At 70.1% G+C, this 44,816-nt stretch carries 29 protein-coding genes and 1 pseudogene (1 of these 30 running past the window's edge); 12 read left to right on the top strand and 18 right to left on the bottom strand.

What is annotated here, in order from left to right; translation table 11 throughout:
- Positions 1-1,043: 1,043 nt before the first annotated feature.
- Positions 1,044-2,927, bottom strand: coding sequence for a Xaa-Pro dipeptidyl-peptidase (locus GUI43_RS05395; RefSeq protein WP_112698173.1), 1,884 nt, complete (start codon positions 2,925-2,927; stop codon positions 1,044-1,046).
- Between the two features lie 326 nt (positions 2,928-3,253).
- Between GUI43_RS05395 and GUI43_RS05390 the strand changes: the two genes are divergently transcribed.
- The 3 genes from GUI43_RS05390 (at position 3,254) to GUI43_RS05380 (ending at position 7,860) form a co-directional block, all read left to right on the top strand.
- A complete protein-coding gene (locus GUI43_RS05390) occupies positions 3,254-6,595 on the top strand; it encodes a S8 family peptidase (RefSeq protein WP_112698172.1) in 3,342 nt (1,113 codons plus the stop codon).
- 129 nt (positions 6,596-6,724) lie between these two features.
- Complete coding sequence (locus tag GUI43_RS05385) at positions 6,725-7,372, top strand: DUF998 domain-containing protein (RefSeq protein ID WP_112698171.1); 648 nt, start codon at positions 6,725-6,727, stop codon at positions 7,370-7,372.
- Positions 7,373-7,416: 44 nt separating this feature from the next.
- Positions 7,417-7,860: a DUF1801 domain-containing protein gene (locus GUI43_RS05380; protein WP_112698170.1), complete on the top strand. Its 444-nt coding sequence runs from the start codon at positions 7,417-7,419 to the stop codon at positions 7,858-7,860.
- Between the two features lie 10 nt (positions 7,861-7,870).
- Here the strand turns inward: GUI43_RS05380 and GUI43_RS05375 are convergent, their stop codons facing one another.
- From GUI43_RS05375 to GUI43_RS05335, 9 genes are all read right to left on the bottom strand, one after another.
- Entirely contained in the window at positions 7,871-8,365 is a 495-nt protein-coding gene (locus tag GUI43_RS05375; RefSeq protein ID WP_146765863.1) for a DUF2231 domain-containing protein, read from the bottom strand.
- Positions 8,366-8,457: 92 nt separating this feature from the next.
- A complete protein-coding gene (locus GUI43_RS05370; protein WP_112698168.1) occupies positions 8,458-9,684 on the bottom strand; it encodes an SGNH/GDSL hydrolase family protein in 1,227 nt (408 codons plus the stop codon).
- Positions 9,684-12,092 (bottom strand): glycosyl hydrolase family 95 catalytic domain-containing protein, encoded by a 2,409-nt coding sequence (locus GUI43_RS05365; protein WP_112698167.1) that lies wholly within the window; start codon positions 12,090-12,092, stop codon positions 9,684-9,686. The genes GUI43_RS05370 and GUI43_RS05365 overlap by 1 nt, the downstream gene beginning before the upstream one ends.
- 81 nt (positions 12,093-12,173) lie before the next feature.
- Entirely contained in the window at positions 12,174-13,997 is a 1,824-nt protein-coding gene (locus tag GUI43_RS05360) for an alpha-galactosidase D (RefSeq protein ID WP_112698166.1), read from the bottom strand.
- A 68-nt stretch (positions 13,998-14,065) separates the two neighbouring features.
- Complete coding sequence (locus tag GUI43_RS05355; RefSeq protein ID WP_112698165.1) at positions 14,066-15,232, bottom strand: ROK family transcriptional regulator; 1,167 nt, start codon at positions 15,230-15,232, stop codon at positions 14,066-14,068.
- Between the two features lie 93 nt (positions 15,233-15,325).
- Positions 15,326-15,961 carry a LysE family translocator gene (locus GUI43_RS05350; RefSeq protein WP_112589011.1) on the bottom strand — a complete coding sequence of 212 codons (636 nt, stop codon included), beginning with the start codon at positions 15,959-15,961 and terminating at the stop codon, positions 15,326-15,328.
- A gap of 2 nt (positions 15,962-15,963) precedes the next feature.
- Positions 15,964-16,710 carry a metallophosphoesterase gene (locus tag GUI43_RS05345; protein ID WP_112698164.1) on the bottom strand — a complete coding sequence of 249 codons (747 nt, stop codon included), beginning with the start codon at positions 16,708-16,710 and terminating at the stop codon, positions 15,964-15,966.
- A gap of 89 nt (positions 16,711-16,799) precedes the next feature.
- Positions 16,800-17,843, bottom strand: coding sequence for an SEC-C metal-binding domain-containing protein (locus GUI43_RS05340; protein ID WP_112698191.1), 1,044 nt, complete (start codon positions 17,841-17,843; stop codon positions 16,800-16,802).
- Positions 17,844-17,923: 80 nt separating this feature from the next.
- A complete protein-coding gene (locus GUI43_RS05335; RefSeq protein ID WP_112698190.1) occupies positions 17,924-18,754 on the bottom strand; it encodes an NAD(P)H-binding protein in 831 nt (276 codons plus the stop codon).
- Between the two features lie 102 nt (positions 18,755-18,856).
- Here GUI43_RS05335 and GUI43_RS35080 point away from each other — a divergent pair.
- The 3 genes and pseudogenes from GUI43_RS35080 to GUI43_RS05325 all read left to right on the top strand — a co-directional run.
- Positions 18,857-19,346: pseudogene (locus tag GUI43_RS35080) on the top strand (cupin domain-containing protein); the annotation flags it as partial.
- A 132-nt stretch (positions 19,347-19,478) separates the two neighbouring features.
- The gene (locus GUI43_RS35075) at positions 19,479-19,784 is read left to right on the top strand and encodes a helix-turn-helix transcriptional regulator (protein ID WP_428842202.1); all 306 of its coding nucleotides are present in this window, start codon (positions 19,479-19,481) and stop codon (positions 19,782-19,784) included.
- 133 nt (positions 19,785-19,917) lie between these two features.
- Positions 19,918-21,987 (top strand): phosphocholine-specific phospholipase C, encoded by a 2,070-nt coding sequence (locus GUI43_RS05325; RefSeq protein ID WP_112698163.1) that lies wholly within the window; start codon positions 19,918-19,920, stop codon positions 21,985-21,987.
- Between the two features lie 279 nt (positions 21,988-22,266).
- Here GUI43_RS05325 and GUI43_RS05320 read toward each other — a convergent pair whose 3' ends face one another.
- The 8 genes from GUI43_RS05320 to GUI43_RS05285 form a co-directional block, all read right to left on the bottom strand.
- Positions 22,267-23,103: an aldo/keto reductase gene (locus GUI43_RS05320; protein ID WP_112698162.1), complete on the bottom strand. Its 837-nt coding sequence runs from the start codon at positions 23,101-23,103 to the stop codon at positions 22,267-22,269.
- A 44-nt stretch (positions 23,104-23,147) separates the two neighbouring features.
- Entirely contained in the window at positions 23,148-23,876 is a 729-nt protein-coding gene (locus GUI43_RS05315; RefSeq protein ID WP_211326643.1) for a hypothetical protein, read from the bottom strand.
- A 176-nt stretch (positions 23,877-24,052) separates the two neighbouring features.
- On the bottom strand, positions 24,053-24,451 hold the full coding sequence (locus GUI43_RS05310) for a DUF4190 domain-containing protein (protein WP_112698161.1): 399 nt from the start codon (positions 24,449-24,451) through the stop codon (positions 24,053-24,055).
- Between the two features lie 36 nt (positions 24,452-24,487).
- Positions 24,488-24,892 (bottom strand): hypothetical protein, encoded by a 405-nt coding sequence (locus GUI43_RS05305; protein ID WP_112698160.1) that lies wholly within the window; start codon positions 24,890-24,892, stop codon positions 24,488-24,490.
- Positions 24,889-27,342 carry an AAA family ATPase gene (locus tag GUI43_RS05300; RefSeq protein WP_112698159.1) on the bottom strand — a complete coding sequence of 818 codons (2,454 nt, stop codon included), beginning with the start codon at positions 27,340-27,342 and terminating at the stop codon, positions 24,889-24,891. The genes GUI43_RS05305 and GUI43_RS05300 overlap by 4 nt, the downstream gene beginning before the upstream one ends.
- Positions 27,343-27,434: 92 nt before the next feature.
- Positions 27,435-28,271: a ribonuclease HI gene (locus GUI43_RS05295; RefSeq protein WP_170158678.1), complete on the bottom strand. Its 837-nt coding sequence runs from the start codon at positions 28,269-28,271 to the stop codon at positions 27,435-27,437.
- A 26-nt stretch (positions 28,272-28,297) separates the two neighbouring features.
- The gene (locus GUI43_RS33735; RefSeq protein ID WP_170158677.1) at positions 28,298-29,029 is read right to left on the bottom strand and encodes a hypothetical protein; all 732 of its coding nucleotides are present in this window, start codon (positions 29,027-29,029) and stop codon (positions 28,298-28,300) included.
- A gap of 82 nt (positions 29,030-29,111) precedes the next feature.
- On the bottom strand, positions 29,112-29,672 hold the full coding sequence (locus GUI43_RS05285) for a DUF4352 domain-containing protein (protein WP_112602851.1): 561 nt from the start codon (positions 29,670-29,672) through the stop codon (positions 29,112-29,114).
- Positions 29,673-29,774: 102 nt separating this feature from the next.
- Here GUI43_RS05285 and GUI43_RS05280 point away from each other — a divergent pair, with 102 nt between their 5' ends.
- From GUI43_RS05280 to drmB, 6 genes are all read left to right on the top strand, one after another.
- Positions 29,775-31,697 (top strand): N-6 DNA methylase, encoded by a 1,923-nt coding sequence (locus GUI43_RS05280; RefSeq protein WP_112698156.1) that lies wholly within the window; start codon positions 29,775-29,777, stop codon positions 31,695-31,697.
- Positions 31,694-32,560, top strand: a complete 867-nt coding sequence (locus tag GUI43_RS05275) for an 8-oxoguanine DNA glycosylase OGG fold protein (protein WP_112698155.1) — start codon at positions 31,694-31,696, stop codon at positions 32,558-32,560. The genes GUI43_RS05280 and GUI43_RS05275 overlap by 4 nt, the downstream gene beginning before the upstream one ends.
- Positions 32,561-32,758: 198 nt before the next feature.
- Positions 32,759-35,884 (top strand): DISARM system SNF2-like helicase DrmD, encoded by a 3,126-nt coding sequence (gene drmD / locus GUI43_RS05270; RefSeq protein WP_211326642.1) that lies wholly within the window; start codon positions 32,759-32,761, stop codon positions 35,882-35,884.
- On the top strand, positions 35,881-39,954 hold the full coding sequence (locus tag GUI43_RS05265) for an Eco57I restriction-modification methylase domain-containing protein (RefSeq protein ID WP_112698153.1): 4,074 nt from the start codon (positions 35,881-35,883) through the stop codon (positions 39,952-39,954). Before drmD ends, GUI43_RS05265 begins: the two co-directional genes overlap by 4 nt.
- The gene (drmA, locus tag GUI43_RS05260) at positions 39,954-43,790 is read left to right on the top strand and encodes a DISARM system helicase DrmA (RefSeq protein ID WP_112698152.1); all 3,837 of its coding nucleotides are present in this window, start codon (positions 39,954-39,956) and stop codon (positions 43,788-43,790) included. Before GUI43_RS05265 ends, drmA begins: the two co-directional genes overlap by 1 nt.
- On the top strand, positions 43,790-44,816 hold the 5' portion of the coding sequence (drmB, locus tag GUI43_RS05255; protein WP_112698151.1) for an MrfA Zn-binding domain-containing protein. It continues 872 nt past the right edge of the window; only the first 1,027 of its 1,899 coding nucleotides appear in the window; its start codon is at positions 43,790-43,792; its stop codon lies off the right edge, out of view. Before drmA ends, drmB begins: the two co-directional genes overlap by 1 nt.

Genomic DNA, 44,816 nt, shown 5'->3' with positions numbered 1-44,816 from the left:
GGCATCCGACGCGGCGTACGCGGCGGTCACCGGTCCGGCGATAGCCCCACCGGTGAACGCGAGGCCAGCAGCGGTCAAAGCGGTCTTACGGATCAGATCGGTACGCATGATGGCGTGCTCCTCTGGCGTCGGGGGTGCCCACACGGCAGTACAGGGGGGTGCGTGCCGTGCGGGGAAGCTTTTGCCCGGTGACCCGCAACGAGGGGGTCGGCGTCGGGACAGGGTGTAACCGTTCGCGGTGGCCGGTCATTCCGCCTACCCGCGGGAGTCGGCCGTTGTGCTGCTCGACCGTTCGGGGGATGTAACCGGGGCGGCCTGCCAGGTGTTCCCGGGCGGCTGCCGCGCCCCACGACCCCGGGGGTCGCGGTGGCATGCCAGGTATAACGACCCCGGCCGCCCCCCGATTCCACCGGCGGGGCGGCCCCGACCACCCGACACTGCGGCCCAAACGGGATAAATCGGCCCCCTGGCGAACCGGACACGGCGGTCAGGGCGGGTGATCGACTCGGGTTCATGGAAAACGCGGTGTCCGGGTGCCGGGGATGCCCCGACTTCCTGAAAACCGAGTCGATCATGCCCGTCTGCGCGGTTTGGACGCTTGGCCCGGGCTGAGGCAGGGGGCGCGGCAAAGCGTCGGGCGGATCGGCCTGGTCTGAGGTCAATGCGTCTTACGGCCCGGCCCGACTCGGGGGCGCGGCGCCGTACAGGTCGGCCCGGTTGCGGGTCATTGCGCGGTGCGGCCCGGGCCGACTCAGGGGGCAGAGCGTCGTGCGGACTGGCGGCCGGCCAGGGGACAACGTGCTGTGCGGAACCTCGCGCCCGCATGATCGTGCTCGATCCAGGAAACAGGTCCCTCCCTACGCCGCGAGGCCACTACATCCAGGATCGAGCACGATCATGCGGGTGTCACGGTGTCGTGCGATACCCCGACATCAGGGAAAGCGAGTCGACAACGCCGCCAGCACCTGCGGCGGAGTGGTCCCGACATGCGGGTGGGGCAGCCCGAACGTGTCGGACTGCCCCACCGGGAGCGCAGAGACGAATCAGAACCCGAGGACGCTCCGCCCGCCGACAACCGGCAGTCGCAGTTCGCTGTCGTTCGGCGCGACCCGCAGTTCGGTGCCGCCCAACGGCAGCAGGGTGTACTCCTGGTCGCTGGAGAAGACGACAACGCCGATCCGGTGTCCCGCCGGGAAGATGTAGTCCTTCGGCTCCATGGTCCACCGGTAGTCGTACAGCTTGCCCTGCTTGACCGGCTCGGTGCGCGCGGCGCTCTTGCGGTTCTGCGGGTCCATCCACCCTCGCGTCACCACTGTCGGGGCGGCGGTCGATCCGGCCGGGCCGTAGTCGACAAGGTACGCGGTGAGGTTCGCGTCCGGCTTGTTGTCGATGGCCATCCGCAGTCGCATCTCCGGACGTCCGGAGATGCGCACGCTCTGCGTCAGCTCGGGGGAGCGGTAGGCGAGTCGGTTGGCGCTCGCGGTGTCCGGATTGGACACCAGGGTGTCCGGGTGGATGGTCCGGCCCTCGTCGACGAAGCTCTGCTCGACCTTGGCCTTGGGCGGCTTGCCGGTGGTGAGCGCGCCGGGTGCGGTGGTGTCGGTGGCCGCGAAGTGCAGGCCGACCTCCCGCGCCGCCGGGTCGGGCCAGTTGGCGTACGTGGTGTAGGCGCGGTCCTCGCGCTGGAGCACCGCCGTCGGCTCGTCCATGATGCCGTTGCGCACGTTCCACAGCCAGAAGTCGAACCAGCGGTTCTCGGTCTGCTTGTACGTCCACGTCTGGCCGCTGGGCAGGGTCACCGACGCGCTGCTGCCGGGACCACCGTGGCCGCCCTGGTGCAACCAGATCTTGCGGGGGACGTCGCGCTTGGCGAGCTGGTCCCACCAGCCGGCGAAGTGCTCGGTCTTCACGTTCCAGTCGTTGAGGCCGTGCACGACGAAGACGCTGGCCTCGACGTCCCGGGCATCAAGGTAGTCGCGGTCGCGCCAGAACTTCGAGTAGTCGCCGGTGACCCGGTCCTGCTTCGCGGTGATATCCGCCAGCTCGTCGGCGCACTGCCCCTCGGCGCGGGCCTGCCCGGCGGTGTACTGGGCCAGGATGTCGAGGTCCTCGCCCTGGAACGTCCCGGGCGCGACCACCAGACCGTTGGCCCGGTAGTAGTCGTACCAGCTGCTGATCGCGGAGACCGGCACGATGGTCTTGAGCCCCTTGACGCCCGTGGTGGCGACCTGGTTGGGCAGCGTCCCGTTGTAGGAGACACCGGTCATGCCGACCGCGCCGGTGGTCCAGCCGGCGGTGACCGGGGCGCCGTTGGCGTCGTACCCCTTGACCCGGCCGTTGAGCCAGTCGATGACCGCCTTGGTGCCGAGCGTCTCGGCCTGGTCCCCGCTGGTCGGGCAGCCGTCCGAGTCGCCGGTGCCGACGCTCTGACCGAGCACCACCGCGTACCCGCGGGGCACGTAGTAGTCGTCCAGCGAGCCAGGCAGGTTGGCCTTCGCCTGGGCCCGTTGTGCGCCGGCGTCGAGTGCGCGACGCCCGTTGCGGTCGGTCAGGCCGTTCTGCGGCAGGTCGTCGACGAGCACGCTCGGGTACGGCACGTCACCCCAGGTGCCCTTGCGGTACGGGCTGTGCTCGAAGATGACCGGCACCTTGAAGCCCTGCGTGGCTGTCTCCCGGGGGCGGGAGATGTCGATCGCCACCCGGTCGGGCCGACCGTCGTGGTCGGTGTCCACAGGGGTCTGGACGAACACGCGCTCCTCGATCGCGTCGGCGAGCGAGAACACCGGTTGGGTCATGCCGTCGCTGACCACGATGCCGGTGGGCGTGGTGGGCGTGGGCAAAGCGGCAGCCGCGGGTGGGGCTGCGCCGAGGACCAGGGCGCCGGACACGCCGACGCTCAGGAGTGCCAGATGACGGGGTCGACGCATTCGCGTCTCCCTTCGGTTGGGCTGGTTGCCGGGGTCGGCACTGGCCAATCTCGAAGATCCATTCGTCGTCATGCTAGGGCGGGGCCGGCATCCCGTCGATCCCTTCGGCCAGGGGCGCATCTGTCGTCCGCACCGTCGCTGTCGGTCCGGTGGGCGGCAATCGAAACGACATCGAACTGAGCCCGGCGGCGAAACAGCGCCGAAATCCTCACCGCGAGGGCCGGAAAACCCCTCGTCAAGGGGTGCCCGGATGATCGTTCCCCTGCATATGATCTTGCCGAAGTCGCCCGAAGAGGCGGCTTCGTCCACATTAGACGAGGAGCGACATGCTCAGGAAAACGCGATGGCTGTTGGCCGTCGCTGTCACGGCCACGACGCTGACCGCCCTACCGGGCGGCACCGCCACGGCCGGACCCAGCGACATCGGTCAGACCGGCGCACCCGCGGCCACTGCTGATGGGAAGACGCACACCGTCACCCTGCTGACCGGGGACGTGGTGACGGTACGGGACAGCGGATCGGGCTGCCCGCAGGCCACAATTCGGCCGGCGGACGAGAACGCGGTGATCCACCAGAGCTGCGGCCCCGACGGTCACCTGCACGTCATCCCCGCCCGCGTCGCGTCCCAGGTCGGCTCGGTGCTCGACCCCGACCTGTTCGACGTCACCACGCTGATCGCCGACGGCTACGACGACGACAACTCCGCCGAGCTGCCGCTCATCGTGCAGCCCGCCACCGCGTCCGCCCGGGTGGCCGCGCTCGGTGACGTGCTGTCGCTGCCCAGCATCGGTGCGGTCGCCGGCCGCGTACCCAAGAAGAGCCCGGCCACGGCGAAGCTCGCGACCAACTCGCTGCTCGCCGGTGCGAAGAAGGTCTGGCTCGACCGCAAGGTCCGGGCCACCGCCCTGACCGGCGGTGGGCGCCCGGCCGGCCTGGACCGCAACCTGGGCCAGATCGCCGCGCCGGACGCCTGGAAGGCCGGCTACACCGGCAAGGGCGTCCGGGTCGCGGTGCTCGACACCGGCGCGGACTTCAGCCACCCGGACCTGGTCGGCCGGGTCGCAGACCGGGCCGACTTCACCGTCGAGGGTGGTGACGCCGTCGACCACAACGGCCACGGTACGCACGTCGCCTCGACCATCGCCGGCACCGGCGCGGCCTCCCACGGTCAGCGTCGCGGCGTGGCGCCGGACGCCAAGCTGGTGATCGGCAAGGTTCTCGACGACCACGGCTACGGCGACGACTCCGGCATCATCGCCGGCATGGAGTGGGCCGCCACCCGGGCCGACGTCATCAACATGAGCCTCGGCGGCAGCGACCCGGACGACGGCAACGACCCGCTGTCGCTCGCCGTCGACGGTCTGAGCAGGTCCACCGGCGTGCTCTTCGTCATCGCCGCCGGCAACAGCGGCGGCGCCATCTCCTCGCCGGGCTCGGCCGCCAGCGCGCTGACCGTCGGCGCGGTCGACCGCAACGACAAGCTCGCCGACTTCTCCAGCCGTGGGCCGCTGGTCACCAGCAACGTGGCCAAGCCGGAACTGGTCGCGCCCGGTGTCGACATCGTCGCCGCCCGAGCCGCCGGCACCAACCTTCAGGACCCGATCGACAGGTACTACGAGGCGATCAGCGGCACCTCGATGGCGAGCCCGCACGTGGCGGGCGCCGCCGCGCTGCTCGCCCAGCGCCATCCGGACTGGAGCGGTGAGCGACTCAAGGCTGCCCTCGCCGGCGCCGCCGACCCACTCAGCGGCATCGACCCGTACGCCGTCGGCGCCGGTCGGCTCAACGCGGCCCGGCCCCTCGGTGGCCCGACCAGTAACCAGCCGGTGGTCAACCTCGGCACCTTCGCCTACCCGCAGTCCGGGACCAGCGAGACGAAGCTGAGCTGGACCGGTGAGTCGACGACCGTTCTCGACCTCGACGTGTCGATCGTCAACCACGACGGCCAACCGGTGCCGCGCGGCGCGGCGTCGCTGTCGACGAGCCGGCTGGCGCTCAGGCACGGCACCACCGCCTCGGCGACCCTGCGGGTCAACCGTGCGGCGCTGGCCGCCCGACCGGGCTTCTACCTGGCCACCGTCACCGCCCGTTCCGGCCGCAAGCTGGTCGCGACGACTCCGGTGAGCTTCTCCGTCGAGCAGCCCAGCTACGACCTGACGATCCAGACGAAGCCGCTGCCGGGCCTGAAGGACGGCGCGGAGAGCTGGATCAACCTGCTGGTCACCAACCTCACCGACCCGCTGATCTATTACGGCGGTGCGGGCGGCACGCCCGGAGACGCCTTCACGCTGCGGGTGCCGGCCGGCCGGTACGCGGTCCTCGGCTCGTCCGTCGCCTACTACGTCGACAGTGACGTGTTGGAGACGACGCTCGCCGCCGAGGTCGACCTGGACGTGCGCGGCGCTCGGAGCGTGACGCTCGACCCGGCGCGGGCCAGGCCGGTGACGGCGACGGTCGACGGGGTGCCCACCACGCCCACCCGGACCGACCTCACCAACGTCCAGACCGCGCCGAACGGCCTGTCCTGGTGGCACCAGATCAGCGGGTACGGGGCGAAGACGACGGTCCGCACCACCGCGCTGCCCAAGCCCACCTTCGGCTCCCGGCGCACCTGGGCGGCGGTCAACCTGGACTCGCCAGCCGGCACGGCCAAGCCGTACCGCTACAACCTGGTGCACGAGTACGCGGGCGGCGCACCGGCCGACCCCGCCTTCCGGGTGAACAAGGCCGAGCAGGCGAAGCTCGCCCGGATCGAGGAGCGCTTCCACCAGATGGACTCGGAGGGGATGGTCACCCAACTGATCCGCAGCGGCTTCACCCCGGACGGGGTGCCGGTGACGCAGACCCACGAGGGGAACCTGCCGCCGTACCGCACCGACTACCTCTCGGCCGGCTACCGCTGGGCCGACGAGGGTGTCTACGGTGGCCTGTCGGCCCAGGAGGCGCCCCGCACCTACCAGCCGGGCAGTCTGCAGACCAAGGTCTGGGCGCGCCAGCCGCTGCACTCGGGCTGGTACGACGACCCGGCCGGCGTCGACCACAGCTGTGCCACCGCGCCGTCGCGGACCCGGGGCAACCTGCACATCGACCTGGTGTCGCTGACCGACCAGCACCAGCGGGCCGACTGCCTCCAGGGCTCCGCGATCGGCGTGAACCGCAAGCTGTCGTTGTACCGCAACGGGAAACTGGTCGAGGAGCGGGACCGCCCGCTCGCCGACTTCACGGTGCCGCAGCAGGCGGCCGACTACCGGCTGACCCTCGACGTCGACACGAGCCTGATCCTGCCGATCTCCACCACTGTCAACACGTCGTGGACGTTCCGCTCGGCCGGGCCGGACGGCACCGGAAGCGTGCCGCTGCCGCTGCTCGCTGTGGACTACGCGCTGCCGATGGACACCAACAACCACGCCACCGGCGGAACGGCGGAACTGGCCGTCCGGCAGATGCGGGGCATCAAGGCGCAGAAGGTGACGTCGTTCCAGGTCTGGACCTCGACGGACGACGGTGCCACCTGGACGTCGGCCCGGGTCAGCGGCAGCGGCGACAGCTACCGGGTCGCGCTGCCGACGGCCGCCGACGGGCAGTCCGTGTCGTTGCGGGTGAAGGCCGCCGCCAACGGCGGTAGCGGAATCGACCAGACGATCATCCGGGCGTACCACGCCGGCTGACCGTCGACAAAGGTGGTGCGGCCCGGCTCCGGCCGGGTCCGCACCACCTTTTTGCGTCGCGGTGTCGATCCGGCCTCACCTCGATCGTCGTGACGGTGAACCCCGACGCCGACAACGAGAGGTACGCCCATGACGTCCGTCGCCGAGACATCGCTGCGCCGAACCCACTTCCTGCTGGGCTGTGGCACGGTCGCCGGCCTGATCTTCCCCGTTCTGTCGTTCGGGCAGGCGTTCACCCGGTCCGGATTCGACCTGCGCCGGCACGCGATCAGCTCACTCACCCTCGGCGACCTCGGCTGGTTGCAGGTCATCGCGTTCGCGGGCACCGGCGTGCTGGCCGTCGCCTTCGCGGTGGGCCTGTGGCAGGCGCTGCGACCGGGTCGGGCCGGCACCGTGGTGCCGGTGCTGGTCGGCGTGTACGGGGTGGCGATGGTCGGCGGCGGGATCTTCGTGCCCGATCCCGCGCTCGGCTGGCCACCCGGAACCCCGGCCGGGCTGCCCGAGCAGGCCAGCACGGCCAGCATTCTGCACACCGTCTGCGGCGCGGCGGCGTTCCTGTCGCTGATCGCGGCCGGCCTGCTGTTCGCTCGACGGTGCACCGCCCAGGGGGACCGGAAGTGGGCGCTCTACAGCGCCGCCAGCGGTGCTGTCGCATTCGTGCTCACCGCTCTGCCGTGGAGTGAGGGGAGTGCGAGCATCCGCTTCGCCGTCGGAGCGGTGCTCATCTCGGGGTGGCTCGTGGCGCTCTCCTGGCGAACACGCGACGAAGGGGCCTGACCGCTGAGGTGATTCTGGTCGTACGCACGTGACAGCATCACGTCATGGCCACAGCGAAGCAGCCAGTAGCCGTTCCGACCGCGATCAGCGTCGACGACTTCCTGGCCAGCAACCCCGACGAACGTAGGCGGGCCGACGCGGGGCGGCTCCGCGCGATCATGGGCGAGTTGACCGGGGAGCCGGCGGTGATGTGGGGCCCGAGCATCGTCGGCTTCGGCAGCTACCACTACACCTACGAGAGCGGGCGTAGTGGCGACGCGCCCCTGGTGGGCTTCTCGCCACGCAAACAGCACCTCGTCGTCTACCTCACCGGCGGCGGTCTCGAGGAGCGGTACGGCGCGCTCCTCGCCCGGCTCGGCCCGCATCGCGCCGGAAAGGGATGCCTCTACCTGAAGCGGCTCGACGACGTCGACGAGAGTGTGCTGCGGCAGCTGATTGAGCGCACCGTCCGGGTGCACAGGGGCGTGGACCGGGCCAGCCGCCGATGAGCCCTCGACGTCACTGGCCTTCCCAGACCGCCTTCGCCCCGGAGTCGCCGGTGCGGACCACGTAATACACGGTGACGGCGGCGGCCACCAACGACAACACCTGCAACGCCAGGGTCACCGGCCGACCGGGCCGTCCGTCCGCGCCGGCGTCGGCGGTCCTCGGCGGGACGAGCCGGACCAGCGCCAGGGCCACCACCCCCAACCCGATGCTGGCGTAGAGCGTGATGTCACCGAACTCCTGGTGCGCCTCCAGCTTCGGCAGGAACTCGGGAGTGACCCGGTTGGCGGAGCGCATCCGCTCGAGGAAGGCGTCACCGGAGAGCTTCGTCAGCAGGGCGGCGACGGGCGCGCCCACGGCCAGCAGCCCCAGCACCCACCGGGTGTGCGGCCGGATCAGCGGGACGAACGCGTAGCCGACAGTCAGCAGGGCCAGCAGCGGCACGAACGCGACAGCGGCGTGCAGCAGCAGAGGATGGGCCGGGATGCCCATGAACTCCTCGAACATCGGCGTCTCCTCCGGTGACATCGGCCTGGACGTTGATCGTCCACACCGGGACGCTATCGGTACCACGCCGGCGTGTCATCCCCGTCGATCGCTCACCTGTCGCAACGCAACGCGGCCAGGTCGACGGCGTCCGCCATCGCCTGCATACCCTTGTCGTTGGGGTGGATGTGATCCCCGCTGTCGAGGAACGGCAGCAGCGCCTGCCTGTCGTACGGGCTGCGGGTGATCCGGTCGAAGTCGACCACGGCGTCGAACACGCCGCTGTGCCGGATCCACTCGTTGACGCCCTGGCGCACGGCCTCACCTGCGGCGTCGTACTCCGGCCAGCCCTTGAACGCCATGACCGTGGCGCCGACGACGCACTTGCCGGCCGCGTGCGCCCGATCGGCCAGCTCCCGGTAACCAGTGGTCAGGTCGTCCACCGTCACGCCGGTGTGGGCCTTGATGTCGTTGATGCCCTCGTACACGAAGACCGTGTCGACCCCGGGCTGGGAGAGCACGTCACGGTCGAACCGGCGCAGCGCGGCCTCCCCGGCGCCGTCGGCGAGCACCTTGTTGCCGGAGATGCCGGCGTTGGCCACGCCCCTGACCGGGCTGTCCGGCGCGGCCTGGAGCCGTCGGGAGAGGTAGTCGGGCCAGCGCCGGTTCGCATCAGTGCTGGAGGCCCACCCGTCGGTGATGGAGTCGCCGAGGGCCACCACCGAGCCGGTCGCTGTGGACGTCCGCACGCTGACCGCGTCCAGCCAGTACCAGGAGGTCATCGAGTCAGTCCAGTTGGTCGCCGCCTCCTCGGCGGCGTGATCACCGGCGGCCGCGTACGACGTCTGCATGGCCATGCCGTGCCCGCTCGTCGGGCCCTGCGCTCCGGTGACGTGGAGACTCACCACGAGATTGCTCTGGGCGGCCAGCCGGCCGGGAAGCGGGTCGCTGAGGATCGTCTCCCCGGCCGCGACCGTGACGGACGGCTGACCGCCGAACGTCAGCCGCCGGTTGCTGCCTCCGACCAGCTCGGCGCCCTGCCGCTGCAACCCGGCGTACGCGCTGCTGAAGGTCACCGGGTGCTCGCCGAAGGCGTTGGTGAGACGGATCCGCAGCGCGTCCCCGCCGACGCTGGTGCGCACCACCAGCCGGTAGCTGCGCTCGGCGGGCCCGGCGCCCTGCCGGTCGGCACTGGCGGCCCAGGTGACAGCGAAGTGCCGGCCGTCACCGGCCGCCGGGTCGTGCCGCGTCCGCGCCTGCCCCGCCGACCCGACCAGAGGAACGCAGAGCAGCGCGGCGACGGCGGCGGCCGCCCCGCGGCGGGCGAGACCGGCCCGCATCAGAGGTTCCTCAGGGTGACCGACTCGCCCGGGCGCAGTGTGACCTGGCGGGAGCGACCGTTGGCCAGCAGTGTGGTGCTGCGGCCACCGACGCTCGTCAACCGCGCCTGGGTGACCCGCCCGTCGCGCCAGCTGAGGTCGGCGGTGAAACCGCCGCGTACGCCGACGCCGGCCACCGAACCGGCGGACGCCCAGGCGGCGGGCAGCGCCGGCAGCAACTCGACGTGACCGGGCCGGGAGTAGAGCAGCATCTCGACGATCGCGGCGGGGGTGCCGAGGTTCGCGTCAATCTGGAAGATGCCCCGGCCGGGGTTCGTCTCGTAGATGTCGAAGAGGTTCATGGCGCTGCCGTTGCTGCCGTTGGTCGACGGCCGCAGGTTGTTGACGATGAGCTGGTACGCCTTCTCCGCGTCCTTCAGCCGCGCCCAGCACAGACTGCGCCACGCGTTGGCCCAGCCGAAGCTGTTCATGCCGCGCGCGGTGAGCAGGGCTGTGGCACCGGCGACGATAGCGGCGGGGGTGGAGCCGTCCGGGCGGATCCGGTCACCGGGGAAGAGACCGATCAGGGGGGAGAGGTGCCGGTGCGTGGTCTCACCGAGGTTGTCCGGTGACATCCACTCCTGCAACCAGCCCGAGGTGGGGCTGACCTCGGGCAGGTAGAGGCGCTTGCGGAGCGCGTCGACGCTCCGGGCGTGGTCGGCGTCGCGACCGAGCACCCGAGCGGCGGTGTGGTAGTTCTCGAAGAGGTTCCACACCAGCTCCTGGGAGTAGGTGTTGCCCCGGGTGTCCTGCGGCCCGTGCTCGGCCGACCAGTCCCGGTCGGCTACCAGCACCTCGCGGGTGGCGCCGGACGCGTCGGTGACGGTAGCGGTGACCAGTCGCGTCTCCCAGAACTCCACGGCACCCTTGACGACCGGGTAGATCTTCGCCAGGTAGCCGCGGTCCTGGGTGTACTCGTAGTGCTCGAACAGGTTCTGGCAGAGCCAGGCGTTACCGCTGGGGTGCCACCACCAGCCGCTCCCGCCGTACGGGTTGGTGGAGAAGGTGACAGCCCACCCGGCGACCCGGCCGCTGCTGTTGCGGAACCGGTTGGTCGAGGTGTTGAAGAGCCGCTGGGTGACCTCGGTCCAGACCGGCAACTGCGCCACGCAGTAGTCCGCGTACGCGTCGAAGGTGTCGGTGAGGCCGGCCCGGTCGGCCGGCCAGTAGGTCATCTGGATGTTGACGTCGCTGTGGTAGTCACCCATCCAGTCCGGGTCGTTGCCGTCCAGCCACGGGCCCTGCAAACCGATCGGCAGGCTGCCCCGCGACCCGGAGATCAGCAGGTACCGGCCGAACTGGAGGTACGCGGCCTCCAGCTCCGGGTCGGGGACGTTGTCGCGCCAGCGCGCCTGCACCCGCTCCCAGGTGTCCAGTTCGCGCTGGCCGGCGGACGACGCGCCGAGGTCGATGGCGAACCGCTCGAACGCCGGCCGGACGTCGGCGACGTGGGTGTGCAGCAGCTCGCGGACCGACGCACGCGCCGCGGCCAGGACCTTGTCCCGGGCCAGCCGCTGCGGCTGTACCGATTCGTCGCGGAACCCGGTGGCGGCGGTCGGCGCGTAGTTGGTGCCGCCGCTGACGATGACGGTGAGGTCCCGGCAGTCGGTGAAGGAGATCGACGTGCCGCTCACCGCCACCGTTCCGGTGCCGCTGTGCGCGGTGACGGCGGCACCGTAGCGCAGCCCGTTGGCGAACGACGCGCCGAACGACGCGTACCGGCCGGTGGGGTCGGCGGTGGTGGACTCGCCGTGGGTGCCGGCCAGGGAGACGGTGCCGGTGTACGTGCCGCCGCTCTGCGAGGTGAAGTGCAGGACGATGACGTCGTCCGGGCGGCTGGCGAAGACTTCCCGTCGGTAGCCGACCCCACCGATGTCGTACGCGGTGCTGACCAGGCCCTGCGCCAGGTCGGCGGTGCGGCGGTAGGCGTCGACCGCGCCGAGGTCGTGCCCGGGGATGTCGACGGTCAGCGTGGCCAGCATGGTGAGCGAGCCGAAGTCCTCGCGCCCGTAGAGGAACTGGCCGTCGCCGTCGAGCGTGTCGTTGCGGCCACCGGTCCAGAGCGTCGCATCGGTGATCGCCAGGAACTCCCGGGACGGGTCGTTGCTGGCGAGCGCCCCGAGTCGGCCGTTGCCCACCGGCAGGCCCTGCTCGATCATCGAGGTGGCGGAGCCGGGTGCCCGCCACCAGAGCTGGTTCTTCTCGGCGACGTTTCCGGCGAGCATCGGCGACGTCGTGGGCCGCCGGGGTGCGGGTGTGGCGGCGAAGGCGGGTAGGCCACCCAGTGCGGTGGCCGCGCCGGTGGCGGCGGCCAGCGCGAGGAAGCCGCGACGGCTGGGGTGGTTGTCGCGCGTGTTGTGGATCTCCATGTCGGGTTCTCCAACCTGGGCGTTCGGCGGATGCGCGCGCCGGCGCGGCCAGGCTGTTCGCGCCGGGCCGCGCCGGGCACGTCAGAGGGTCTGCGGTACGGCGATCCGGTCGATGTCGGGGGAGTACCAGGTGCCGCTGTCGAAGGTGATGGTGTTGGCGCCCGCCTTCAGCGCCAACTGGACGCTGACCGTCTCGACGGTGCCCCAGTCACCAGTGGAGGGGAACTTCAGGTAGCTGCCGTTGCCGCTGTTGGAGGAGACCTGCACCGAGCGCGCGTCACCGCTGACGTAGGAGACGGCGACGGTGTAGATGCCGTCCTTGCGCACTGTCACCTCGTTGAACCGCACAGTGCCGCCGACATAGAGGTTGCCGACCTTCTGACCCCCGGAGCAGGCGTCACAGCCGCCGACGGAGGCGGTACCGGTCAGGGTGTTGACCGCCGCCTCGGCCTCGTAGCTGGTCGAGGTCAGAGCGGTGCCCGGCCGTACGGTGAACAGCCGCGAGCCGTGCGCGGGCAGCGCCGCGGTGATGGCGTTCCTCTGGGTTCCGAGGTCGCGGCGGTTCCACACGTCCCGGACCGAGGCGTTGCCGGTGAACCCGAACGACGCCCAGTGCGCGGTGACCGACGCGGGCGCGTCGCCGAGGTTGAACAGCGCCACGGTGTAGCTGCCGTCCGGGTTCTTCGCACCCCAGACCTGCTGGTCACCGGCCGGGGTGACCGGCCGGGCCGGCGCGCCGCCGTTCTGGTCGATGGCGATGACCTCGCGGTTGGTCAGCAACGACAACCCGTAGTCGTCGAGTCGGGTGAGGTCGTCCCCGGTGTACAGCGGCGACTTCGAGATCGCCCACAGCGTCGCGTACGACTGACGCTCGGCCTTGGTGAGGCCGTCCATCTCGCCGTTGCCCACGTTGAGCGAGTCGAGGTCGTTCCACCCGCCGGGGCCGGCCTTGCGGCTCCAGGCCGGCGCGTCGTCGAACCGGTCGTCTACCGAGTTCTCCCAGCTGACCAGGGTGTTGCAGTAGCACTCGACGTCGGTGTCGATGCGCCAGCCGTTGGAGTACCGCTTCCAGTCGGCGGCGTGGTTGATGTCGAGCGACCAGGACAGTTCGAGGTGGATCGGGCGGCCGGCGGTGGCGATGGCCCGCTGCCAGGCGGCGACGTCGGCCACGTTGTCGTAGTTGTCGCCGGACTTGAACGAGCCCGGGCCGACCCCGTCGAGCTTCAGGAAGTCGTAACCCCAGTCGGCGAAGAGTTGCGCCTGCGAGTCGATGTACTTCTGCGCGCAGGGGTTGTCAAAGTTCAGCTTGTACGCGCTGTCCCAGCCGTTGGTGGTGCGCAGGTCCGGGTAGACGATGTTCGCGGTGGTGCAGCCGGGGGCGTTCCAGATCGGCGCGGCGCCGCCTGCGTACGCCTCCTTCTCCAGCCCGACGGGCAGGTAGATGCCGGCCTTCAGCCCCTTGCCGTGGATGTGCTCGGCGACGGCCTGCATGCCGCGCGGGAACCGCACCGGGTCGGGGGTCTGCCGGGCGTACTGGTCGAAGCGCGGCACCCAGGCGTTGTCCCGCCACCAGCCGGCGTCGATGTTGACGTACTCGTAGCCGTACGGCTTCAGCTTGGTGGCGAGGGCGTCGGTCTGCTTCAGGACGTTGGCCTCGGTGAGGTAGCTGTAGTCGCCGTCGGGGTTCAGACCCGGGTACTTCGAGGACTGCATGGTCCAACTGGTCCACCCCATGAAGGGGCGTTGTGCGATGTCCGCCGCGGCCTGCGTCGGCGCGGCCTGGGCCACTGTCGTCGGGGCGGCCTGGGCTGGGGCGGCGCCCGCGGCGAGGAGCACGCCCAGCGCCGCCGCGACGAGCGGCACCCGGGTACGGGGCTGTCTGCGCGGGGTTGTCGGTGACGGCATGGTCAACCTCCTGGTGCGGTGGGTCGAGTTGAGCGCTGTGGACGGTGAGTGGCCGAGGTGACGCCGGGTCAGGGGACGACGAGCGACTGGATGCTCACGGCCGCCGCCGCGCGGGCCCACTCCTCGAAGGGCAACGGGCGGATGAAGAGGGGGCACCGCGCGGCGGCGCCGAAGGCCTGCCGTTCGAAGCTGGCGCGGATGTGGCTGTCGAACAGGTCGTACGCGGCCAGCCCTTCACCGGACACGACGATGCGGGTGGGACCGACCAGGTTCGCGACAGCCGCGATGCCGCAACCGATCGCGCCGCCGGCCCTGGTGAAGACCGCCCGCACCTGCTCGTGGCCGCCGCGTGCCAGGGTCACCGCCTCGTCGATGGTGAGGTCGGGGCGGCCGGTGCGCTCGCGGGCCTGGGCCACTATGGCGTCGGTGCCGGCGATCGACTCGATGCAGCCGCGACCACCGCAGTGGCAGTCCGGGCCGGTGGCGTCGACGGTGAGGTGGCCGATCTCGCCGGCCACGCCGTACGACCCGGAGACCAGGCGGCCGTTGACGACGAGGCCACAGCCGATGCCGGTGCCCACGGTGACCAGGGCGAACGACTCGGCCCCCACTCCCTCGCCGAACCAGTGCTCAGCGGCGGTGAGCGCCTTGACGTCGTTTTCCACGGTGACGGTGAGGCCGGTGCGCTCTGCGGCGAGTCGGCCCAGCGGGACGTCCCGCCAGTGCAGGAACGGTGAGTAGCGCACCAGGCCGATGCCGCGGTCGATGTCGCCGGAGAGGGCCAGCCCGAGCCGGCGGACCCGGGTCCGGTCGCCGGGGAACGCGTCGAACAGGTCGTCGGCGAGCCGGTCGACCTCGGTGAGGACCGCGTCGACGTCGGGGTCGTCCAACGGCCGGCGGGCGCTGGCATGGACCTGCGCGCGCAGGTCGCAGACCACGCCGATCACCTCGTCGGCGGTGATTTTCACGCCGAGGAAGAACTCGCGTTCGGCGCGTACCGCGAGAGGGCTGGCGGGGCGTCCGGCGCCCGGCCCGGAGCGTTCGGTGGCGGCCAGTTCGTGCAGGTAACCCAGGTCGATGAGCGGCCGGGCGGCCTTGGTGACGGCGGCGGAGGAGAGCCCGAGCCGGCGGGCGAGCGCGACCCGACTCACCGGCCCCTCGGTCAGCACCGTCGTGAAGATCGCCGTCGCCGCCGGTGGCCCGGCGAACGCGCCGGCGTCGATCCCAGGAAACATGGACGAAATCTAAGGCGAATATTTAACTTCTTCAAGTATTGATTTGCCTCAGTGCTCCGTCCTAGAGTCGGCGACGCACCGGCCACGGCAAACTCAGGTCGCCGCCGCACGTACGCCGAGGCCGACCAGGATCACGCCGGTCAGCCGATCGAGCATTCGTCGCACCGACGCGGTGCGGAGCAACCGGGCGGCGGCACCGGAGACGACGGTCCAGCCGGCGAGCCAACAGGTGGCCAGCGCGACGTGCGCCGTGGCGAGCAGCAACATCGGCACCAGCACCGGTCGGCCCGGTTCGAGGAACTGCGGTGCCAACGTGAGGTAGACGGCGGCGGCCTTGGGGTTCAGCACGTTGCCGAGCAACCCTTGCAGGTACGGGTGGTCCACGCGCCAGGGCAGCCTTCGCGCGGAAACCGTCGGTCGCCGTCCCGCCTCCGTGCGACGGCGCGACGCGGACCAGAGCATCCAGAGCCCGAGCCCGACCAGATAGCCGGCCCCGACCAGCTTGACCACCCAGAACGCCTGCGACGAGCGGAGCACCAGCGCGGCCAGGCCGACAGCGGCCAGCGTGGCGTGCACGTAGAGCCCGGTCACCGTACCCAGGATCACCCACCAGCCCTGCCGCCGCCCGCCGCTGGCGACCCGCGAGACGACCAGGGTCAGGCTCGCGCCCGGCGTGGCGGTGATCGGCGCGACGGCGAGCAGGAAGCCGAGCACCGCGACGCCGTGCATGCTCAGACCACCACCCGGTAGTGGGTGGTGAGCAGCCCGGCGTCGTCGTACACGTGGAACGCGACACCGGGCGGCTGGGTCTGGGTGGCCAACGGGCCCTCACCCTCCCAGGGCATCCGCAGTGTGGAGACCACACCCGGGGCGATCCGCAGTGGACGGCCCGCGAAGGTGCTCGCGGCGGCGGTGTGGAAATGCCCGGTCAGCACGGCGACGACCTGCGGGTGGGCGGCGACGAGTTCGGCCAGGGGATCGGCCTGCAGAAGCCGCATCGGGTCGATGACCGGGTGGTGCAGCACCACCGGCGGATGATGCAGGGCGATGAACGTCGGCGTCCCGGCCGGCACCGAACCCAGCTCGTCGGAGAGCCAGGCCATCGTCTCCTCGTCCAGGTGACCGTCGTCCGCGCCGGGCACCGAGGAGTCGGCGAGGAGGAAGACCGCCCCGGCCACGTCGTGGCGGGCGTTGATCGGGCCGGTGCCGCCGCCGTCGTCACCGAGCAGACCCTTGCGGTACGCGTCGCGCACGTCGTGGTTGCCGGGGCAGACCATCACCGGCAGCGGGGAGTCGAAGAGCTTCACGGCGGTCTCGTACTCGGCCACCTCGCCGTGGTCGGCGATGTCCCCGGTGATCAGGATCGCGTCGACAGGTCGTGGCAGGCCGTGCAGGTAGTCCATGACCCGGGCGGTCCGCTCGGCCGACCGGGGATGGCCGTCGAGGTGGGTGTCACTGAGATGCGCGATGACCAGCACGAAGTCGCTCCTAACGGCTATTGGTGTCGAAGCCGTTAGGGACGCTACTCCGGGCCAGGTCGGCCACCACAGCGCGATAGCCGCCGCGGTCAGCTCCGCGAGCGCGGCAGGCAGTCCTTCTTGTACTTGAGGCCCGAACCACACCAGCACACGTCGTTGCGCTCCGGCGGCCAGGCGATCCGCGCGCTGGGCCGCGCCGACACCTCAGCCGCGTAGCCGGCCCGGACCGCCGCGTCGGCCGGATCGCCACCCCGTCGACCGGCAAAGGCGGTCAACCCGGCCACCGTCGCGCCGAACACACCCAACCCCGCCTGACCGGCACCCCGCAGCCGAACCAACTCCGTCTCCAGCCGGCCCCGGTGCGCGTCCCAGTCCGGCCCGTACACATCCGTGAGGGCAGGGTGCTCGGCGAGCAGACGATCGAACTCGGCCCGCGGCCAGAAGAGCAGATCCGACTCGGCGTCCCGACGCTCCCCGGCCCGACGCACGAGCTGGGTCTCCAACCGGTCCGCCAGGTCGTCCTGCCGGTCGTGCGGCAGGTTCAGATTGCGGCGTACCCGATGCCGTTGTTGCAACAGGAAGAAGGTGACACCGGGCGCGTCCGGCGGACCGAGATCGACCACCGGGTCGATAGCGGTGCTGGCGGGCCCGGACGCGGCGGTCGCACGTTCGTTGAGCAGTGTGTCGACCGCCTCGCTCAGCCACGTCTCGGCGGTCGCCGAACGCCCACCGGCGTCCAGCGCGGCACTGACGTAGGCGGGGGCGTCGGGCTGCACGAGCAGCAACGGGCGCAACACGGTCAACTCCGCCATCGCCTCGTCGTCGTGACCGCCGGCCCGGAACAGCGCGCGGGCCCGCAGCGCGCGGGCGAACCCGGCCCGAGGGTCGTCGCCGGACGGGTACGCCGCCAGGGCCTGCTCCGCGTACCGCAGCGCGGCCTCGGGCCTCGCCCGGATCTCCGCGATCTCGGCGGCCAGAGTCAGCGCGTCCCCGGCGTCGTCCGGGTCCTCCAGCCGACCCTGCTCGGCGGCCTCCGCGAGGTCGGCGGCGACACCGAGCGGATTGGCCGTCCCGAGCGCCGAGCGGCGCAGTTCGGCGAGGTCAGCCTTGGTGAGTATCTCTCTCGTCGGCACGATCTCACGGTACGTCGGGGTACTCGCGGTATGCGGGCAGATCACCTGTTACGCCGCTCTCATGCCGCCCGCCGGGCGAACTATGACCACGCGCCGGCCGCCGCGGCCCGGGCGGCGTAGGTGTCGAAGCCGAGCGGGTCCCGCCCGAGAACCCGACGTACCCCGTCGGTTGGCTCGGCGAGGTGGCCCGCCCGCATCCCGGCGAACAGGGCGTTCAGCGCCCCGGCCGCCTCCGCCGGATAACCCTCGGCGAGCAGTTCGGCGTGGTACTGCTCCGGGGTGAGCTCCACGTAGCGCATCGAACGGCCGGTCACCCGGGCGATCGTCGCCACCGCCGCGTCGAAGGTGAGCGCACGAGGACCGGACAGGTCGTACACCTGTTCGTGGTGACCGGGCGACGTCAACAGCGTCGCGGCCACGTCGGCGACGTCCTGGGCGTCGACGAACGGCTCCGGGGTGGCACCCATCGGCAGGGCCAGCCGACCGTCGAGCAACGGTTGGCGAAACAGGTCCTCGCTGAAGTTCTGACAGAAGTTGTTCGGCCGGATGATCGTCCACTCGATGCCGGACTTCCGCACCGCCTCCTCGGCCGCCACCATGCCGGGGGAGAAGTCACCGACCCGGTCGATCCCCCGGCCGGAGAGCGCCACGATCCGGCCGACACCCGAGTCGACCGCCAGCGTCACGAAGTCGGTGGCCAGCGCGGGGTCCTCCGGGGCGAGCAGATAGACCGCCGAGGCGCCCGCCAGGGCCGGCCGCCACGTGTCCCGCCGCGACCAGTCGAACCGCACCTCACCGGAGCGGGAGGCGGCCCGCACGTGCCGACCCGCCTCCCGCAGCGTCTGGACCAGCCGGCGACCGGTCTTGCCGGTGCCGGCCATCACGAGTGTCGAAGGTGCGTCAGTCGTCATGACCACGAGTCAACCCGCCCGGCCGCGGACGGGACATGTCCCGTCGTACGCCAGGCATGTCCGATCGTCCGCGGTCCATCCTCCGGGACCTATGGTCGGTGCATGGACCCGTTCGACAATCTGCTGCGCGGCGTGCACGCCGACGGCGCGGCCTTCGGCCGGTCGGTGCTGACGCCGCCGTGGGCGCTGCGGTTCACCGACGGCGCCCCGCTGACGCTCTGTGTCCCGATGCGAGGCGAGGGCTGGATCTCCCACCCGGAGAGCGACAAACCTCGCCTGGTCCGGGTCGGCGAGACGGCCACCGTGCGCGGGCCGGCGCCGTTCGTCTTCTCCGCCGAGCCCCGGTCGAGCTTCGAGCCCGCGGGAACTGCGCGACGTCCGGCGCGGCCGGACCGGGGTGGCCGACCCGGTGGGCGCGGACCACACCGACCGCCTCGTCCTGCTGGTCGGGGTGTACCACGTCCGGGGTCGGGTGCCCCAGCGGCTACTGGGCGCGCTGCCGCCGGTGCTCGTCGTGCCGGAAGACCAGGACTGCGCCGCGCTGCGCGACTACCTGGACGCCCAACTCGACGCGGGTCGGCCCGGACGACAGGTCGTGCTGGACCGCCTGCTGGACTGGTTGTTGGTGTGCACGGTGCGGGACTGGTTCGACCAGCCGGAGGCCGAGGCGCCCGGCTGGTACCGCGCGCTGAGCGACGACACTGTCGGACCGGTGCTGCGCGCCATGCACGACGCGCCAGGCCGGCCGTGGACCCTGGCCAGCCTGGCCGCGCAGGCCGGCGTCTCCCGGTCCACACTGGCCAAACGGTTCACCGCGTTGGTGGGCGAACCGCCGCTCACCTACCTGACCGACTGGCGCATGACACTCGCCGCCGACCTGCTGGCCGAATCGACGGCGACCGTCGCCGCCGTGGCGCGTCACCTCGGGTACGCCGACGCGTTCGGCTTCAGCGCGGCCTTCAAACGCGTGCACGGCGTGAGCCCGAGCGGGCATCGACGGCTCACCCGGGTCGACGCCACGGCGGCCTGACCGGTGCTCTTCAGGGCCGAGAGCCGGTCGACGAGTGGTCGCAAAACCAACGAACTACGGTCATCTGCCGTCAACCCGTCGTCGGTAGCGTCCGGTCGCCAGTTTCCCGACCAGGTCGCACAAAGGCGGAGTTATGGGCACCGTGGATCGCCGTACGTTCCTCAAGGCGATGGGAGTACCCGCGATCGGCGCGGCGCTCCCGTTGGACCTCAGCAAGGCGCTCGCCATCCCGGCGAACAACCGGACCGGCTCGATCACTGACGTCGAGCACGTCATCATCCTCATGCAGGAGAACCGCTCCTTCGACCACTACTTCGGCACCATGCGCGGCGTACGCGGATTCGGTGACCCCCATCCGGCGACACTGCCGTCCGGCAAGGACGTGTGGCACCAGCCCAACGGGACCGACGAACTGCTGCCCTTCCGCCCCGAGGTGAAGGACCTCGGCCAGACCTTCCTGCCGGACCCGCCGCACGGCTGGAACGACGGGCACGCCGCCTGGAACGACGGCCGGTTCGACAAGTGGGTGCCGAACAAGGGCGTCACGGCGATGACCTACCACACCCGCCAGGACCTGCCGTACCACTACGCGCTCGCCGACGCGTTCACCGTCTGCGACAGCTACCACTGCTCGCTGATGGGCCCGACCGACCCGAACCGCTACCACATGTGGAGCGGCTGGGTCGGCAACGACGGCAAGGGCGGCGGCCCGGTCATCACCAACGCGGAGGCCGGCTACGACTGGTCCACCTATCCGGAGCGGCTGGAGCGCAACGGCATCTCCTGGAAGATCTACCAGGACGTCGGCACCGGCCTCAACGCCGCCGGGTCCTGGGGCTGGACGAACGACCCGTACATCGGCAACTACGGCGACAACTCGCTGCTCTACTTCCACCAGTACCAGAACGCGCAGCCCGGAACGCCGCTGGCCGACAGGGCCAAGATCGGCACCGAGGTCAGGACGCAGGGCCGCGACCCGGAAGCTTTGCTGGCCGACTTCCGCGCCGACGTCGAGGCGGGACGTCTGCCGGAGGTCTCCTGGATCACCGCGCCCGAGGCGTACACCGAGCACCCGAACTGGGAGCCGGCGTACGGCTCCTGGTACATCTCGCAGGTCATTGACATCCTCGCGTCGAACCCCGAGGTGTGGAGCAAGATGGCGCTCTTCATCACGTACGACGAGGAGGGTGGCTTCTTCGACCACGTGGTCCCGCCGACGCCCCCGCAGACCCGCGAGCACGGCCAGTCGACAGTGCCGACCACCAACGAGATCTTCCCCGGCGACGCCGACCACCCGGCCGGGCCGTACGGCCTCGGCATCCGGGTGCCGATGGTCATCGTCTCGCCGTGGACGCGCGGCGGCTACGTGAACTCGCAGGTCTTCGACCACACCTCACTGATCAAGTTCCTGGAGGCGCGGTTCGGGCACGGCCGGCCGGACCTGATCGAGCAGAACATCACCCCGTGGCGGCGGGCCGTCGTCGGCGACCTGACCACTGCCTTCGACTTCCGGCACCCGAACCGCTCCCGCGAGGTCAGGTTGCCCGACACCGACGACTTCAAGCCCGAGGAGTTGGTCCGGCACCCCGACGAGGTGCCGGTTCCGCCGGCGGACCAGCGGCTGCCGAAGCAGGAGCACGGGGTACGGCCGGCGCGGCCGATCCCGTACACGCTGCACGCCGACGGGCACCGCGGCGACGACTCGTTCCGGATCGACTTCCGCAACTCCGGCGGGGTCGCCGCGGTCTTCCAGGTCCGCCAGGCGGGCAGCGCGGACGCCCCGCGCAGCTACACCGTCGAGCCGGGCAAACACCTGAGCGACACCTGGCCGGTCATCTCCGGGTACGACCTGTCGGTGCACGGGCCGAACGGGTTCTTCCGCCGGTTCACCGACGGCGGGTCCCACCTTGACGTCACCCCCGCCTACGACGAGCACGGCTACAAGCTGGCCCTCACCCTCAAGAACCGCGGCTCGAAGCGGGTCGAGGTGACCGTCCGCGACGGGTACAACGCCCGACCGGTCAAGATGTCGCTGCGCGCCGGCGAGACCGAGCGCGTCACGTGGGCGCTCGCCCGCACCCACGGCTGGTACGACCTGACGGTCTCCGTCGCCGGTGACGCCGACTTCGCGTACCGCTGCGCGGGTCATGTCGAGAACGGCAAGGACAGCATCAGCGACCCGGCCCTCGGCGGGCTCGTCTAAGGGACACCGCGTCACCCGGGCCGCTGCCGACCCGGGTGACGCGGTGTCGCCTCGCTGTCGGCCCGTCGCGTGGCTGTCGTCCGGCCGCCTCGCTGCGCGGCCCGGCCGATCGCTGGCTGGAGGCGGATGTCTCGTTGAGCGTTATGACTCACAGGTATAAATATTCCTCTGAGTCATAACGCTCGTCACTGAATCCTCTCGTCCCGAGGTCACGCTTCGTAGCGGCCACGCCAGCCATTGGTGCGCGGCCCTCACCCGCGACAACAGGCAAGGCGACGGTCAGAACTCCTCGTACACCGCCGGGTCCTGGTCCGAGAGCCGCCCGTCCGGGCGGCCCAGCGCGGTGATGGCCTCGACCTGCGCGTCGGTGAGCTTGATGCCGAAAACGTCCAGGTTCTCGACCTGCCGCTGCGGGGAGGCGGCCTTGGGCAGCGGAATCACCTGACGGGCCACGTGCCAGGCGAGGATCGCCTGCGCCGGGCTGACGCCGAGCGCGGTCGCGATCTCCACGACGACGGGGTGCTGCTGCAGGTCGTTGCCATGGCCGAGCGGACTCCAACCCTGCACCAGGATGCCGTTCTCCCGGTGGTAGTCGAGGGCTTCCTGCTGCGGAAAGTACGGGTGCACCTCGATCTGGTTGACCACCGGGGCGACCCCGGTCTCGGCCACCAGCCGCTCGATGTGCTCGGGCAGGAAGTTGGAGAGCCCGATGTGCCGCACGAGCCCACGCTCACGCGCCTCGATCAGCGCCCGCCACGCCTGCACGTACAGGTCGACCTTCGGGTTCGGCCAGTGGATCAGGTACAGGTCGACCCGGTCGAGGCCGGTGCGGAACACACTCTCCTCGATGGTGGTCAGCGCCTCGTCGTAGCGGTGGTGCCGCCCCGGCAGCTTCGAGGTGACGACCAGCTCGTCCCGCACGTCACCGGCCGACCGGGCGGCCCGACCGACCGCGCCCTCGTTCTCGTAGTTCACCGCCGAGTCGATCAACCGATAGCCCGCCCGGATCGCCTGACCGATCGCGTCGACACCCGCCGAGCCGTTCAGCCGGTACGTACCGAGCCCGATCGCCGGCAGGGTCGTGCCGTCGGCTGCCGCAAGATGGGGAATCGTCATGATTGGGACCCTACCCGGACGACGTTGGTGGGGTGCTGCGTCAGCTATGGCCACGTGCTGGGCGGTGGGCCGAAGGCGCGACGACCGGCTCGCACGGCCATAGCGGCGAGGGCAGCGTTGGCGCCACCACCAATCACAGCGCCGATACCGAACGGTGCCGCTCGGCCGAGCACGATGATTCCCTGCTTGGTCCCGTACTTCGTGATGAAGTGCTTCCCCAAGATCTTGTTGATCTGACGCAACGTCTCTGCGGGAACCTTGGCCACAACCTGACGTCCCCAGTGTTGCCCCGTACGCTCGGCGACCTTCGTGATGGTGGCGGAGCCGGACCCGCCGAGCATGATTCCCATCACGATCGTTCGGCGTCGCTCAACCTCGTCGATGGGGACTCCGTGGACCTCGGCGATCGAGAGTGCGAAGAGGGCGCTCAGCTCAAGAGACGAGAGGACCTCGCCGGCCGACAGTGCCAGTGCGATGCCCGTGCCGACGCCGGGCGCCGCTGCGGCTCCGCCGACCGCAGCACCCGTCCCGGCCAGAGCGCTGACGTACATCCGCTCCAGATTGCGAATTACCTCCGCTGGCGTCGCTTCCGGGTTCCGCTGGCGGGCTCGGGCGATGTTCTTGCGCACCAACACGCTCTGAACGTCGATCGCCCTGTCCAGGAGGTCGAGGACTCGCTGACCACGTACGGCTGCTTCCGGAGCCGGTCCGACGGGGGCACCGTCGTCGGGTAGGGAGAGTTCGGTCTCGGATCCCTCGGCGTCGGGCGCCATCCCACATCCTTCATGATCGACAACGGGAGCATCACAGTACGTGTCAAGCAGGTCACAGCGGCTCAACCGGAGCGGCACCTCATCCCGCGTACCGTCCACACGAGAGTGACTGAACAGGTCGAACGCGTGGCGCGGGCGCATCGGGTCGCCGCAGCGACGCGCCACCGCCGATGTGCTCACGGGGTTGACGTCGGCGTCGGAGTTGCCGCCCCGATCACACCGCCGAAGAAGACCAGGACCGTGAGCGCGATCATCGGGCCGACGAAGACGTAACCGAGGGTCAGGCCTGTCACTGCCATTCCCCGTCCGGACTTCGTGCCATTGCGGGTCTCGTGGAGCCCGACGTGGCCGAGGATGACCGCGAGGACGCACGGTATCCCGAACAGGCACCAGCCACCGAGGACGCCGAGAATGCCGAGGACCATCGACGCGGTAGCGGTGCTGGACGAGGGCGGGGCCTGCACCACCACCTGGGGCAGCAGCTGGTGGTAGTAGGGCGGCGGGTAGGGGCTGGCGGGAGCGGCCGAGATCGGCGGCTGCGGACGGGTCGGGTCGTATCCGGGCTGGTAGGACAAGGCGATATCCCTCTTGGTTGGGTCAGATGTCGGGGGTCAGCTCGTGCTGCTGGCGGGCGCCTGGAGTCGGGTGAGCAGGGCGCTCACCTCGGTGTGCAGGCGACGCAGCTCCGCAGCCGTAGGGGCCAGCTCGTAGCAGTGGTGGTGCGTGGCGGCGGAGAGCGTCGCCCAGGCGAACGCCACCCGACGGGCCGTTTCACTGCCCGGACCGAGCCGGCCGCGCAGCATCAACTGCTTGGCACGGCCCTGCCGGCACGCCGCCACGGTCGGCTTCACCCGCCGCCAGTAGGCGTCGACGCCGCCTTCAAGGGCGAGCCGGATCAGACAGGCGCAGGCCCCCGGCCACCAGCCCGCGGTCACGGCAGCGGCGCCGAGCAGCCCGGCCCCGCGCAGCAGCTGATCGGCCGCCGCCAGGCAGCGCTGTGGCGTCGGCGCGGTCACGACAGCGCCGCCACGAGGAGGCGGGCGTCCGCGACCAGGCCGGGCAGGTCCGCCAGGTACGCGCCGTGCACACCCTCCCGGCATGCCTGGTACGCGTTCACCGCACGTCGTCCGTGCCGGCGGCCCAGCCAGCCGAGCACGTCACCACCCTTCTCGGCGTCGTCGAACACCGCCAACGCGACGGTGGTGGCGACCCGCCGGGACGCGTCCTCGATCGCCTCCTCGATGTCGGCGTGCCGGACACCTCGTGCCACCCGGTTCCGCCAGACCGAGCGATGGCAGGCCGCCTCCACCGCAGAGCGGCACAGCTCCGCGACCACCGGCCCGCGCACCTCGGCGGGGATCTCCTCGTTGCGCGCCAACGCGTACGCGTCGTCCAGGTAGCGGGTCACCGGGTCGGAGCCGGGCCGCAGCGTCACCACCGACTTCTCCGCGCGGGTCACCTCGATGATCCGCGCCTTGCCGAGATCGAGTCGGCGGACCGCGTCCGGCAGCCGGGTGTCGTGGGTGAAGACGACCACCTGCCGCTGCTCGGCCAGCTCAGCGAGCACCCGGGCGAGACCGTCCACCTTCGACGGGTCCATGCTCTGCACCGGGTCGTCGACCACGATGAACCGGAACGGGCTCTCCGGGGCGCAGCTGCGGGGCAGGAACGTCGCCAGCCCGAGCGCCTGCATCTCACCCTGACTCATCACACCCAGCGCCGTGCCGTTGTCGGCGCCGTCCACGCTGACCGGGAAGACCACCCGCCGTCGGGTGTTCGCGCCTTCCAACGTCATCGACCCCAGCTCGACGTTGCTCTCCTGCCGCAGCTGCGCCCAAATGTGCTGCGAGTGCCCGGCGAACGGCGCGACCCGCTCGTTGCGGATCTGCGCACCGGCGTCCTTCAGCCAGGCACGCGCGGCCTTCAACCGGGCCAGGGCCGCCTCCTGCGCCGGCAGTCCGCCGACGGTGGCCACCCACTCGCGCACCTCGGCCGCCGCCGCCCGCCAGCCGGTGTCGCGCTGCCGCAGAAACCCCTCGGCGTACGCGCGGGCCGCGTCGACCGCCGCCACCACCGCCGGGTACCGCGCGGCCAGGTGGTCGGCCAGGTCGGCCGGCTCCCCGGGTACGCGCCGCAGCATGGCAACGGCATCACACAGCGCCCCGACCGTCGGCTCCGACCCGGGGCCCTCGGGCACAACGAGGTCGTCGATCAGGTGGTGCGTCTGCCGCAGCAGGGCCGTCAGCCGGGTCGTCGCCGTCTGGGCGGCGACGCTGCGCTGCCGAAGCTCGCTGAGCGACTCCGCGGCGGCGGCACGCCAGCCACCGTCGAGGGTGCCGGTGGCGCAGACCGGGCACGACCCGTCGCCCTCGTCCTCGTGATGTTCGAGGGCGAGGCGGAGCAGCTCGGCGCTACGCAGCGCGGCCCGGGACCGGCCGCCGTCGTACCGCTGGGCCTCGACCGCCGCGTCCCGCAACTGACCGGCGAGCCGGGTCACCTCGTCGACCGGCGGCGGCGCGAGGGCGGCGAGCTCCCGACAGAGCAGCACCTCCCGGTCGGTGGTCGCCTCGTCCGGCTCGTCGAGGATCGCCGTCACCGCGCCGACGTCGACCGCGCCCCGGCCACGCAGTAGCACGGCGGTCCGCCGGGCCCGGTCGTCGGCGATCCCGTCGAGCGTGGCGACCAGCGTGGCGCGCTGTGCGCGTACCTCCTTGATGGTGTTGTCGTGCGGCCGGGCGGCGCGCAGCAGACGCTGGTCGGCGTCGGTGAGCGCGTCCAGCCCGAGGATCGCGAAGAGCGCGTCGAAGAGTTGACTCTGCGTTCCGGCGGCGAGCTTGCCCAGCTCGGCCGCGGTGAGGAACGGCCGGTACAGCTCCAGCGGGCGGGCCAGACCCAGCTCGGAGAGGTCCGCATGCCGGCCCTGGGCGCTGGTGACCGTCACCTCGGCGTCGGCCAGCGCGGCCCCGACCGGCCAGGCCCGGTGCACCCGCGTCGGCGTGGCCACCCCGTCGACGCGCAGCTCCACATCCACCCAGCACGGGTCCGGGTTGTGCAGGTTGCGCCACCCCGTACGCCAGACGCTGGTCTTGTCGGCCCACCGGGCGCTGTCCCCGGTGAGGGCGAGTTCGGCGGCCTCGGCGAAGCTGGACTTGCCGGAGCCGTTGCGGCCGACGACCAGTGTGAAACCCGGGCCGGGGCCGATCTGGATGGTCCGTTCCGGGCCGACGCCACGGAACCCGGCGACGGTCACCGACTTCAACCAGATCCGTTCCGCCGGGCCGTCGTCGGTGGGGGAGCGGGGGGCGAGCCGGGTGGGAGTGCCGGCGAGGGCGGCGGTCAGGTCGTCCTCGCCGGTGAGGGCGGCGAGGACGAGCTCGACGGTCTCGGTCGGGACGTCGTCAGCGGCGGCCAGTCGCTCGAAGATCAGCTCGATCAGGGGCGCGGTGGTCTGTGCGGGCTGGGTCATTGTCGTCTCCAGGCGTGTGGTGTCCGCGGGCCGACGGCTCGTCGGCCCGCCCGGGGTGAGCGGTGGAAGTGCGGGTTACCGCGGTCGCGCGGTCAGACCGCGGCGTTCGCGTGCCAGTCGCGCAGGAACGCGTCGACCAGGGCGTGCGCCCGGGGACGCAGGTCGAAGGACTCCTCCCGCCGGCGGCGGGCCATGTGCGACAGGCCGTCGGCGGCCTCGTTGAGGGCGTGGCCGCTGTGCCCCTTGACGTGCGCGAACGTCACGTCGGGGCATTGGGCCACCTGGTCGGCGAGCCGGACCAGGGTCGGTTTGTCTGACCAGCGGCGCTGCCGCAGGCTGTAGCCGGCGGGCATCGCGTCGGTCTCGCCGGCCTGCCAGCGGTGCAGGTACCGCACGGCCGTCAGGCTGTCCAGCAGCACTGTCATGCCGGTTGGCACCTCGTCGTACCCGGTGAGCAGGTAGTCGACCGCGCGCAGTTCGTCGACGAGCACCCGGGACCTGCCGGTCGGGTCGAGCCGGCCGGTGCCCCGCCCGAGCAGGCCGTAGTGGCCATCGCTGATCACGTACCCGATGCCACCGGCGCGGCCCTTCCAGCTGGCGTCGGTCGCCGCCACCAGCGGACCGGCCGCCTTCGCCCAGCGGAGTACGCGGCCGCGCCCGCGCTCCTGGTCGGGAAGCGGCAGGCAGTCGGCCTTGCGCCCCGAGTGCTCGGTGTGCGCGGCGGCGAGGCGCTCGGCGGTGTCGAGCAGCTCGGCGGCGGAGGTCAGCTCGTCGTAGTGGGCGGCGGTGAGGGCGAGGTGGACCGCATCACCGATGCCCTGGCAGTCGTCGCAACGGGTGGCGCGGGTGAAGGGGCGAAGGATGAGGACGCGGTCGTGCAGGGGCGGGGGGAGCTGGGTCAGGGCGCGGAGGAACTCATCGGGGCGCACGACGCCTCCTGACGTCTGAGGGGAGTTCAGAGGACCTTGATGGAGTCGACCTGGAGCAGGGCGACAGTGGTCTCGCCGCCGATCTGGGTGTCGTAGCTGAAGGAGCCGAGCACCGTCACGTTGGCGCGGAAGATGTCGTCCTCGACGAGGTTGTCGAGGTCCGATTCGGATCCGTTCAAGATGGTGTTGGTCTCGTAGTCGTAGTCTTCGGCCATCCGACGGTGGGCGACGTCGGCGCGGAAGCTGTCGGTGCCGGTGGCCGCATCGAACTGGGTGACCCGCCCGTAGACGACGTAGGTCTTCCCCAGGTAGCCGTCCGGGTCCTTGGCGATCAGCTTCCACTGCCGTTCGGTCAACGTCTTGTACGACGGCGGCTTCGGCTTCGGCGGCGGGGCAGCCTTGGTCGGGCTCGGGAGGGCGCTGGTGGGGGCCGCGCTGGTCGGGGCCGCTGTAATGGGAGCGACAGTCGTCGGCGACGCGCTGGTGGGGCTTGGCGCAGGCGAGCTGCTGGCGCCAGCGGTCGGCTTCGACTCGTCACCGTTGAACGTGCCGATGACAGCGCCGCCGCAGCAGAGGATCACCGCGAGTGCGATGCCGCCGACCACCCAGGCCCGCACGTTGGACCGCTTCCCGGTTACGGGAGGGGCGGACAGGAAGACCGGGTCGGTCTCGGATGCCGGACCCGCTACGGGAGCTGGCGAAGGCTGTGGCGGCTCACTGGGTTCATCAGGCGGCGTCGGGTTGGTCGGATCGGTCATGGCGAGGCTCCTTCTGTGAACAGGTGCGCTGTGAACAGCCGGGGCGGGCGTGGTTTGCCCGCCCCGGTCAGTGGGGGAGAGGTCAGCCGAGGGCGACGTCGACGCCGCCGGAGAACATCGAGTCGTGCAGCTCGAGCTTGGTGATCTTGACGTTCTTCGGGATGTCGAAGACCACGACGCCGTTGACCTGGTTGCCGGGGTTGATGTCGTTGAGGAACGTCTCGGCGTTCTTGTTCGCGTAGATCGCCGCTCCGGTGTCGGCGGAGTACTCGGTGCCGTCAGCCGCGTAAGCCTTCTGGCTGCTGCCGTCGAACATCTGCGCTTCCTTGCCGATGTTCTTCACATTCACCGTGACCAGGCAGAACTGGCCCTGCGCCTTCTGGCCGAGCATGTCGCTGCCGATCTTGGCAACGCCGCACTTGGACGACTTGACGGTGAACTCGAACTTCCCGTCCCGGGCCGGCTGCCCGATCTTGGCGGTCTTCGCCGGCTTCTCCTCGGCCTTGGCGCCGCCTTCGTCGCCGCTGGAGCTGCTCGCCTTGCTGTCGCTGCTGGAGTCGCTCGCCTTGTCGGCGGCACCGGAGCCGCAGCCCAGGGCGATGAGGCCGGTGGCGAGCAGAGCGAGAGTGGTGGTCTTGCGCATCGTTGTCCTCCTGAAGTGAGCGTTGCGGGGTCAATAAGAGCATCGTCTGACAACAGTGTCAACAGACAATCTCATGCTTGACAGGCGTGCGAGACTTTCGACGTGGAGAACCCGACCATCACGGCAGCGGAGATAGCCCGGCTCGCCGGTGTCGGTCGCGCTGCGGTCAGCAACTGGCGTAAACGGCATCCCGACTTCCCCGCCCCCGTGGGCGGAACGACGGCGAGCCCCGAGTTCGACCTGATCCAGGTCGAGCAGTGGTTACGCACCCAGGGCAAGCTCCCCGAGCTCGCCACCGCCGACCGGCTCTGGCGACACCTCGCCGCAGCCAGCGACTCCCCGGCCGCCGGCCTCGCCGCCGTCGGCGCCCTGCTGCTGGCCCGTCAACGCGGCTCCCGCAGCGCCAGCATCGATGCCCAGCTCACGCCGCTGCTGCCCGACGTCGACGCCCTCGCCGACGAGTTGGGCCCGCAGGGCGCGTTCGACGAGTTGTGGCAGCGGTTCTCCGCACCAGGGCCCGGTCGCCCCTTCGCCACCCCCGACGACCTCGCCGACCTGATGATCGGGCTCGCCAACGTCGGCGGCGGCTCAGTGCTGGACCCGGCCGCCGGCTCCGGCGCCATCCTGCGAGCCGCCGTCCGCGCCGGCAGCACCTCGATGTACGGGCAGGAACTCGACGACGAGTTGGCCCGGCTCGCCGGCCTGTGGCTAGCCCTGCACGACGTACCCGGGGAGGTCAGCGGCGGTGACTCGCTGCGCGCCGACGCCTTCGCCGGCCGCGCCGTCGACGCCGTCGTCTGCCACCCACCCTTCGGTGCCACCAACTGGGGCGACGAGGAACTCGGCCACGACCCCCGCTGGATCGTCGGCACCACACCCCGCACCGAACCCGAGCTGGCCTGGGTGCAGCACGCCCTCGCCCACGTGCGGGTCGGCGGGCACGCCGTCCTGCTGATGCCACCCACTGTCGCCAGCCGCCGCGCCGGCAAACGCATCCGCGGCGAACTGCTCCGGCGAGGTCACCTGCGCGCCGTCATCGCGCTTCCGCCGGGCGTGGCGGCGCCGCACGGCGTACCCCTGCACCTGTGGGTGCTGCGACGCGCCGCGACCGACGCGCCGCCACCAGCGCGGGCGCTGCTGATCGACGCCGCCGGCGGCGACCTGGCCGACACCGCACCGCGCGTGCTGGCCACGTGGCGGGAGTTCGTTGCCGCCCCCGACGGCGACGTCGAGGAGGCCGGGTTCGCCCGCGCGGTCCCGGTCATCGAACTGCTCGATGAGGAAGTCGACCTCACCCCCGCACGCCGGCAACCCGCCGTCGTGGGCGAGGCTTCCGGAGAGCATCTGGTACGCACCAGAGAACGACTGGCCGCCATCGTCGGCGAGCTTCCGGCGCTACTTCCGCAGGTCACGGCAACACCAACAGAAGCGCCGGCGTCGGGCACCCTGACGGTCGCCGAGTTGGCTCGCACCGGCGCCCTGCAGGTGATCGGGCCCATCCGTTCCACGCCAAGCCGGGCGGAGGGTGGCTCCGTAGCGCACGGGCAAGGCCCACTCGTCCTCACCGGCAGGGACGTCGTCGCAGGTGTCGACGCGTCCGGGCACGACGACGGCACACTGCTGGAACGCGTGCCCCTGATGGCGGGGGACGTGGTCGTGCCTGTGGCGGCGCGGCAACTGATCTCACGGGTGATCACATCCGATGGGGTGCTCCTCGGTGCTCACCTCTATCTGCTGCGTCCTAACCCGGCCGCGCTCGATCCGTGGTTCATGGCCGGGCAGTTGCGCAACTCGGCCAACGACAAGCAGACGACGAGCCTGTCTGGTTCACGGGTCGACGTCCGTCGGGCACAGATCCGGCGGTTGCCATTGGATGAGCAACGGGCACATGGGGAGGCGTTTCAGCGGCTCATCGCGTTCGAATCGGCTGTCGCGGAGGTGGGTTCGCTCAGCGCCGAGCTGGTGCGTCTCACCGCGGACGGACTGGCCGCCGGCGCACTTCACCCCGCAGGTGGGGCGAAGTGACCGCAGGCCTGAACGACACCGCGGCGCAGCGCTGCGACTATCGCACGTTGCTGCCGGACGATGCATCGGTCTACGACAGGGGCGTGGTCGAGGGCGGCCTTGCTCCCGAGGAGCAGGGTTGGCTCAGGCAGCAGCGTCTTGAGTGGGAACTCAGGTCTGGCGGGCACCGCGGTGCCGAAGACCTGGTCAGTGGTCACTCGATCGGCATCGTGCCGGCGCGGTGGGCGAAGTTCAATCAATGGCTGCCCTTCGATGCTGCTGCCACGTCGCCTCCGGCGCTGAATCGAGGCGAGGTGACAAAGGTGGCGCTACGGTGCCGCGAAAGCGAGCTGTGGCTGCCGCTGCTGGTGACGTCCTTTGCCTGGGGCTGGGGGAATCGTGGTTTTGGCCCGATCCGGCTGCGCTGGGTGTTGAACGGCAAGGGTGGCTCGCCAGGGCTGTCGAGCAATGAGATCGAGGAGCGGTTAGCCGCAGCGGTCGACGCTCTCGATCAGCAGGGTGCCCGGAGTGCATACCAGTTGCTGTTGAACGCTGGAAAGATCTCCGAGTTCGGGCCGGCCTTCTTCACAAAGTTCCTCTACTTCGCCAGCAGGACGGGCCAAGGGCGTTGCCCAGCCCTGATCCTGGATGGGCGGCTCGCGCGGCAGATGCGGGGTTTCTGGGAACGGCGGGCCAACGAGCCATACGCGGAAAACGGTAGCTCCGCCCGCTGGCTCTGGCAGGGACCGCGCTGGTCGGACTACCGCTACCAGATTTACCGGACGTTCATGGTTCGGTCAGCATCGCAATTGTCCGAGTCGGGAGACCGGTGGATACCGGAGCTAGTGGAGCTGTTGCTCTTCCGGGCAACCCGGGCGGTCTGACCTATCGATGTCGTGCATCTGACGGGTTAGGCAGTCCCGTCAGTGGGACCGCTAGGGGATGATCGTTTGGCCGCCCCGCGCTGTCCTGTGAAGTGAACAAACAAGCCTTTTGGCGGACTGTGACTCCACGAGTACCGGGCGTACGGTGCGGGTCGGATCGAGTGGGGGCGAACCAACAATGGGGGGACTATGCCGAGCGTGACGACGGCGAAGCCGGGAATCGGCGACCTGGTCGCGGTACGCGGCCAGCGCTGGGTGGTCAGCGATGTGCAGGAGGGCGAGCACAGCAGCCTGGTCAGCCTGCAGAGCGTCGAGGATGGCCGCTACGGCTACACCCTCGACGTCATCTGGGAGGTTGAGCCGGGGCGCCAGGTGCTGCCCAGCGGCTCGTTGCCCGACGTCACCGAGGGCAAGTTCGATTCGCCGCAGCGGCTGGCAGCCTTCCTCGACGCCGTCCGCTGGTCGGCGGTGACCTCCGCCGACGTGAAGACATTGCAGTCCCCGTTCCGCTCTGGTGTCGCCATCGAGGACTACCAACTGGAGCCGGTCGCGCGCGCGGTCGACGCGCCCCGGGTCAACCTGCTCCTCGCCGATGACGTCGGCCTCGGCAAGACCATCGAGGCTGGCCTGGTTGCCCAGGAGCTGCTGCTGCGCCAGAGGGCCCGGCGAATCATGATCGTTTGCCCGGCGGGTCTGACCCTCAAGTGGCGTGACGAGATGGCGGAGAAATTCGGCCTCGACTTCACCATCATCGACGCCGAACGCTGCGCCATGGTTCGTCGAACCCACGGCTCGGCGGCGAACCCCTTCGAGGTCTACCCGCTGAGCATCATCAGCCTGCCGTGGCTACGCGGGCAGAAGGCGCAGCGCCTGCTCGACGAGGTGCTTCCCGCCGACGGCCCTGCCTACCCGCGTACCTTCGACCTGCTGATTCTCGACGAGGCGCACCACGTCGCCCCGGCCGCCCCTAAGCAGGTCTACGCGATCGACTCGCAGCAGACCAAGCTGATCCGCCGGCTCGCGCCGCACTTCACCCACCGGCTGTTCCTCTCCGCCACCCCGCACAACGGCTACCAGGCGTCCTTCACCGCGCTGCTGGAGATCCTCGACAACCAGCGGTTCGCCCGGGGTGTTGACCCGGACCCGTCGGCGGTGAAGGACACTGTCGTCCGGCGGCTCAAGCGCGACGTCACCGACGCCGACGGAAAGCCCCGCTTCGTGGAGCGGGTCGCCACCGCTATCCCGGTTACCTACCCGGAGAGCGAGCGGCAGATCCACGCCCTGCTCACCGAGTTCGCCGAGCTGCGACGGAAGCGGCTGCACTCGCAGCGTGGACGCAAGGCGACCGATCTGGTCACGCTGCTGCTCAAGAAGAGGCTTTTTTCCAGCCCCGCCGCGTTCGCGCACACCGTGGGCGTCTACCTGGAGACCCTGCGCAGCCGTACGGCCCCCGCCGTCCTGCCGGCCGATGACGATGTACCGGAGTGGATGGAGGACTTCTTCGACGACGTCGCCACCTACGCCGACGACCAGCTCGCCGAGGCCGAGGACGACGCGCTCGGCCGGACCCGGGCCATGCAGCCCGACGCCAGCGCCGACGAGATGGCCCTGCTGGAGAAGATGTACCAGTGGGCCGAGGCGAAGGAGGCGCTACCGGACGCCAAGGCCAAGGAGCTGATCGCCTACCTCAGCGCGGTCTGCAAACCGGATGGCCGGCACTGGACCAACGAGCGCGTCGTGGTCTTCACGGAATACCGCGACACCCAGATCTGGCTGGCCGAGCTGCTCCGCCAGGAGGGTCTGGCCGGGCAGGGGCTCGTGCTGCTGCACGGCGGCACGCCCGCCGAGGAGCGGGAGCAGCTACGGCTGGCTTTCCAGGCCGACCCGACGAAGCAGCCGGTGCGCATCCTGCTCGCCACCGACGCCGCCAGCGAGGGCATCGACCTGCAGAAGTACTGCCACCGGCTGGTCAACTACGACATCCCGTTCAACCCCAACAAGCTGGAGCAGCGGATCGGTCGGGTCGACCGGTACGGCCAGACCACCGCCCCCGAGATCAAGCACTTCGTGGGTAGCGGCTTCGGTAAGGCCGTCGACTCGTTCGAGGCGGACCTGGAGTTCCTGTCCCGGATTGCCACCAAGGTGGCCCGGATGGAGGCCGACCTCGGTTCGGTCAACGCCGTGCTCGCCGACGCCGTGCAGCGCCGAATGCTCGGCCAGCACGTCGACGTGGACATCGACAAGGCGGGCAAGGGCAAGAGCACTCGCAGTCTGCCGGCCGAAACCAACCTGCGCGAGCAGGTCGTCAAGCTACGGGCGGAGCTGGACAAGACCGTCGAGGAACTCGGTATCACGCCGCCGGCCGTCAAGCGGGTCGTCGACACGGCGCTGGAGCTGGCACGTCAGCAGCCGCTGAAGCGGCACATCGACGACCGGCACCTGGTCGACGGCCTCTACACCGTCCCGCCGCTGACCGGTTCCTGGCAGCGGGCTGCCGCAGGGCTGACCGCGAAACTGCAGAGCAACGACGAGGAGCCTCGACAACTACCGGTCACCTTCGACTCCATGGTTGCCAAGGACCAGGACGAGATCGTGCTCGCGCACCTGAACCACCCCCTCGTAGCCATGTCGACCCGGCTGCTGCGCGCCGCCGTCTCCAACCCGGACATCGGGCTGCACCGGGTCACCGCCGTGGTCAGCGACGACCCGGCGCTGGAAGACGTGCTGGTCGGGGCGTACTCCCGGTTCGTGCTGGTTGGCACCGACGGCGTGCGGCTGCACGAGGAGGTTCTTTACGCCGGTGGTTGGGCGCCCGAGCACGGCCGATTCCGCCGGCTGGACAACCTCGGTACCCTCGCCGGCATCCTCGACCGGGCGATCACTACCGGCAGCGCCGCCTCCGGCCTGGTGGAAAAGCGGCTCGCCGAGCGCTGGCCCCGCGTCGCCGACGGTCTGCTCGCCGCCATCGACTGGCGCACCGCCACGCGCCACGAATCCCTGAAGCGCAAGCTCGACCAGCGGCAAACGGCTGAGCAGCAGCGCATCGTCGACAACCTCGACCAGTTCGCCGCCACCCTGCGCGGTGCGCTCGCCGACGATGACGCCGAGGACGCACTGTTCAGCCTTGCCGTAGCCGCGAAGAGCAAGGACGAACTGGCGCAATACCGCAAGGACCGTCAATCCTGGGAGGAACGCTTGTCGGCCCTGGAAGTCGAGCGCGACCGCGAACTCGCGGCCGTCGCCGCCCGCTACCGAGACCCGAAGCCGCACCGGTTCCCGGTGGCCGTGGTCTTCGTCGTGCCGAAGCGGGAGGCCATCCGATGAGCCGTACCTTCCGACGTCCCGCGCCCGACGGCGCCGAGCAGCACCGCAACTGGTTGAGCCTGGTCGAGGTCAGCGGGCCGTTCCTGAGCCTGCCGGTGCTCCGCGCCACCTGGCCGACGCTGGACGCGCTCGACAAGAAGACCCGCGAGCGGCTGCGCCAGGAGCACGCCACCTGGCAGGCCGACACCGTCGCGGGCCAGCTGCCCTGGATCGACTACGTGCTGGGTGATCTGCTCGGCTGGGGCGACACCCTGCACACCGAGGGCCTCGATGCGCTCGCGCACACCGTCGCCGAACACGACACCGAGCTGCGACCGTCGTTTGCGCTAGTGGAGCCGGGCGAGGAGATCAAGCCCGACAGCGTACGGATGCTGGGGATGGTCTGCCCGGCCGGCAGCCAGCCGACCGCCCGGATTCGTGATTCCGCGTGGGCGGCGACCCCAGTCGACCGGCTCGCCCACCTCTGCCGCCACCACAACATCGAGCTGGGTCTGGTCACCGACGGCCGGTGGTGGACGCTGGTCTGGGCACCGCGCGGCGGCGTCACCACCACGGCCGTCTTCGACGCGGTGGCGTGGCCCGAGGCGGCCGAGCGCGACGTGGTTCGCGCCGTCGTCTCGCTGCTGTCCCGGCACCGGTTCTTCGGCGTCCCCGATGCCGAGCGGCTGGTGCCGCTGCTGCGAGCCAGCCTCGGCAGCCAGGAGGAGATCACCGAGGCCCTCGGCGTCCAGGTCCGCCAGGCCGTCGAACTGCTGGTGGCCGCAATGGGCCGCACCGACGTGCGGGACCGGGAACTCGGCGGGCGCGGCCTCCAGGACGTCGACGCGCATGACGTCTACCGGGGCGCTGTCTCCGTCATGATGCGGATCGTCTTCCTGCTGTTCGCCGAGGAGCGCAAGCTACTCCCCGCCGACAACGAGCTGTATGTGAAGGCGTACTCGGCGGGGCGGCTCTGCGCCGAGCTGGAGCAACGGGTCATCGAAGGCAGCGAGGAAGATCTGGAGCACAGCTCCGCCGCCTGGCACCGACTGCTTGCTCTCTTCAACGCCGTCTACCGCGGCGTTGACCACCGCCGGCTCACCATGCACGGCCATGACGGGTCGCTCTTCGATCCGGACGGCGCGTCGTGGCTGCCGCTGACCATCGACGACCGGACTGTGCTGCACATGCTGCGCGCCGTGCAGTACGTCGAGATCGGCACCGGCCGGTCCCGCGAGCGCCGCACGCTCAGCTTCCGCGCCCTCGACGTCGAGCAGATTGGGTACGTCTACGAGGGCCTGCTCTCCTTTGAGGGCTTCCGTGCGGAGGACGTGACCGTCGGGCTGATCGGCAAGGAAGGGCTGGAGGAGGAGGTCGCGCTCGCCGACCTGGAGGCTTTGGGTGAGCTGGCGTCCGACGTGCCCGCGCTGGCCAAGGCGCTCGCCGAGAAGTACAAGGACTCGAAGATCGGATCGGTCGCGGCACTGACCAAGCGGCTGGCACCGCTCGACGGGGTGGAGCGCGAGGAGGCCCGCAAAAAGCTGCTTGCCGTCACCGGTGGCGACTACCCGCTCTCCGAGCGGCTGCTGACGTTCATCGGGGTCATACGTGAGGACCTGCGGGGTCTGCCCGTGGTGATCCTGCCCGGTGCGCTCTTCGTCACCGAGTCCGCGCTGCGCCGCAACACCGGCACGCACTACACACCGCGCTTCCTCGCGGAAGAGGTGGTCGAGGGTGCCTTGGAGCCGCTGGTCTACGAGCCGGGGCCGTTGCAGACCGCCGATAAGTCACAGTGGAAGTCAAAGTCTAGTGAGGAGATCCTGGCCCTCAAGGTCGCCGACATCGCCATGGGGTCGGCGGCGTTCCTGGTGGCTGCGGCTCGTTACTTGGCAGGTCACCTGATCGAGGCGTGGTCGCGGGAAGGGGACGAGCGGGCGTCCGCCTATCAGCAGCGTGGGGTCGATCGGCCGGTGGACGCCGACGAGGACTCATTGGTGGTGGAGGCGCGGCGGCAGGTCATCGAGCACTGCCTGTACGGGGTGGACATCAACCCGATGGCGGTGGAGATGGCGAAGCTCTCGCTCTGGTTGGTTTCGATGGACCCGAAACGCCCCTTCACCTTCCTTGATGACCGCCTCGTCGCCGGCGACTCGCTCCTCGGCATAACCTCGCTGGAACAGCTTGAATATATGCATCTGGACCCGAAGAAGGGCAGGAAGCTGCACGAGGGCACGCTGCACGACTTCACCTCCAAGCTTCAGTCCGTGATGGCGGAGGTCGCCGACGACCGACGGGCCATTGCCGAGGTCGACTTAGGCGACGATCCGATGGCTTCGATGGCGAGGAAGCGTGAGCTGCTCAAGGCCGCAACCGAGAAGGCGGAGCTTTTCACCCTTTTCGCGGATCTGACGGTCGGTGCGGCGCTCGCCAACGTGATCCGGGGCGAGCGCGGCATTGAGGCCGGAGCTCTCGAGGCAGCCAAGCTCGCCAACGACGTCGCCTCCGGCTCTGACAGGCAGCCGGTCGATCGGCGGCGGACGCGGTGGCTGGCTACCGGCCATGTTCCAGGCTCGTTCGAGCGAAAGCCCCTGCACTGGCCGATGGCTTTCCCTGAGGTCTTCGAGCGCCAGGGCTTCGATGCCGTCATTGGGAACCCCCCGTTCCTAGGTGGCACCAAGATCACTGGTCCAATGGGCATTGCCTACCGGGAGTACCTAGTGGAAGGGATAGCTGGTCGGTTGCGTGCTGGAGGGCGATGCGATTTAGTCGCTTACTTCGTGCTCAGGGCTCACGAGTTGCTCAACCGCTACGGCCAGGCCGGGCTTATCGCTACTAACACCCTTGCTCAGGGGGACACCCGGGAAGTAGGCCTCGATCAGTTGGTGGAGCGGGGGGTCACAATTCGACGCTCGATCAAAAGTCGACCATGGCCGGCTCAGAGTGCCGCGCTCGAATATTGTGCTGTGTGGACATCCCGGGCAACCCTCGGCGCCGGTGCATCTAGGTTCGCGGATGGCGTCGCGGCCGACACAATTACAACCTCGCTGGATCCCGCTTCGCGCGTGTCTGGGAGCCCCTATCAGCTGGTAGCGAATGCAGGGATGGCCTTTGAGGGCTCCAAAGTGACAGGCATGGGCTTCGTGCTTGATCCCAGAAAGGCGCAGGTGCTTGTCGAGAGTGACCAGCGTAATGCTGAGGTGGTGTCCCCCTACCTCAATGGCGAGGACGTCAACTCTCGTTCAGATTCCTCGGCAAGTCGCTGGGTTATTAACTTTCATGACTGGCCTGAGCAGAAGGCGAAGACGTATCCCGCTGTATTTGCCATCGTTGAATCCTATGTGAAGCCGGAGCGGCAGCGGAGGAAGCCGGATGGTACTTACGTCCTTCGCCGGCCCCTCCCGGAGCGCTATTGGCAGTATGCAGATAAGCGGCCGGCGATGTTGAGAGCTATATCAACCTTCGATCGGGTACTCGTCTTGACTAAGGTGAGCAAGACGGTCATGCCGGTGATGGTGCCGACTGGTCAGGTCTTCTCACACGCACTCGGAGTATTTGCGACGGATGACATGGCGGTGTTGGCGCTGCTATCGAGCGCGCCGCACTACTGGTGGGCGGCCAGCCGGGCATCGTCGATGAAGGCCGATCTCCGTTACACGCCGTCGGATGTGTTCGAGACATTCGCGCTGCCGGAGCTGACGGCGAAGATGCGGGCGCTGGGGGCCCGCTTGGACACATTCCGACGGGATGTGATGCTAAGCAGGAAGGCGGGTCTGACGGCCACTTACAAGCTCGTGTTCGACCCCAATTGCCAGGACGCGGACATCATGGAGTTGCGGCGGATTCATCGCGACGTCGACGAAGCGGTCTGCCTCGCTTACGGGTGGAACGACTTGGTCGCAGGGGGACTTGACCACGGCTTCCACAAGGCCGGCGCCTACGTCCGCTACACCCTTGGACCAACGACGCAACGCGAGATCCTTGACCGGCTGCTGGAACTGAACCACCAGCGCTACGCCGAGGAAGAGGCGAAAGGGCTGCACGACAAGAAGACCGGCCGCAAGGCGAAGACCGCAGAAGGGACGTTGTTCTGATGGTCGACGTACAGGGTGGCCTTTTCCCTCACCCCCGTGGCGAGCAGCAGGCGCTATCGCTGTCCGGTAGAGGCGATACCGACCAGCCCGCGCCGGTTCCGCCGCTCGACGTACCGCAGACGTTCCCCGAGGTGACGTCTTACCAGGTCCGGGACGAGCTTGAGGAGCTGATCGGGCGGGACTTGCTCGGCCCGTGGGACGGCGAGCGTGAGGAGTTCCGGTCCGGCGCGATGGGCCCGCGTGAGCGCTACCTCGTCGGCATGCTCGGCCCGAAGCAGCGCCCGCGCTCCGACCGTCGTGAGGCGGCCGAGGTGGCAGACGTGGACTCCGCCGTCCAGGGCGACGGCGCGGAGGCCGAGCTGCCCGAGGTGGTCACCCCGCAGAACCTGGGCAAGATGTGGGCCTCGTCCATGGGCCTGTCGTTCGCCGTTCCCGGCGACGTCGACGTGCTCACCGTGACCGCTGACTGGGGTCGCTACGACCTGCGCGAGTCCGAGGACGAGAAGGGCAAGAAGCGCCGGGTCTGGTACCGCGAGCCGATGTCGTACCGCAAGGAGGTCCGCCTCGACAGCGAGTCGTCCTACCGGATGCCGCTGACGGTGGCGGACGAGGACGAGCCGGGCGTGCACCTGGCCGTCGAGGTCCGGCCGCGCGACGGCCGCCGGGTGGTGCAGCTCGCACTCATCAACACCCAGTCCGAGGTGACCAGTAACGGCGACACGACCTGGCTGTTCCAGGCCGCCCTGACGGTGAGCGCGCTGGACGGCGCTGCCGCCGTCTTCCTGCCGATCGATGACCCGCTGGACGGGGTGCAGGGCGTCGGTGACGATCTGGAGGAGACGCACCTGCGACTCCTCTACCGGTCGCAGCGCCGCTACGCCTCCGGCCGCAACGTCGCCGTCCACCCGTCGGTGCGTGAGGACGAGCGGTGCGCGTATCAGCTCGCGACCACCTGGCTGCCCACCCACAACGTGCCGGCGACCGTCGCTCAGGTTGGAAAAGACAGCGGCCTGGCGGGCGTGGAACTGTCCATGGACGCGCTCTCCACCGCCGACATTGACCGGCTGCGTACCCGGCTCGCGCCACTGGCCGATGGGTACGAGGACTGGCTGGACGACGAAGAGGCCAAGATCCCCGGCCTACCGGAGCCGCTGCGTCCCGCCGCCGTGACCGCCGTGTTCAACGCGCGCCGGGCCGCCGAGCGGATCCGGGCCGGCATCGCGCTGCTCACCGATCCGGAGACCGAGAAACACGCTGATGCCATCGCTGCTTTCCGCTTCGCCAACGAAGCGATGGCGCTGCAACGTCGACACAGCGAGGTTGCCCGGCTCCGCGAGGAGCAAGGCCTGTCGTACGCGAAGGCCAGGGCCGCCATCGACGCGCGCGGCGCCGCAGCCGCCTCCTGGCGCCCGTTCCAGCTCGCGTTCGTACTGCTGAATCTGCCGTCGATCACCGATCCGGCGCATTCGGAGCGGGCCGCCGACCGGGACGCGACCGTCGACCTGCTCTTCTTTCCCACCGGTGGTGGCAAAACGGAGGCGTACCTCGGGCTGACCGCTTTCACCTTCGCGATCCGTCGTCTCCAGGGCGTGGTCGGTGCTGGTGCGGACGCCCGCAGCGGCGCGGGCGGTGTGGCCGTGCTGATGCGGTACACGCTGCGGCTGCTCACCGCGCAGCAGTTCCAGCGGGCCGCTGCCCTGGTTTGCGCTGCCGAGGTGCTGCGCCGACAGGCCGAGAGCACCTGGGGTGCCGAACCGTTCCGGATCGGGCTGTGGGTCGGTGGCGGGGTGTCGCCGAACTGGTTCACCGAAGCCTCCGAGCAGATCGCGGAGGCGCGCGAGGCCGGCAGCGGCAAGTTCACCAACGTCCTGCAGACGTTGAGCTGCCCGTGGTGCGGGTCGAAGCTGCGCGCCGAGCGTGACCTGACCGTCCGCGAGGATGAGCGGCGGGTCCTGGTCTTCTGCCCCGAGGCCGAAGGCGGGGACGCCTGCCCGTTCTCCCGGACCCGCTCCGCCGAGGGCCTGCCGATCCTCACGATCGACGAGGAGATCTACCGGTACGCCCCCAGCCTGGTCATCGCCACCGTCGACAAGCTCGCCCAGCTGCCCTGGCGGGGCTTCGCCGGGATGCTCTTCGGTCGGGTGCGGGAGCGCTGCCCCCGGCACGGCTACCGGCACGACGACCTGGACGCAAAGACCGGTTGCGGGGCTCGGCACAACAAGAAGGGCAAGCTGCCGGCCGTCAACAGTGAGCCGGTCATCCGGCTGCGCCCGCCGGACCTGATCATCCAGGACGAGCTGCACCTCATCTCCGGTGCGCTCGGCACCATCGTCGGCCTGTTCGAGGCGGCCGTCGACCAGCTCTGTACCTGGTCGTTGCCCGGTGGCCGCGAGGCCGGGCCGAAGATCGTGGCGTCCACGGCGACCACCAAGCGGGCCCGGGAGCAGGTGCTCGGCGTCTTCGGCCGACAGCTCGCCGTCTTCCCGCCGCCGGTCATCGACATCACCGACACGTTCTTCAGCCGACAGGTGCCGGTCACCGTGCAGAATCCCGGCCGCCGATACCTGGGCATCTGTGCGCACGGCGTTCGAATGAAGTCGGCAGAGATCCGCGTCTCGGAGATCCTGCTCATCGCCGGGCAGACCCTCTTCGACACGTACGGGCAGCCGGCCGACCCTTACATGACTACCGTCGGCTACTTCAGCGCCACCCGCGAGTTGGCCGGCATGCGCCGTCTCCTCGACGACCAGGTCACCACCCGCGTCCGCAGCCACGGCCGACGCAAGGGACTCTCCGACCGGATCGCCGGCACGCAGATGCTCAACGTGCAGGAACTAACCTCCCGGGTCTCCTCCGCCGACATCAGTGAGGTGCTCAAGCGGCTGGAGAACGGCTTCGACCCGGAGCTCGACACCACTGCCCGACGGCGGGCGGTGCTGGAGGACATGCGGGACGCGTTCAAGGCCAAGACCGCGTCGAACCCGAAGCTGTCCCTGCACCCGGTCACCCAGAGCTTCTACCAACGACAGGACGAGAATCGGGTGCCGGTCGACGCGGTGCTCGCCACCTCGATGCTCCAGGTCGGCGTCGACGTGTCCCGCTTCGGCCTGATGGTCGTCACCGGGCAGCCGAAGAACACCGCCGAGTACATCCAGGCGTCTTCGCGGGTCGGCCGCGACGCGAAGCGGCCCGGCCTGGTGGTCACCCTCTACAACTGGACGAGGCCGCGGGACCTGGCCCACTACGAGGACTTCGAGTACTACCACGCAACCTTCTACCGTCAGGTGGAGGCACTGTCGGTCACCCCGTACACCCGGCGGGCGCTGGACCGAGGCACCACCGCGACCCTCGTCGCGGCCGTGCGCAACGGCGAGGACAGCTTCTCCCGCAACACCGACGCCCATGACGTGCCGCTCGATGGCCCGGAGGTGCAGCGGGTCATCGGCCGGCTGCTGGCCCGCGCCGAAGCGATCGGCGGTACGCGCGGTCGCGACTACCTCCAGGAGCGGCTCAACACGCTCCGCGACGCATGGAACAAGAAGAAGACCGGCTCGTCCCGGCTCGGCTACTCAGAGGGCACGTTCAAGCAACAGAAGCTGGATGGCCTGATGACCGTGGCCGGTGGCGGGCGGTGGACCGGCCTGACGGTCGGCATGTCCATGCGGGAAACCGAGAACGAAATCAACCTGGTGCTGCCCGCCGGCGGGGAAATCTTCAACCCGCAGTACGGGACGCCGGAGTGGTCCTTCGGCCCGCAGACCGACGGTAAACGGGATGAGGATTTGCCCGACGGGGATGAGCTGGGCGAATCGACGCTGACCGGGAAGGGCAACTGATGGCCGCCAACTACTTCCGGCGGGTCGGTGCCGTCCGCCCCAGCCACCTGATGTTCACCACCGGAGTCGGCTCGATTGTCGACCTGCCCAACTTCTCCGTTCTCGTCCGAGGGCTCGACGACTGGAACTACTCGGTTGTGCCCCAGTGGGAGGAGATCGTGGAGCCCCGGCTGCTCGCCGCCGTGCGGGCGCTGGGGTTGCGTTCCGTCAAGGAACTGCGTCCGGCGCCGTGGCTGGACGGTACCGACCGAGAGCCGACCGGCCCGGCCGGCCGAGTGGGCGTGCCGATCACGCCGTTCCCCGGTTGGCTGCGCTGCACCGCCTGCGACGACCTGGCCCCGATCGACTCGAACGTCTTCGGCTTCGAGAACTCCAAACCGCGCAAGCCACACGAGGCCCGCTTCTTCCACACGGTGTGCAGCCGCAAGAAGTCGGGGCGCAAGCCGATGGCGGTGGGTGCCCGGTTCGTGCTTGCCTGCACCGCCGGCCACCTCGACGACTTCCCGTACGCCCACTTCGTCCACCAGGGCGGTGCCTGCCCCAACGCCAGCCATCCCAAGCTGAAGATGGATGACCGCGGCGGCAACCTGGGCGCCAACGTCGAGATCAAGTGCGTCCCCTGCGGCGCCCGCCGCAACATGAAGGAGGTCCTCGGTCCACGGGGCGGGGACAAGCTGCCCCGCTGTCGTGGCCGTCGACCGCACCTGGGCGACTTCGACCCGAAGGGCTGCGGCGGTGCGGAGCTGAAGCTCCTGGTCGTCGGCGCGTCGAACCAGTGGTTCGCGCAGACCCTCTCCGCCCTGGCTGTGCCGCGCACCGGCGCGAGCGAACTCCAGGCCAAGGTGGAACAGCACTGGGCCGCCCTGGAGGGTGTTCCCAACGTGGACATGCTGCCGTACCTGCGGACGGTCGTGCCGGCGTTCCGCGAGCTGGAACGGTGGAGCGACCAGGAAATCTGGACGGCGATCGAGCGGCACCGCACCGGCGCCAAGGGCGACGATGAGGAGAAGGGCTACCCCGACCTGC

Origin of the sequence: Micromonospora noduli, from assembly GCF_003264365.1 — a bacterium.
GTDB classification, from domain to species: Bacteria; Actinomycetota; Actinomycetes; order Mycobacteriales; family Micromonosporaceae; genus Micromonospora; species Micromonospora noduli.
The sequence above is the reverse complement of the archived record's forward strand: the minus strand, read 5'-3'. Positions and strand labels throughout refer to the sequence as shown.

Coding starts and splice junctions, on each gene's coding strand:
- GUI43_RS05395 (WP_112698173.1), bottom strand. CDS start 2,927: ATGCGTCGACCCCGTCATCTGGCACTCCTGAGCGTCGGCGTGTCCGGC.
- GUI43_RS05390 (WP_112698172.1), top strand. CDS start 3,254: ATGCTCAGGAAAACGCGATGGCTGTTGGCCGTCGCTGTCACGGCCACG.
- GUI43_RS05385 (WP_112698171.1), top strand. CDS start 6,725: ATGACGTCCGTCGCCGAGACATCGCTGCGCCGAACCCACTTCCTGCTG.
- GUI43_RS05380 (WP_112698170.1), top strand. CDS start 7,417: ATGGCCACAGCGAAGCAGCCAGTAGCCGTTCCGACCGCGATCAGCGTC.
- GUI43_RS05375 (WP_146765863.1), bottom strand. CDS start 8,365: ATGTTCGAGGAGTTCATGGGCATCCCGGCCCATCCTCTGCTGCTGCAC.
- GUI43_RS05370 (WP_112698168.1), bottom strand. CDS start 9,684: ATGCGGGCCGGTCTCGCCCGCCGCGGGGCGGCCGCCGCCGTCGCCGCG.
- GUI43_RS05365 (WP_112698167.1), bottom strand. CDS start 12,092: ATGGAGATCCACAACACGCGCGACAACCACCCCAGCCGTCGCGGCTTC.
- GUI43_RS05360 (WP_112698166.1), bottom strand. CDS start 13,997: ATGCCGTCACCGACAACCCCGCGCAGACAGCCCCGTACCCGGGTGCCG.
- GUI43_RS05355 (WP_112698165.1), bottom strand. CDS start 15,232: ATGTTTCCTGGGATCGACGCCGGCGCGTTCGCCGGGCCACCGGCGGCG.
- GUI43_RS05350 (WP_112589011.1), bottom strand. CDS start 15,961: ATGCACGGCGTCGCGGTGCTCGGCTTCCTGCTCGCCGTCGCGCCGATC.
- GUI43_RS05335 (WP_112698190.1), bottom strand. CDS start 18,754: ATGACGACTGACGCACCTTCGACACTCGTGATGGCCGGCACCGGCAAG.
- GUI43_RS35075 (WP_428842202.1), top strand. CDS start 19,479: ATGCACGACGCGCCAGGCCGGCCGTGGACCCTGGCCAGCCTGGCCGCG.
- GUI43_RS05325 (WP_112698163.1), top strand. CDS start 19,918: ATGGGCACCGTGGATCGCCGTACGTTCCTCAAGGCGATGGGAGTACCC.
- GUI43_RS05320 (WP_112698162.1), bottom strand. CDS start 23,103: ATGACGATTCCCCATCTTGCGGCAGCCGACGGCACGACCCTGCCGGCG.
- GUI43_RS05315 (WP_211326643.1), bottom strand. CDS start 23,876: ATGGCGCCCGACGCCGAGGGATCCGAGACCGAACTCTCCCTACCCGAC.
- GUI43_RS05300 (WP_112698159.1), bottom strand. CDS start 27,342: ATGACCCAGCCCGCACAGACCACCGCGCCCCTGATCGAGCTGATCTTC.
- GUI43_RS33735 (WP_170158677.1), bottom strand. CDS start 29,029: ATGACCGATCCGACCAACCCGACGCCGCCTGATGAACCCAGTGAGCCG.
- GUI43_RS05285 (WP_112602851.1), bottom strand. CDS start 29,672: ATGCGCAAGACCACCACTCTCGCTCTGCTCGCCACCGGCCTCATCGCC.
- GUI43_RS05265 (WP_112698153.1), top strand. CDS start 35,881: ATGAGCCGTACCTTCCGACGTCCCGCGCCCGACGGCGCCGAGCAGCAC.
- drmA (WP_112698152.1), top strand. CDS start 39,954: ATGGTCGACGTACAGGGTGGCCTTTTCCCTCACCCCCGTGGCGAGCAG.